At 58.9% G+C, this 57,671-nt stretch carries 40 protein-coding genes and 1 pseudogene (1 of these 41 running past the window's edge); 18 read left to right on the top strand and 23 right to left on the bottom strand.

The features are described from left to right. From ACSHT2_RS00205 to ACSHT2_RS00180, 6 genes are all read right to left on the bottom strand, one after another. Positions 1-4,457 carry the 5' portion of a sacsin N-terminal ATP-binding-like domain-containing protein gene (locus ACSHT2_RS00205; protein WP_440639814.1) on the bottom strand. The gene continues 1,090 nt to the left of window position 1, outside the view, so 4,457 of the gene's 5,547 nt are visible here — the first part of the coding sequence; its start codon is at positions 4,455-4,457; its stop codon lies off the left edge, out of view. Positions 4,458-4,747: 290 nt separating this feature from the next. After that, positions 4,748-6,562, bottom strand: coding sequence for a hypothetical protein (locus tag ACSHT2_RS00200; protein ID WP_440639812.1), 1,815 nt, complete (start codon positions 6,560-6,562; stop codon positions 4,748-4,750). 51 nt (positions 6,563-6,613) lie between these two features. Beyond that, positions 6,614-7,441 (bottom strand): hypothetical protein, encoded by an 828-nt coding sequence (locus tag ACSHT2_RS00195; protein ID WP_440639811.1) that lies wholly within the window; start codon positions 7,439-7,441, stop codon positions 6,614-6,616. A 5-nt stretch (positions 7,442-7,446) separates the two neighbouring features. Next, the gene (locus ACSHT2_RS00190) at positions 7,447-9,711 is read right to left on the bottom strand and encodes an AAA family ATPase (RefSeq protein WP_440639810.1); all 2,265 of its coding nucleotides are present in this window, start codon (positions 9,709-9,711) and stop codon (positions 7,447-7,449) included. Between the two features lie 235 nt (positions 9,712-9,946). Then, on the bottom strand, positions 9,947-11,176 hold the full coding sequence (locus ACSHT2_RS00185; RefSeq protein ID WP_440639808.1) for a hypothetical protein: 1,230 nt from the start codon (positions 11,174-11,176) through the stop codon (positions 9,947-9,949). Between the two features lies 1 nt (position 11,177). Continuing rightward, positions 11,178-11,651 (bottom strand): hypothetical protein, encoded by a 474-nt coding sequence (locus ACSHT2_RS00180; protein ID WP_440639807.1) that lies wholly within the window; start codon positions 11,649-11,651, stop codon positions 11,178-11,180. A gap of 685 nt (positions 11,652-12,336) precedes the next feature. On the opposite strand from ACSHT2_RS00180, the gene ACSHT2_RS00175 reads away from it, so the two are divergent. From ACSHT2_RS00175 to dinB, 7 genes are all read left to right on the top strand, one after another. Then, entirely contained in the window at positions 12,337-13,389 is a 1,053-nt protein-coding gene (locus tag ACSHT2_RS00175) for a patatin-like phospholipase family protein (RefSeq protein ID WP_440639805.1), read from the top strand. Positions 13,390-13,444: 55 nt separating this feature from the next. Next, entirely contained in the window at positions 13,445-15,370 is a 1,926-nt protein-coding gene (locus ACSHT2_RS00170) for a peptidase M4 (RefSeq protein WP_440639803.1), read from the top strand. A gap of 2 nt (positions 15,371-15,372) precedes the next feature. Next, complete coding sequence (locus ACSHT2_RS00165; RefSeq protein ID WP_440639801.1) at positions 15,373-16,800, top strand: MBL fold metallo-hydrolase; 1,428 nt, start codon at positions 15,373-15,375, stop codon at positions 16,798-16,800. 17 nt (positions 16,801-16,817) lie between these two features. Beyond that, entirely contained in the window at positions 16,818-18,122 is a 1,305-nt protein-coding gene (locus ACSHT2_RS00160; protein ID WP_440639800.1) for a hypothetical protein, read from the top strand. Positions 18,123-18,517: 395 nt separating this feature from the next. Continuing rightward, entirely contained in the window at positions 18,518-19,843 is a 1,326-nt protein-coding gene (locus ACSHT2_RS00155; protein WP_440639798.1) for a hypothetical protein, read from the top strand. 249 nt (positions 19,844-20,092) lie between these two features. Then, complete coding sequence (locus ACSHT2_RS00150) at positions 20,093-22,249, top strand: exonuclease domain-containing protein (RefSeq protein WP_440639796.1); 2,157 nt, start codon at positions 20,093-20,095, stop codon at positions 22,247-22,249. A gap of 67 nt (positions 22,250-22,316) precedes the next feature. After that, entirely contained in the window at positions 22,317-23,414 is a 1,098-nt protein-coding gene (gene dinB / locus ACSHT2_RS00145; RefSeq protein WP_440639794.1) for a DNA polymerase IV, read from the top strand. 242 nt (positions 23,415-23,656) lie between these two features. On the opposite strand, the gene ACSHT2_RS00140 is transcribed toward dinB, so the two are convergent. Beyond that, complete coding sequence (locus ACSHT2_RS00140) at positions 23,657-24,640, bottom strand: SphA family protein (RefSeq protein WP_440639792.1); 984 nt, start codon at positions 24,638-24,640, stop codon at positions 23,657-23,659. 278 nt (positions 24,641-24,918) lie between these two features. Between ACSHT2_RS00140 and ACSHT2_RS00135 the strand changes: the two genes are divergently transcribed. After that, positions 24,919-26,391, top strand: a complete 1,473-nt coding sequence (locus tag ACSHT2_RS00135; protein WP_440639791.1) for a carboxylesterase/lipase family protein — start codon at positions 24,919-24,921, stop codon at positions 26,389-26,391. 223 nt (positions 26,392-26,614) lie between these two features. On the opposite strand, the gene ACSHT2_RS00130 is transcribed toward ACSHT2_RS00135, so the two are convergent. Continuing rightward, entirely contained in the window at positions 26,615-27,163 is a 549-nt protein-coding gene (locus tag ACSHT2_RS00130) for a cupin domain-containing protein (RefSeq protein ID WP_440639790.1), read from the bottom strand. A 50-nt stretch (positions 27,164-27,213) separates the two neighbouring features. Beyond that, positions 27,214-28,053 (bottom strand): HpcH/HpaI aldolase family protein, encoded by an 840-nt coding sequence (locus ACSHT2_RS00125; RefSeq protein ID WP_440639788.1) that lies wholly within the window; start codon positions 28,051-28,053, stop codon positions 27,214-27,216. 249 nt (positions 28,054-28,302) lie between these two features. Here ACSHT2_RS00125 and ACSHT2_RS00120 point away from each other — a divergent pair, with 249 nt between their 5' ends. Further along, entirely contained in the window at positions 28,303-30,462 is a 2,160-nt protein-coding gene (locus ACSHT2_RS00120) for a methyl-accepting chemotaxis protein (RefSeq protein WP_440639786.1), read from the top strand. 74 nt (positions 30,463-30,536) lie between these two features. Further along, a complete protein-coding gene (locus ACSHT2_RS00115; protein WP_440639784.1) occupies positions 30,537-31,436 on the top strand; it encodes an MBL fold metallo-hydrolase in 900 nt (299 codons plus the stop codon). Positions 31,437-31,771: 335 nt separating this feature from the next. Here the strand turns inward: ACSHT2_RS00115 and ACSHT2_RS00110 are convergent, their stop codons facing one another. After that, positions 31,772-33,136 (bottom strand): MFS transporter, encoded by a 1,365-nt coding sequence (locus tag ACSHT2_RS00110; protein ID WP_440639782.1) that lies wholly within the window; start codon positions 33,134-33,136, stop codon positions 31,772-31,774. A 101-nt stretch (positions 33,137-33,237) separates the two neighbouring features. On the opposite strand from ACSHT2_RS00110, the gene ACSHT2_RS00105 reads away from it, so the two are divergent. After that, positions 33,238-34,158: a FadR/GntR family transcriptional regulator gene (locus tag ACSHT2_RS00105; RefSeq protein WP_440639780.1), complete on the top strand. Its 921-nt coding sequence runs from the start codon at positions 33,238-33,240 to the stop codon at positions 34,156-34,158. 65 nt (positions 34,159-34,223) lie between these two features. Here the strand turns inward: ACSHT2_RS00105 and ACSHT2_RS00100 are convergent, their stop codons facing one another. After that, positions 34,224-34,673 (bottom strand): DoxX family protein, encoded by a 450-nt coding sequence (locus tag ACSHT2_RS00100; RefSeq protein WP_440639778.1) that lies wholly within the window; start codon positions 34,671-34,673, stop codon positions 34,224-34,226. 380 nt (positions 34,674-35,053) lie between these two features. Between ACSHT2_RS00100 and ACSHT2_RS00095 the strand changes: the two genes are divergently transcribed. From ACSHT2_RS00095 to ACSHT2_RS00085, 3 genes are all read left to right on the top strand, one after another. Then, positions 35,054-35,776: a helix-turn-helix transcriptional regulator gene (locus ACSHT2_RS00095; protein WP_440639776.1), complete on the top strand. Its 723-nt coding sequence runs from the start codon at positions 35,054-35,056 to the stop codon at positions 35,774-35,776. Positions 35,777-35,870: 94 nt separating this feature from the next. Continuing rightward, positions 35,871-36,503, top strand: a complete 633-nt coding sequence (locus ACSHT2_RS00090) for an acyl-homoserine-lactone synthase (RefSeq protein ID WP_440643006.1) — start codon at positions 35,871-35,873, stop codon at positions 36,501-36,503. Further along, on the top strand, positions 36,404-37,621 hold the full coding sequence (locus ACSHT2_RS00085; RefSeq protein WP_440639774.1) for a LysR family transcriptional regulator: 1,218 nt from the start codon (positions 36,404-36,406) through the stop codon (positions 37,619-37,621). Before ACSHT2_RS00090 ends, ACSHT2_RS00085 begins: the two co-directional genes overlap by 100 nt. On the opposite strand, the gene ACSHT2_RS00080 is transcribed toward ACSHT2_RS00085, so the two are convergent. From ACSHT2_RS00080 to trbL, 5 genes are all read right to left on the bottom strand, one after another. Then, entirely contained in the window at positions 37,591-37,836 is a 246-nt protein-coding gene (locus ACSHT2_RS00080; protein WP_440639773.1) for a DUF2274 domain-containing protein, read from the bottom strand. The two genes, ACSHT2_RS00085 and ACSHT2_RS00080, sit on opposite strands and share 31 nt — an antisense overlap. Positions 37,837-37,844: 8 nt before the next feature. Beyond that, positions 37,845-39,056 carry a TrbI/VirB10 family protein gene (locus ACSHT2_RS00075; RefSeq protein ID WP_440639772.1) on the bottom strand — a complete coding sequence of 404 codons (1,212 nt, stop codon included), beginning with the start codon at positions 39,054-39,056 and terminating at the stop codon, positions 37,845-37,847. Continuing rightward, positions 39,053-40,072 carry a P-type conjugative transfer protein TrbG gene (gene trbG, locus ACSHT2_RS00070; protein ID WP_440639770.1) on the bottom strand — a complete coding sequence of 340 codons (1,020 nt, stop codon included), beginning with the start codon at positions 40,070-40,072 and terminating at the stop codon, positions 39,053-39,055. Before trbG ends, ACSHT2_RS00075 begins: the two co-directional genes overlap by 4 nt. Further along, positions 40,069-40,752, bottom strand: coding sequence for a conjugal transfer protein TrbF (gene trbF, locus ACSHT2_RS00065; RefSeq protein WP_440639768.1), 684 nt, complete (start codon positions 40,750-40,752; stop codon positions 40,069-40,071). Before trbF ends, trbG begins: the two co-directional genes overlap by 4 nt. 91 nt (positions 40,753-40,843) lie before the next feature. Further along, the gene (gene trbL / locus ACSHT2_RS00060) at positions 40,844-42,022 is read right to left on the bottom strand and encodes a P-type conjugative transfer protein TrbL (RefSeq protein ID WP_440643005.1); all 1,179 of its coding nucleotides are present in this window, start codon (positions 42,020-42,022) and stop codon (positions 40,844-40,846) included. On the opposite strand from trbL, the gene ACSHT2_RS00055 reads away from it, so the two are divergent. Continuing rightward, a complete protein-coding gene (locus ACSHT2_RS00055; protein WP_440643004.1) occupies positions 41,915-42,142 on the top strand; it encodes a hypothetical protein in 228 nt (75 codons plus the stop codon). The genes trbL and ACSHT2_RS00055 overlap by 108 nt on opposite strands. A gap of 218 nt (positions 42,143-42,360) precedes the next feature. Here the strand turns inward: ACSHT2_RS00055 and ACSHT2_RS00050 are convergent, their stop codons facing one another. Next, positions 42,361-42,978, bottom strand: coding sequence for a cell envelope biogenesis protein TolA (locus ACSHT2_RS00050; protein ID WP_440639766.1), 618 nt, complete (start codon positions 42,976-42,978; stop codon positions 42,361-42,363). A gap of 146 nt (positions 42,979-43,124) precedes the next feature. Then, a complete protein-coding gene (ku, locus tag ACSHT2_RS00045) occupies positions 43,125-44,057 on the bottom strand; it encodes a non-homologous end joining protein Ku (protein WP_440639764.1) in 933 nt (310 codons plus the stop codon). Between the two features lie 145 nt (positions 44,058-44,202). On the opposite strand from ku, the pseudogene ACSHT2_RS00040 reads away from it, so the two are divergent. The 3 genes and pseudogenes from ACSHT2_RS00040 to ACSHT2_RS00030 all read left to right on the top strand — a co-directional run bounded on the left by ACSHT2_RS00040 (position 44,203) and on the right by ACSHT2_RS00030 (position 45,822). Then, positions 44,203-44,598, top strand: a pseudogene (locus ACSHT2_RS00040) (hypothetical protein). A gap of 45 nt (positions 44,599-44,643) precedes the next feature. Continuing rightward, positions 44,644-45,093 (top strand): hypothetical protein, encoded by a 450-nt coding sequence (locus tag ACSHT2_RS00035; protein WP_440639763.1) that lies wholly within the window; start codon positions 44,644-44,646, stop codon positions 45,091-45,093. Between the two features lie 3 nt (positions 45,094-45,096). Next, positions 45,097-45,822, top strand: a complete 726-nt coding sequence (locus ACSHT2_RS00030; RefSeq protein WP_440639762.1) for an SOS response-associated peptidase — start codon at positions 45,097-45,099, stop codon at positions 45,820-45,822. 78 nt (positions 45,823-45,900) lie between these two features. Here the strand turns inward: ACSHT2_RS00030 and ACSHT2_RS00025 are convergent, their stop codons facing one another. The 5 genes from ACSHT2_RS00025 to ACSHT2_RS00005 form a co-directional block, all read right to left on the bottom strand. Then, positions 45,901-46,383: a hypothetical protein gene (locus ACSHT2_RS00025; RefSeq protein WP_440639761.1), complete on the bottom strand. Its 483-nt coding sequence runs from the start codon at positions 46,381-46,383 to the stop codon at positions 45,901-45,903. A 104-nt stretch (positions 46,384-46,487) separates the two neighbouring features. Next, complete coding sequence (locus ACSHT2_RS00020; RefSeq protein ID WP_440639760.1) at positions 46,488-50,165, bottom strand: DEAD/DEAH box helicase; 3,678 nt, start codon at positions 50,163-50,165, stop codon at positions 46,488-46,490. A gap of 351 nt (positions 50,166-50,516) precedes the next feature. Beyond that, positions 50,517-53,930 (bottom strand): TM0106 family RecB-like putative nuclease, encoded by a 3,414-nt coding sequence (locus ACSHT2_RS00015; protein WP_440639759.1) that lies wholly within the window; start codon positions 53,928-53,930, stop codon positions 50,517-50,519. 91 nt (positions 53,931-54,021) lie between these two features. Then, entirely contained in the window at positions 54,022-56,907 is a 2,886-nt protein-coding gene (locus ACSHT2_RS00010) for a Z1 domain-containing protein (RefSeq protein WP_440639757.1), read from the bottom strand. A 15-nt stretch (positions 56,908-56,922) separates the two neighbouring features. After that, complete coding sequence (locus tag ACSHT2_RS00005) at positions 56,923-57,666, bottom strand: PD-(D/E)XK motif protein (protein ID WP_440639755.1); 744 nt, start codon at positions 57,664-57,666, stop codon at positions 56,923-56,925. Between the last annotated feature and the right edge of the window lie 5 nt (positions 57,667-57,671).

Raw genomic sequence — 57,671 nt, 5'->3', positions numbered from 1 at the left:
AAGCGCTGCAGCCAAGCTGGATCCGGCCGTAGGTTGGACAATCCCTCGCGCGCGGCCTTGTAGCGCTCTTCGGGCTCGAACTTTAGGACCGTTGGCGCCACCATATTCCTGAGCGCATCGCCGATGGCGATGCCACGGTCCTGCACGAAATACGCGAGTTGCGACGTCTGCCCCGCCAGGTCAACGTCGGGTGCGCTTCCCGTCGCCATGAGGCTCGCGTTGAAGGCGGCGAAGTCGAGTGCCAGCCGATCCCGCAGCTCGCCAATGGAGAAGCTCAGCTTGATGGCCTCGACGACGCTCTCGGGCGAAACTGCGCCCACGGGAAGGCAGACGCGCAGGAGATCGATAAGGGCGGCACCGTCCTCGGTGGCAGCGAGTTCGCCGTCCAGCCACGTCCTCAGCGCCTCCTCGCGACCGACCACATGAACGACGGCCCGCAGCCATGGAAGCTGACGGTCGATCCGCTCGCCGAGTGCGTCGCGTGCGGCCTCGCTCGCCCTTTCGCCAAGGTCGAGGGACCTGCAGAGCCGGAGCAAATCCTCGTACCCAACGGGCCGATTATCGACCGGAATTCCGTCAAAGGAGAGCTGACGGATCAGCAGCTTCATGTGCGGCACGACGGCGGAATGCTGCATCGCGTCGCCAATCGCCGGGAGTGCCGCCTCCAGATACGACCAGCTAAACGCTCCCTCACCCACGATGACGACAAGGGGCTCGCCGTCGGTCCGCTGGAACGCATAGGCCGCACGGGGCGCCGGCGGCGTCACGTTGCGACCTTCGAGCATGAAGCTCACGCTGTCCTTCATCTGGAGCTCGATGCGATCCAGTGACTGGATGATGCTCGACCGGTCCGCAGGCAGGCGGTTGAGATCGATGCTGTCCAAAGCCTCGAGAGCCACGGCTAGCACAGGGCGGAGCCACGGGCACAGATCCACTAGCCGCGAGCCGCGCGGGAGCTCCCCCAGCGGCGCACCGCCGACATGGATGGCGTAGGCAAGCTCTGACGTTCGGCGGATCTGGTTCCCATAGAGCCGCTGCAGAAGCGTCCCGATCTTGGCCGGCTCGGTGGTTCGAACGTCGACGAGCGGATCGCCGATCACCTCGACGAGCCCTGTCGCGATCGAATCCGAGCTGTCGCGCACATACACGGTCTCCGCCCCGCTGCCTACGAGGTTCGCTAACCCGAGTTCGCCACGGCGGCGCGCGAGAAGCCTGGTCGGAGGCCTTCCGGGAGGAGCCGGCGCCTGCGGCGAACCGTACTGGTCCGCGAGGCGCACTAGGCTGCGGTTATAGATGTTGACCAGCTCGCGTTGGTGGAAGCGCCTGACGCCGCCTTCAGCGAACTGCTCCGCAAGGAAGCCCACCTGATCGAGCAGGGTCTCATTCGCGAGAAACGTCCTGAACCCGGCGTGCGTGCGCAATTGATCGACCACCGCCTCAGGCGCACGGTCGAGGGCGCGTGTCAGCTCGAATGACGGACGCCGAAGAAATGGCGGATAACGATCCGAGCCCGTCGGAAGCCATACGTCCGCCGCCTTGCAGCGTCGTCGCTTCCATCCATCTGCGACGGGTTCCTCACACGGCACCCAGACGGCCGATCGCAGAAACGCGGCGAGCGGCGTTGGCCATTTCCGGGTATCTGACCTGTAGCTATGTCTATGACGCACCTCCATCCAGAGATGCTGGTGCTCGACCCGGCCGATCCAGTCGACGATGAGCGTCGCGTAAGCATCGAGAGCGTCGTCGGTGAAGTCGCCGACATCGGACTGCCCGGGTAGCCACCAGAGCGGATCAGCCACCTCGTAGCTGGTCGACGACTGCAGGACGAGGCTACACCCGGGACGGCTCGTGATATCCTCCTTCAGCAATGAGCCAAAGGCATCCGGAAGGCCGAGATCCTTCAAAAAGGCGAAGCTCGTGACGCGCCAGGCTTCGACGTAGTGTTCGAGCTTGACCGATCGGGGCTGCATCCCGCGCTGGACGCCAATCCCGGTCAGGAAGTCGGTCCATTCCTCCAGGTGCTTGATTCCGAACGCCGGGTCCGACGGCGGCGCGATCCGACGCTCCCGGACTTCATTGATGTCGCGCGATCCGATCGGCGCCAGTTCGAGGAACTGTTGCAGTCTACGACCGAGAGTGCGGTCCGGCCACTGGGACGAAAAGACTGCCTCCGAGGCGCGGATGGAGTCGCCTCCGAGGGTTGGCACGTACAGACGGTAGCTCGGACTTAGCGTGATCGTGCGCTTGACCGCCACCGAGCGCCGCCAGATCGTGAAGGCCCAGCGCAGACCGGCGGTCCGGACCTTCTTCGCCTCGACCCGTTCCACAATCTGCGAGATGCGGGTCAAAAGGGCTTCGCTCTCAAACGGTTGCGCGAGCTTCTTCTCAAGGAACAGACGCGCGTCCGCGAGGTCGTCGTACCAGGGCAGCGCATCGTGCAGGAAGGCGAAGAAGCCGCGGACTGGAGAAGGCGGATAGAGCTCCTCGCCAATGCTTTCCTCGGCATCGCCGCGACGCGGCGGCACGAAGACGGAGGTTTCGAGCGGATTTCTGCGGCGACGCGTCTTGGGAGAGTCACCCGGCAACTGCTCGAGCGGCGTACTCGATCGGGCTGCCCGAAGGCTTCCGTCTTGGCAGATCAGAATCTTCCGCCCCGCGAGTGCGGTGCCGTCGCTCTCCATGAAGTCCGATAGATCGCCGTAGAAGGCGCGCCAGCGAGCCCAGCTGTGCCGCTTCGCCTTGGCCAGCGCCCTGGCCAACCCCTCTACGATCTCGGCCCGTTCGGCAGACGACAAACGATCCTTGAAGTGTCCCCCGGAGTGGACGCGCAGAAATTCCGCAAGGGAATCGGTGCGGCGCTGTCCAAGGCCCGGCCAGAGCGACTCGATCCCTGCGGGGCCGCCATAGCGCGCGATAACGTCCAGCGAGAATGAGCCTTTGGCCGACGGTCTCCGCGCGGCCGCAGGCGTGCACCAGCGGACGGGACCGAATTCCGGGCGCCTCAGGGGATCGCCGTTCCAATCCCCGAGACACGGTACGAACTCGGCCTCGGCGAACGACGCGGCCGACCAGCGTCGGGCGATAGCCGCCTGCATACTAGCCCCCAGATCGGCGGCCTTGTTCTCGCCGGCGTCCTCGCCGTCGCCTTGGATCAGGCTCGCCGGCGTCTTCCAGACCAGCAAGTCGATTGCAGCTCTCGCCGCCGTGACCGCCGAAACGGCCGCATCCTTTCCGCGCGACACCTTTTCCTCGAGCCAGCGTGCTGTGTTCGAGGCGAGCCTGACTGCGTGCTCAAGCACAAGAGCGTTCACCTTGACCGCCGGATCGAGACTCATCCGGTTCGAGCTCGGGAAAAAACTGCCGTGGAGATGCCCCCAGAACGGAGATGACGCCCCGCGTCCCATCGGCAGGAAAGTGTAGAGCCGGGGATGAAAGCCCGTGCGCTCCACGCCGATAGGCACTGCCACCGCGACCTCGCCCGCTCCCTTCCACCCATTCCAGCTCGCGGGAAGTGCACCCGATTCCAAGCCCTCCGCGACCGCCGTCCGCATCTCGGATTCGGGAATCTCGGCACGCGCGCTCCAAAACTGCCCGTTCTCGCCCAGATCGACCAGCGAAGGCCCGGACGTCCCGACCAGTGGCTTTTCCTCCCGGGTCAGCACGAGCGAAACGGCGGCGTCCGCTGACCTTTCGCCCTCGATTACGGCCTCGAGGCGGCTGATGCGGCGCAGGAAGAGCAGCATCGGCGCCTCGGCCTTTGCGAGCCCGAGCATCTCGTCGCGAACGACATTAAGAGCCGCCTCGTTACGGATCGGCAGCCGTATAAGTGTTGAGAAGCCGCGCCTCGCGAAATCCTCGACGGTGTCTGGCACCTCATCGAGCCAGCGCGGGATATAGAACGCAGGCAGGTCCGAGCGCGCCATCTTTCGCCTGGTTTCATCAGGCAGCAACGGATCGAGCTCTGCATCACGAGCGAACGTGAAGCAGTAGCCGTCGAACGCGTCGCCTGGCGCGCCCTCGACGAGCCGCGAGAATATCTGCGGCTTGTCCGTTACGTGTCGCACGCTTCGGAAGCCGAGGCCCTTGTTTCCAACCGCCTCCCCGGGCGGCTTGCTCGAAAGCCCCATCTCGCATAGCGCTTCGACGTTGTTGGCGCGGAACGGTTCCCCCCTGTTGGCGACGTAGAGCGTGCCGCTTGGGCCCTCGTCGCTCGCCAGGCAAACCGCGATTTCGCCATCCCGCCGCATACTGTCGTGCGCATCGTGACCGTTCTGAATCAGTTCGATCAGGAAGCGGCCGTGATAGTCGGCGATAATGTGTTGTGAGAGACTCTGGTTCTGCTTGTGGACCGCGTCGTAATATCTTCCGCTCTCGTCGATCGTCCCCAGGAAGCCCCTGATCTTTCGCGCAGCGATCGTCTCGACATGCCCCCGCGGCCCCACGGAGGTCACGTCCATGGACTGGCTTCGCCCCGGCGCGCCGGCAGCGTTTGAATCAGCAACAACGGCGATCCGCTCTTCCCCCATGCAACGACAATGTGCTCATGGCCTTGAAAACATCGCAAGTATCCGAACGTCGAAGCATAGCTGAGCTGCGGCACGGCACGCCTTAAAGGCAAGACTATTCGAGTGTCGGCCGATCGCTTCCCCACCATTCATTCAAAGCTGCTTCCCGCCTATCACTGATTCTCTTGTAATGATGTTGATATGGCAGCTAACGGAGCTTGCAAACTCGGCAAGCCGGGTGGTCAATCCTGACAAACAACATATCCGTTCGCATTCATTTCGGTGCACGCTGAAAAGAAAGACATCAGAAGCCAGTAGAGCTGAACAAAATAGGGATCTGGCGAGTGGCCCGCCTTGATGCGTGCGAGAGCCGCTTCGACTGCGCTTCTGCTGAGCGAGGACGTCACGATAAAGACCCTGCGAATAGCGTCTGGAGCGGTCCGGGCACGCGCAAACTCAACAGCAAGTTGATCGACATTTCCCCTAAGAGTACGCGGGATCCTGGTCTTCACGCCGTTATTGCTGTAGACCTTCTTCCATCCTCGGATCTTTGTCCCCATCGATTCTGCCGGCAGGCTCATCCGCTGCAGGTTTTTGATCGCCTGACTTACCGAAATATGGAACTGACCGGCGCCTAGCGAAAGGTCGCCGTGTTTGGCGTGGTAGAAAGTGATGCGAGGAGGACTGCTCGAATTACTCAATCCGATAAAGTCTGCCCATTCGTCACCCAAATCGTCGCAGACGAGAACTTCGTCTCCATCGGCGATGCTTTTTTCGATAACCCCAAATGTTGAGTCAGAGTCAAAACTTGCCTGAGCGGCCGTGAACGACCCCTTCTCGTCAGTAACACCACTGAGGAGGCTATTTGCGCGCAAATGACGCAACAGAGCGAGGCCGCCGTCAGCGAAGCCATCGTCTCTGAACAGCGTCCCGTCAATATAGGCAAGCGACGGCGAATCAAACAGCACGATGAACTCGTCTTCGCGATCAAGATACCGTCGCAATGAGAGACGATTGGGGTCCTCGCCGAGAGCACTCCTCGAATCTTCGACCTCGACGCTGGTGCTGAGAGGCAAGCGGAGATCGCGCAAGGCAATCCGCCCCTGATTGACTGCGATAGCGCCAATTTTGTCCTTGGTGGCGCGATCTACGAGATCCAGCATCTTGCCGATACCATCGACGCCTAGCACGCAGTCCAGCTCAGTCAAAACATTGTCCGTTTCGACATTCGAAAGGGCGACATAGCTGTCGGCCACCTTGCGCACCAGCCTGATATCGCCGCGATCATAGATGGCATCCACGAGACTCGCCACATCGACCGCGAATGTGACCGGACGATCCTTTCCCTGAATGCTGGCCAGGTCAATTGCTCGGGCAAACGTGCCGATTAACCTTGCTGGAGCTTCCTGAGCGTCCACGAGCTCGTCGATTACACTGGTTGCATAGCCAATCAGTGCTAGATAGCCGACCCGGTCGGATCGTTGTCCAATTCGACCAGTTGCGGGAGTCGTCGAATAATGTCCGGCTTGCGATCGAACTGTGTAGCCCTGCGGTACGTACCTGTTTGCCCCTGCGGGTCCGACGACGTTACTCAGATCGGTCGCCTCGAATGTCTTGCTACGCATGACGTCCTTTGAGATGGACATGTTGCGGAGCCGGATCTTTTCAAACACTGCATCCTTACGCGCCACAGTCATGTCGACTCTGTCGGCCGGCACTCGTCCAAGGTAACGAGTTGAAAATCCCGCGGGGAGTTCAAGCTTGGACTTGAACACGGCAACATGCCCACGATGCTCCACCAGAAGAAGGAACCCGCAAATCCGCTCCCGAATTCCCGCCTCCTCGGACAAGAACGTTGGCGTGCGCTCGTACGTAAAGCAGATCCCCGACCAGTGCGAAGCCCCAGCCCGGGCGCGGCGACGGTAGAATATGTTTTGTGAAGCTGACGGCTGGCCGGCGCGAATTCGGCGGAAGAGTTCATCCAGCGCGGCGTTGCTGAGCGAACGCTTCAACCTGTGAAAGTTGGCGGTTTTCGCTACACGAAGTGCATCAATCATCCGGCCCTCGCAGCAATAGAGCGGTGACAACGCAGCGGAGCAACACCGTCTTCATGGTCCGGGATTGACAGGTTGAAGCTTGGCGAGATTTGCCGCGAATTCAGCGTGTGCAGATTCGATAAAGTCGCGAACGGCAGCAGAAAATTCAGCCCCGGGATCTATATGTCTCTGCAAATCCGGATTGTGGGTGAGTGAGATTTGGCTCCCAATATACTGGATCAAAGCGAACTTAAGCGCTGTGTGAGCCAGTTCTTGCTTCTCGCGGCGTCGCTCAGTCAGTGACTCCCTGTCCAGTCCCAGCACTTCAATTGTTGCGCGGCCTATATCGTCAATTGGTGCTACTATCCCGAACTTTCCAAATCGGATGTGTTTTGAGGGATCATCACGGTAGGGATTCAATAGAAATGGATGCTCTAGGTTATCGAGCTGGTCGGAATCCAGCGCCGGGTCCAGCATGTGCTTCTTCGCGGGAAACTGGTCAACCTTCTTGTTGTTACAATCCTGGCAGGATGGAACGAGGTTACGCCAATCATACATCAGCCAGAAGTACCCGTCGTTGCGCGGCGTTTCCAACACCTTGAGCTTGCCATTTTCCCGAAATGAAATCCGCTTCTTGGGCCTGTAGTGTTCGCCCTCTCCGAAGAACCCGCCCTTGATCTTGATTTCGCAGTAGGCGCATTTGCCGGCAAAAACGTAATCCAGTAGCCATCGTTTCAACTCGGCCCAAACCTCACTTTTGGGCACGAGCGGCTGTCCCGGCGTATGCCCCTGAAGAGCAGTCTTCGCCGTTTTTGCCTTTTCGAACCAGGCGTTCCACGAGTCGACCTGCTCCTTAGTCCAGGACGCGCAGTTGTTTGGATCGAAGTCAATGTGACGCAATGTTTCTATCCACCCGATTTGACCTTCGCCGCGTACTTCTCAAGTTCGCCCAGCAACGCCTCCTTGTCGCCCTCAGCCTTCTCAACTGCCTTCTCAATTTGCATTCTTAGCTGCGCGTCCAGGAGGTTCGCCGCAGACCGACCCGCAGGAGTTTCACCCGCGCGGGGACCTGCCTCGAGCTCTTGCTCAATAGTCTTAAACTCGGCTTCCTCCTGGGATGACCGCTCTATGCGCCCGAGGAGCTCCGCATAGCGCTTCCGTCGCTCCTCCGTCTTCACACCTCGAGTCGTAGTTAAGCCGAACGCATTCGTCGTGAGAATTTGGTCTGCCCTGTAACCCTCAAGAGAAATCGTGATCGGTTCGACAGTAAGTTCCGCGCCGTCCCGCTGGATGCGCATCAGCTCCCCTGCCTCACTATTCGCGACCATCAGAGGGGAATGGGTTGTGGCAATGACCTGAAGCTTTGGAAATAGCTGTTTCACCTTCGGACACAGAAGTCGTTGCCACTCCGGATGCAAGTGACTGTCTATTTCATCGATCAAAAGCAGACCAGCTTCGGACTCTGGAGTTCCGGAATCCTTGTAGATGTCGAGAAGCCGTTGAAACAGCACTCCAACCCAACCGATTGTCGAGCTCATACCCTGACTAACGAAATCAAGTGACAAGGGGCCGTCTGCAGTATCCAGGATAACTTCCTGATTATCTACGTCACAGCTATTCAGACTGAGGTCAAATCCCGGCGTAAGCTCATCCAGAAACTTGAAGAACTGGTCCAGCATCGCCTGAAGGCGCGCCCGCTGGCTTTGAACGGTTACTGTCTGGGTCTTCACCCAGGTATTGATGATCCACGATTTGAGATTGGCCACTCGTTCATCCGCGCCGCCGGCCAGCAGGGGGATCACATCCTCTACCCTCGGATACGGATAGGATTCGTTATCCGTCGTTGTCACCCCCGGCCGCGTGACCCCTCGAACCGCCGGGAAACCCAGAGCGACAAGGGTACCCGCTTTCAAGGGAGGAATTTGGTCCGCCTTTACTTCGACGCGCCCCCGCACATTTCTGATAGTAGTTCGGTAAGTGATGGCTCCAACCTTGATCTCGATCGTACCGCTAGCGGCGCCAGACCGTAGCAGTTGACGGCTATAGGAGCGCGCCTTCTCGTCTTCGCCGGAGAGCGCAAGCGCGATCGCTTTCAGAACCGTCGATTTCCCGGATCCGTTGTTGCCAAGCAGAATCGTCCATGGATTTCTGAAATCGAATGCAGCTTCACGGAAAGGCCCGATATTATTAAGTCGAAGGCTCTCGAGCTTGGAGGGCACCAGAGTCGCCTCAAAAGACTGGCTGTGCGGCTGTTCTGTTCGTTGCCGCTCGACAGCTGCTTCCAACTGTCCGAGAAATCTCGGCACCTCGGGGAACCCCGACGTAGGCCGATATCGGAGCAGAGTAATGTCGTACTTCGACTGGAATCGTTCCTGCAGAACCGGCAGATCCGAGCGTTCTGGCACCAGCGCGTAGTGTGTCAGAGAGCCACTCTGCCTGATCCCGGTCGCCTCGAGGAAGTCGAGAATGCCATCCGGACTGATACCGACGAACAGCAGGTGCTTTGAGCTGAATAAGGACGCTATGAACGTCTTGAGCTCCGGCATATCGTCAAGCATCGACCCGTATTGCTTTGCAGTCACGATCAGCTTTTTCGGTGAGGACAGGTCTCCATAGAGCTTGCCCACGAAAAACTGCCTGTCGCGGATAAGCCTGCTGAAATCGGTAGAAGCGTCATACGCAAAGATGAGAGGATTTTTGCGCCTGGCGGCGCGCTCCACGAGATTGTCCGGAGTAATGGTCAGGACACCGGCCAAAGGAACAGCACCGAAAAAGTCGGAGAGCCAGGAAGGCACCTCAACTTTTTTTCCAAAGTCATCTACAATGCTCTCCTGCAGAGCTCCCAGCTTTCTGCGGCTCTCCAGCAGATCATAAGCGAGTGAATGATCGCCCTTGAGAACCTGGTTTCGCACAAGGGCCCAGTCCGCCTGCTGGTCTACGGCCTCAAGATGGGACAGAAAAGTTGCCAACAGCTCGGTCCACGTGGGCAAGCCCGCCTGTGCGGCCAAACCTCCTCCCGTAACGAGAACGCATTCACCTGCCGAACTAGCCCGCACCAGCACCTCTGGAACAATCAAAGGCGGCTGAGGCGCCGCAGGCGTCACGGTCACGCTATTGGGATCAATTGCTCTATCCAGCGAGAAACGAAGATTCTCGATCTCGCCGCGCAAGCTTGACTCGGTCCTTCGCGTCCGCATCCAGAAGAGCGCGACCACGAAAACGGCTACAATTAACGCAGCCACAACGAGGGGCGAGCTGAACTCTTTTAGCAAGATGGCTAGAAGATCACTTTGGGCTTGCACGACATGCCTTCCTTGAAGGACAGACTAACAAAACTCTAGATCTTCAAACCTTTCAGCTGGATACGTAATCCGGCGGTGATGCCTCAAACGAGGCGGCGCCCCATCACAGCGCAAAGCCGAGCTTGAGCAGAATCTGGTTGACCTTGACCAACGTATCCTTGTTCGTTCCGTTATCGTATTCAAGAGAAACAGAGGACGTTCCCGGAATGACGCACTGCGCGACGTCGCTCGTTTTCGGCGCGGAGGGATCAGGCGGCTTGCACGAGCCGAGCTTGTACTGAAGCGCGACGGAGTAATATGGAAGGTCGGCGTTCGTGCGGCTGTCGCGAAAATATTGCGCCGTGCCGATGATTGAGAAGCGTCCGACCAGCCAGTCGGGCCAGAGATGAGTTTCATCCCGGATGGGGAATAGTCCAAGGTGAGCCCGCAGAATCGCTCCGTAATGAACCGTATCGCCCTTGATGAGATTTGTCAGACCGGGCTCGGTCACGTTCATCCAGTCCGCCTCACCTCGGAACTGCCAGAAGAAGCTGTAGTACGGACTGCCGGCGCCGGTTGCGCCAAGACCAAATCTCAAGGCGACCGGCTCATAAGCCAAAGTCGCTCCTTGAATTCTGGCAAGCCCGCTAAAATCCGTTTGATAGAACGGGGACAAATACCAGAAATGATCCTGTATCAGCCATTCTGTCGTCGAGACTGCAATTCCGATATCGGTGCCGGCTCGCAACGAGCTATTCGTACCTTTCTTGGCCGGGTCTGCCCACGTCCCGTTCGCTGAAGCGAAAGGAGCGATCGCATATCCCAGTACGAACGGTTCTCGCGGATTATCCTGGCAGTGTGCCCCGAACAACAGATAGCTGGCCCGCCCGTTCACAGTTGCACTCTGTGTTTTGGATAACTGATCATTGGTATAGCTGGCCGTGGCACCTTTGGCGTCCGCGGAGCTTGAGCCGGCTTGCGGGTCGAGGTCGTAGTAGAAGTTGTCAAGTGGATCGGCACGAATGAAGAGCTTCTTGGAATAGTCCCAGCACCCCGGCTGGGTGAGCGGATTTGCCGAGGCCATTGCCCCGCTCCTCACTGGCGCGAACAAAACAGCGGGTTCGACCAAACGCTTCACAGGTGACTGCGGTGACTGCTCGCGCGAACTCGCCTTCTTAATCTTGCGGCAGGTTGCCGCGTCGGCGGCGTCCAGATCGGAGCGCGTGCAATAAGATTGCAGGTAGTTCGTCAGTTCACCGGATCGCGCTGGTGGCGCCAGAATACAAGAGAGGACGAAAGCGCTGATGCATGCAAATCTCATCGATCCAGCCCCGCCATCTGTCATTCGGATCAAGTCACGGTTTCTTCCGATAAAAATTCATGACGCATTTAACGAACCCTCCGAGCGTCTTTCCATTCGTCCGCACATCCTCTGGCCATAGAACAAGCTTGTCGGTATCGAAGCGTCCGAACGTCATGCAGTACTGCGCAAAATACCAGACCCCGTCCGGCACCGGCGCGCCAGACGAGTTAACAAGACCTCCATCAATCTTCGTGGAATCCGGGGTAGCAGGATTATAAGGCTTGCCGCCCGGCAGAGACGCCGCCGCGTGAAGAACTATGTCCTTCGCCATTCCCGACGTCATGGCGCCGGTAGAGGTCAAGTCGAACGCTCGATTGCGCAAGCGTTGCGCCCTGAGCATCATGTTGACGCCCGCAGCCTCCAGTTCCGCAGCATGCGCGTGAAGATCCCTGGCGAGGGTCCTGACGCTTCCTTTCTTGCCCGGTTTACCTTTGGCGCGAGCCGGCCTCTTCCTTGCCTTGGCCATGCCCCAAAATCCGCTCGATAGTAGTCATAAAGTATTGCAATCTAGAATATATGCATCCGTCTACGCGGTGAGTCAAAGGAAAGTTTTGCCGCGCGCAACCGAGGTCGCAATGAAGCACCTCTCCATTTGAGCGATGCACATGTACCGACGGTCGTGGCGCCTCAGACACGAAGTCCCACCCTGCCGGGAGGACCGCCCAGCTCATGCTGCAATTTTGGCAGGTAGCGATTGAAATAGCCCGGCAACCTGTGCGATGCTCTCGCTGTAGTTGAACCGTGCTGGGGGACGGCATGGACGATTTTTATACTGAAGTGATTGAGAACGACCTGCGCATTGTCAACGCTCCCCGAGCGTGGGGACAGGACCTTGGGGCTCGCAGTTCTGCTGAAGCCGCGTGCCGGAGGTTTCAGCTCCGGTCAGGCCTCGATGGATCAGGCTGCATTTCGCATAGCAATAGAGGAGATACGGCCGGACGCCGCGCGTCTTTCTAATCGCAGCAAGGTTTTATACCCCATTTCGCAACTGCATTCTGTCCGAGGGCTGAAGCCCTACGAGTGAGTGCGACAGTTTGGGAAAATTTATATGGAAGAAGAGCTCACTGATCCGCAGCAACAACGTGCCGCGGTTGAAGACGGAGTGGCCCTGTCGCTTTCGGGCGGCGGGTACCGTGCGATGGTATTTCACGTTGGAGCCCTTTACCGGCTTAACGAAGTCGGTCTTTTGGGGGAAGCTGACCCGGATTTCCAGCGTCTCGGGCGGATCCATCACTGCAGGTGCCCTGGGCCTTCTCTGGGACAAGCTTGAGTTCAAGGATGGCAAGGCTTCAAAGTTCGACCTTCTTGTCGAGCGTATTCGAGCGATGGCCGACACGACAGTCGACGCCGGTGCCATCATTGGAGGGATATTTTCCTCTCTTTCGATTAGCGAAAAGGTAGCTCAAGCCTATGATGACGTGCTGTTCAGAGGTGCCAAATTAAGCGATCTTCCTGACGACTCAAAAGGGAGCGCGCCACGCTTTGTCATCAATGCCACAAACATCCAGAGCTCCGCGCTATGGCGCTTCTCGCGGCCATACATGGGTGACTATCTGGTCGGCCTGGTGAAGAATCCCGATGTGTTGCTTTGCACCGCGGTAGCTGCTTCCTCGGCATTTCCGCCGGTCCTTTCACCTATGGTCTTGCCTATCCGGCAACGCGTGGACGGGCCGACCGGCAGTCAGCTGAACCGTCCTCCCTTCACAACACAAGCCGTACTGAGTGACGGCGGGGTCTATGATAACCTCGGTCTGGAGACAACCAAACGCTTCAAAACGCTGCTGGTCAGTGATGCCGGCCAGAAGATTGGGCCCGAAGAGAATCCGCATCATGACTGGGTGCGACACTCGATGCGTATTCTCGACACGATCGACAATCAGGTGCGCAGCCTGCGCAAACGACACCTCATCGAGTCATACAAACGTGGCGATCACACCGGAGCTTTCTGGGGCATTCGTACGTCGTTCCCGGACTACGAACTCACAAGTGATCCGCTCAAATGCGCGACCAGAGATCCGTCTGGTCTGGCCGCAGTCCCTACACGTCTGGAGCGGATGCCGCCCAAGCTGCAGAATCAGCTCATGAACTGGGGCTACGCAATTTGCGATGCCGCGTTGCGCAAACATGCAGCCGTACCATTGAAGACACAACTTGGCATCCAGATTCCTGATCCCACGGGATTTCCATTCCCCGACGAATACTGAAAAACGCGGAACCTGCAATGCACACTGGCCGTCTGCGAATTTTTGAGGCGATACCATGAGACGTCCGGCCATTATCTGTGAGGAAGTCGATCAGAGTGGAAATGTGCCACAAACAGAAGCTTCGGCTCCTCCCGATATCTTCACTTCATCGGAAATCCCGACTCCAAGCGAGCGACCACTCAGCGTCTACGCATTCGATCCCAGTGCAGGCCGGCTCGTAGGAAACTATATGACCGCCTCGGTGCGTTATGAAGCGGTTCAACCGGGACCAATCGGTGAGCGCTTTGCAGTCATCGACTATGACGGAGCGAACAAGACGTTCTACCAGCCGATCGACCTGAATGACCCGAGGCTTTTGATACGCGGCGGTCTCGCGCCCAGTGAGTCAGATCCACGCTTTCACCAGCAGATGGTCTATGCAGTGGCCAGTGAAACGCTGCAAAGATTTGAATTCGCGCTGGGACGACGTATTCACTGGCGAGGCACGAAACGTTCGGCAGACGCCGATCCGGTACCGCGCGGCGCTTCCCGGTGTCTCAATATCTTCCCCCACGCCATGTGCCAGGCAAATGCATTTTACAGTCCCGAGGCTCATGGTCTCCTGTTCGGATATTTCAAGGCAAGCCGCACCAATCCGGGAAACAATCTTCCCGGGCAGACCGTCTTTACGTGCTTGTCACACGACATTATCGCCCACGAGACGACGCACGCGATCATCGACGGTATAAGAGGATACTTCACCGAGCCTACCAACATCGACGTTCCGGCATTTCACGAAGCGTTTGCAGACCTAGCCGCATTGTTCTCGCACTTTTCGCACAAAGACTTCCTTCTTGACACCCTGGAGAAAACGGGCGGCAGATTGTTCGAGTTCCGCCTCAGGCCCGAGGTCGACTTCTCCCCCGAGTCGACAGGACCAGTGATCCAGGCGCAAATTGGAAAAGCCAATCCACTCGTTGCTCTTGCTACCCAGTTCGGAGAGGCTGCCGGCATGCGGGCAGCCCTCCGTAGCGCGCTGGGTACACCGCCAAATTCCAACGACATAAATCTCAAAACCGAACCTCACGATCGCGGATCTATCCTTGTCGCAGCGGTGTTCGACGCGTACTTCACGATCTACCTCCGCCGAACAGCCGACCTCTTTCGGATCTATCGCGCCGGGGGCGGTAGTCTAAGCCACGACGATCTCCCCGCTCCTCTTGCAGAACGCCTTGCAGCAGAGGCAAGCCGCACTGCAGAGCAGTTCTTTGTCATTTGTGCACGCGCGCTCGACTATTGCCCTCCGGTCGATATCACGTTCGGAGACTTCTTGCGGGCCGTGTTGACGGCTGACCTCGACCTGCATCCGATGGACCCGGACGGCGTTCGCGACGCGCTGATGCAGGCATTCCGGTTGCGTGGAATCATCGTCGACGGTGCCGCATCGTTTTCTGAAGAATCGCTCTTCTGGCCCAAAGTCCGACGGGATGCACTGCCAACCGTCGACGGACTTCAGTTCGGTGATCCCAACGGCTTGACGAAATCAGAGAAGGACAACAACGGAGACGTCCTGCGAGCCTACGCGCTAAAGAATGCCCGGCTGCTCGGGTTCGATCCGGACTTCGGCCGGATCCAGGCGCTTTCATTCCATCCCATGTTTCATATGGGCGAAGATGGGGGACTGTTCGTGAATATGGTCGTCGAATTGGTCCAAACCGCTCGAAGACCATTCGGCGACGCTGGCTCGGGAACCTTCCCGATGCGAAACGGTGTAACGCTCCTGATATCACAAGATCCGCCAAACGCGGACGATCGACCGCAACCGCGAATCCGGTTTGTAATCGGAAAGCTCCACAGTGCCGAGCGCGAGGATCGTGTCCGGACCTACTATGCTTCGACCGGGCGGGCAATCAGCCAGAAGATTGACAATGGCGCTGTCGACGAAACCGGAGACGACGCTCGTTTCCAGCTCGATTTTGGCTTGTTGCACGCCGGAGCTTGACCATGGCACTCGCAAAGAAATCCTCGTCCAAAAGCAAGGGCAATAATGCAAAGGCCCCCGGCAAGAAAAGCGACAACAATCTCGAGGTGCCGGAGCCCGGCAAGAAAGCGCATTCGTCCGACGGCGACGCTCCTTCCAGCGAACGCGTCAAAGGGTTGCGGGTGCGGATGTATCGTGTTGGCTTTGGCGACTTCTTTCTCCTGAGCGTGCCAGCCGATGGCGGAAGAAGCGAGCATATTCTCATTGATTGCGGCGTTCATTCGCAGGATCTGGGGAGCATCCGGGACGCTGTGGAGCAAATGGCAGAAGAATGTGGGTCCAGACTGGCCCTCATCATTATGACTTACCGGCATGCCGACCACATTTCGGGCTTTGCGAGCTGCAGCGACATATTTAGCAAATTCACGGTCGACCGTGTCTGGATGCCGTGGTTTGAAGATCCGAAGAACGGTGCGGCGATGGCCTTTCAGGCGAGCCTCACCGCAATGGCTGGTCAACTATCCATGAGACTGGCTGCGCGGGCGGACGACAGCTCGTTGATGCTAAAGGATATGGTCGACAACATCACAGGCGGATTTGCTGCCGCCGGCGGGGTCTCAAAGAACCAGAAAGCTCTCGACGTCCTGCACGGCGGGTTCAAGAACCAGGCAGACCATAATTATTACAAGGCCGGCGACCAGCCGGTCCTGCCCAAGGTTCTCTCCGATGCTGGACTGTCGGCCACAATCCTGGGGCCACCGATCGATCCCAAGTTGATTTCGCAAATGACCAAGAAAAGCCAGCAATACCTGATGGGGGAAACTGAGACAGACGACGAGCCTGTACGCCCGTTTGCCCGGGCCTTCTATACCGACAAGAGCGGCTATCCCCTTGACGCATTCAAAATCTACGACGATCAGGCGATTGTGCGCCTTGTGAATGACGCCCAACCCGATGTGCTGGCGGCCCGCGCGAAAGCCGCAGACAACACGTTGAACAATCAAAGCCTCGTGGTCCTGTTCAACTTCCAGGGAAGGCATCTGCTGTTCGCTGGTGATGCCCAATGGGGCAACTGGGAGAATTTCCTCTACGGCGGCGCGTACGGCACTCCCGGACATACGGAACTAACGGTGCAAGCGACGTCGATCCTGAACAAGATCGATTTCTACAAAGTTGGCCACCACGGCAGTGCCAACGCCACACCCAAGGATGCCGTCGCTGCCATGCGAATGGGGTGCGTTGGAATGTGCTCCACCCAGATCCACGCCTACAACGAGGTTCCGAGAGAGCCCTTGCTGGAGGCTCTCCGCGGACGCATGAATGGTCAGTTGGCCAGAAGCGACCAAGTCGACACTCAGGAATACAAGGCAGAGAAGACAGCGGGATCGCTCCCGAAAGCGTTCAAGCGTTCGACCTCCGGGGAATTGTTTATCGACTATGAATTTAAATAGCGAAGCTGCATCTGGTCATGAAGCTGAATAAATTCTTTGAGCCTCAGTGTAAGTCAGAGATCCCGAAACGGGTCTACGCACGACTGATCGACTGGCACAGGAAGCAGTACGCTTTGTTCGACACAGTGGACGCGGACTGGTTCGATAGCGAGAACTCTCCAGCGCGCGGGCAAATGAGCATTGACCGCTGGAGGTCACTTTTTACCCAAGCTCTGGTTTACGCAATCGAGGTCAATTCGCGGCTGGGCGAAGATGTCCTTGCTCTTGAGTGGCTCAGAGTCTGGTCGAAGAGGTTGCCACTCTGGCTTGAGCTTCAGGTCTTACCTGATGAACGTGGCCCGGCAAATCTCTATGGCAACATCAACGGACCTCCGTCGCGCGTGAGGTTCTTTCAAGACTCCATTAAGCAGGACGCTCTGGACACTCTGCGAAGAGTGACTGACCTGTCACCTTACGCAAAACCGGACGAAAGCATCCGGCAAGCACTCCCGACCGACGGCCTCGAAGACGTTTTTGTTCTGGATGTCGGACAAGGCGCGGCGAACGCACTGGTCACCAAGTCCAGGAAAGTACTGGCATATGTTGATCTTGGATCGGGCGTGCTGGCAGATGCCGGCACATGGCCACCTGCAATGACCGGGATCTGCCTCAAGGACGATCCGTTAGTGGTACTCACGCACTGGCACTATGACCATTTTCACGCCGCCAACAAATTTACGACGGCTCTAAGCCGGACCTGGATTGCTCCATTTCAAAAGATTGGACCCGGCCCCCAATCGGCCATGGCAAACAGCATCATCCAAAACGGCACCCTGATGATCTGGAATGGAAAAGGCATTGTGAGGAACGGGGCAATCGAGCTTGAGCGTTGCACTGGCTCGACCGGAAACTTCAATCGCTCGGGCATTGCGGTTTGGGTAAACGGACCGGACAAAAGCGACGCTCCTATGCTCCTGCCTGGAGATGCGGGTTACGCTGATATCCCATCCTTGAAAGGTTCGGCGCCACGCTCGATCACGTCACTAACTGTTTCTCATCATGGAGGACAGGCTGCAGGCCCGGCTCCCTCCAGGCAGAACCTGCCGGTTGCCCGCGCAGCGATGTCCTTTGGGAACAACAACAGCTATAAGCACCCGCTTTCGCGGTCGCTCAAGAAACTGAAGAAGGCGGGTTGGTCTATCGGCTTTCCGAACGCAAGCCAGGACGATCGTCGAACCGAAGATCGTCAAAATGGACTCGGCACGATTGATCTCCGCTGGAAGGGGTCTTCTCTCGGGACCTATTCCTGCAACTGCGGCTGTTCGATTGCCCCGACGCAGTAGACACTCTGGCCACCAGACGGCACGCAATTGCTCGCGAGCTCCTCTCAAGCAACAGATCGAGCGGCCGGCCTTACGTAAGGTTGGCCGCATCCTGTTTGTATCGACGAAATCGCAGTGTGGCTCGATACTCCGGTGAGGATTTGAGTGCGGGGCTGGCATGCCACCATGCCACAGAGATGAATGCTTCGTGGCGATGACCCAAGCCAGATGCTTCGTTCTATCGCGGAGTAGAACCGATTGAGCTAGCAATTCGCAGCACGTGGCTCGACTCCGAAGCAAGACTCGATCGCCCCGTGAAGGCCGTGCTAATCCGTTGCAGATTTCACTGAGCTGCGAGGCGTTGCGTGCATACTATTTCTCGCGATAAACTTTACCAACAGGTCTGGTCAAGGCCGATGACCAAAGTCGCAGCGGAGTATGGCGTGACCAGTACGGCTCTCAAGAAAACCTGCAATCGTCATAAGATCCCCACTCCCGAACGAGGATACTGGGCGAAGCTCGGGCATGATAAACCCGTTCGCCAAGTATCGCTCCCGATGCTGACCGACACCAGGCTTGATCAGGTGCACATCTCCGGCGTTACCGCGCAACACCTGCCGGAACAGGTGATCAAGGCGGGGACGGAAGCCCGGGAGAGGTTGATGACGGCGTCTGAGCCTCTTGCTGCAACGGGCCTGACCAGTTCACGGGTGGAGGAGCCCCCGATCCTGGGCGCAACGCAGAGGGCAATTTCCAAAGCCCGCCCCGACGCGGAGGGTTTCATAAACGCCCAAGGGCGCGGCATAGTCTCTACGAAGATCGCACCAACTACAGTCGACCGGACACACCAGCTTCTGGCCCGCCTTTTTGTCCTTGCAGAGACCGAGGGATATCGCCCCAAGGTCAGCGAGAACGGACTCGAGCTCGCCGCCGACGATGTGTCGATTGCCTTTGGAATTGAAGAGCGGCCGTGCAAGACACCGCACGAGCCGACCGCGGCTGAATTGAAGCGCAGGGACGATAATCTTCGTTACGGCCTATCGAGGGCCCCTTGGCCGAAATACGACTATTCGCCGTCCGGTCGGCTGTCCATCGTCATTCACGCCAATTCCTGGTCAGGGCTCCGCCGCACCTGGTCGGATGGCAAGACGCAAAAAGTTGAAGCCATGCTACCCGAGATCATCGCAGGCCTTGTTGAGCACGGGGCGTTGCTCAGGGAGCGCCGGCGCGCCACCGAGGAGAGTGAGCGCAAACGACTGGAAGCGGAAGCCCGCCGCAAACGTGAAGAAGCCTTCAATTCGCGCGAGAAGCGACGCCTCGGGTTTGTCGATGCAGTCCATGAGCAACTTCTTGAGCGATCAAAGCTCTCTGCCGTGCTTGCGCATCTGGACCAACCCGCGATTGATGGAAAGAACCCTGCAGAGAATATCCTGGCGTGGATCCGACGACGCATTCAGCAGATCGATGCTCTCACCAGCCCGGAGTTTCTCGATCTTTCGGCCAGATCAGCAAAGCTTGGCTTCGTCGAACCACCAAAAGACTCCGACAGCGAATACGCAGGCGGTTACTACGCTTACCCGTCTTCCCCTCGCCTTCAATTCTGGTCAATCGACGAGGAGAAAGAGCTTGCGACACCAACGGGCCCGCTGGAATGGGCGATCCATGCTGGACTTTTGCCATCAAGTGAAGGCTCTCCAGCCAAAGACGAGACGGCCGAGGCCGCACCACCGCCGCAGCGCTGAGATGCACGGCGGCTCCCCATTTGCCCCCCGATTTTCCGTCATCACCTCATGACGCTGGCCCGAACAAGGCGCACATGCCGTCCCTGGCCAGCGCTATTGACAAATCGCAATTAAGGAACAAAATAGGAACATGAGTCGGCTTGCTCGAACCGCGACGTCAGCGTCTCCGGGACATTCAGTCTTGCCCAGACCTCACGCGGCCTGGGTTAGCCTGCGGAGACACGGGTACGTCCGGCGGAGCGACCGCGGATGAAGCTGCCTGTTCTGCCGGCGTACTACTATCTCGACCACTTCGTCGAGATGCTGGAGTTCGTGCAAAAAACCTACGGTTCGATCCTCGGCAACGAGCACCGCGGCTTTATCGCGCGCTTTGGCGGCCTTTCGCGGGACGCACAGTGCCTGCTGATCCGAATGGTGAACAGGCGTGGCGCGATCTTCAACCGATCGCTGTTCAGCTATCCGGAGATCAAGGACGTCGAACTTGCGGCCGTCGAATTGACGGTTGCCGGCCACGCTCGCGCGCTCGTGGAATCCGACTACCCGGCGTTCGTCGCCTGCCTTCCAAGGGATGTCCTTGTGACGGGAGGGCAGGCGGCCGGACGCGGAGACGTTCGCAAATCGTGGTCGAAGCCCAGGTTCGTCGATTACTATCTCGCGCAAATTCCCTTTTCCGTCGCTGCGCAGCACTGCGGCGGACACAAATTCATCGCGCTCGACGGAACGCGCCCCATCGAGTTTCTTCTCTACCTCTACTTCGGCAAGACCGAGGTCGACCTCAAGAACTTCGCGCTGCGCGATCTCGGCATTCTCCGCACCAACCAGGAAACGTCTTTCAACGCGCGTTTCACTGACGGTGATGAGGCAGTGGCGTCTTTCTACTACAGTCAGGTCCTCGATCGTCTCGATGTGAAATCTGAAGCTGTTTATCGGCAAGCTGCCGTTGACGTCCTCGGGGGCCCCGTTTGCGGGACGGACTACGCCGCCGATCTGCGCAGCCGTGCGGCACATCAGGCGGGCCTGTTTTTCGAGAAAAGTGACGAGAGCGCCCTCGCCCGTCAGCTCTATTGCGCAGGCTCCTCGCCCGACTGCAACGAACGCCTGGCGCGCCTGCTCTACCGTGAGGGAGAACGCGTCGAAGCCGAAGAACTGCTGCAGCGTATGATCGACGATCCCGCGAGCGATGGCGAGCACCTCTTTGCCACGGACTTCTATGCTCGCAAGTTCGGGGGACGGCGGACGGGGCTTTACACTGAATTACTCCGGTCAGGCCGTGCCCTTACGGTCGACGACACACATCGTGGAAATCCCGAAGCGGGCGTGGCCGGCGTCCTGCGGCGCGAGGGTGCCCGTGTGTTCTACGCCGAGAACGTGCTTTGGCACACCCTCTTCGGTCTTCTGTTCTGGGAAGAGCTCTTCGAGACTACCCAACTGGCCAGCGGCTTCGACTGGGTGCCACATTGCCTGAATGATCGCAGCTTCCGCCGGCTGTTCGCCTCGTCGATCGATGCGAAGCTGGACGCCATTGAATCCGGCAAGGCGTTGGCGATCATCCTGCGGACCATCGCCGCAAGATGGGGACGGCCCAACGGGATCTTCGCCTGGGACCACGTTCAGGTGGAGGCGCTGCGCGCGTTGCTCGAAGGTACCGATCCGGCCGGCGTCAGCCGTATCGTCCGCTCGATGTGCGACGACTTCCGCGGCATGAGGGATGGCTTCCCCGATCTGATGGTAGTGCGCGACGGCAAAGCCTCATTCATGGAGATCAAGGCGGAAGGCGACGTCATCCGGCGCAATCAGCTGACCCGCCTGCGCCAGCTCGGCGCCGCAGGTATCGTCGCCGAGATCGGCCGGGTCGACTATCGCTTCGACCCCGAACAGGACTACGTCGTGGTCGACATCGAGACCACCGGCGCCTGGTCGAACGGCGATCGCATCACGGAGATCGGCGCCGTGAAGGTTCGCAATCACGAGGTCGTCGACGAATGGCACACGTTGCTTAATCCGCAGCGTCCGATCCCGGCCAAAATCGTCCAATTGACCGGTATCACCAATGAGATGGTGCGGGACGCGCCCGTGTTCGCGAATGTGGCGGAAAGCTTCATGGAATTCATGGGTGACGGCATCTTCGTCGCCCATAACGTCAACTTCGACTACGGCTTCATCGCGTATGAGTACGAACGGCTGGGGCGCCGGTTCAGGTTTCCCAAGCTCTGCACCTGCGCGGGAATGCGGCGGCGCTATCCCGGTCATAAATCCTACGGGCTCGGGAAACTCTGCGAAGTCTATGGAATAGAGCTGGACAATCATCACCGGGCTCTCTGCGACGCGCGCGCTTCCGTTCATCTGCTGAACCTGATCAACCGGAAACGCCACGAGGAAGTGGCGCAGGGTGCAGAGGCCGCCTAGGACGCTCCCGACACCCCCAGGGCCGTGACATGCAGACTTGCGACGCGGCCTTCTCTGGCTTTATCCGATGAACGCATCGGCGCAGGACCAAATCGTCGCCCGGGCAACCACGCGAAAGATCATCCATATAGACATGGATGCCTTCTACGCGTCGGTCGAGCAACGGGACAATCCGGACCTTCGCGGCAAGCCGGTCGCGGTTGGCGGTTCCGCAGAGCGCGGCGTCGTTGCGGCGGCGAGCTACGAAGCCCGGAAATTTGGCGTTCGCTCGGCAATGCCATCGGTCACCGCCAGGCGTCAATGTCCGCACCTGATTTTCGTGAAACCGCGCTTCGAAGTCTACAAGGCCATCAGCCGGCAGATCCGGGACATCTTCGCCGAGCACACGCCGATCATCGAGCCGCTTTCCCTGGACGAGGCCTATCTCGACGTCACCGAGAACCTGCAGGGCATTGCACTCGCCCGCGACGTCGCGCTCCGGATTCGCGAGAGGATTAAGATCGAGACCGGGCTGAACGCTTCGGCAGGCATCAGCTACAACAAGTTCCTGGCCAAACTCGCGTCTGATCACAGAAAACCCAACGGGCAATACGTCATCTCTCCGGAGATGGGGACTGCTTTTGTGGAGGCGCTGCCAGTCGGCAAATTCCATGGGATCGGCCCGGCGACGAGCGCGAAGTTCAACGCGCTGGGCATCTACAACGGTCTCGACATCCGGAATCAGTCTCTCGATTTCCTGCAACATCATTTTGGAAAGTCCGGCGCTTACTACTACTGGATCTCGCGTGGCGTTGACGACCGTCCAGTGCGGGCCAACCGGATCAGGAAGTCTGCAGGCGCCGAGAACACATTTTCCAGCGACCTCACCGAATTCGATGCGATGGTTGCGGAGCTTCAACCACTCGTCGACAAGGTCTGGCGTCATTGCGAGGCAACCGGCAACCGCGGCCGGACGGTCACGCTGAAAGTGAAGTTCTCAGACTTCGAGATCATCACACGGGCCCGTTCAGTCTCTGCGCCGGTCGATAACCGCGATGATCTGGAGCGGCTTGCGGTTGAGCTGCTGCAGGCAGAGATGCCGCTACCCAAATCCGTTCGACTGCTCGGGGTCTCGCTCTCTTCGCTGCAGACCGGGACCGAACCCCAGCTCGACCTGCCAATCTAGGATCCGCTCGTGAGGACAACCTTCATCCTGACCTCTCAACTGGATCCCGACAGTTTCGCCTGGCCCGACGGGTCCCCCCTGGATCGAGGCGAACGCGATGACGGCGAGAAGCTGTTTCCACACGTGCGACATCAATGGCAGCAGAGGCCCGCGAGTCGCGATCCTTCAAAAATCGAAATGTCCAAAAAAAGGGGCGCACATAGTGCGCCCCAGGGGAGGAAGCTGCTCGGGATGTTGTGGACCTACTTGCTGTAAAACTGCGGCCGTTTCGGTGTAACCGGCTCGTCGGGTGCCCAGATCCGATAGTTCAGGCTGGCGAAGAATTTGACACCCTGCGTGACCGAGCCCGACGGCCCCGACGCGTTTGCCGAAAATTCATCGACCATCCAGACGTTCAATTGAGCAGGTCCAAAATTATAGCCGACGAAGCCACCGGCGGCCCACACGTTGTATCTGTTGACGTTGATGGCGTTATGATAAAACGCGCTCGACCTATCGTTGGTCACTTGCCCAACGTAGTAACCGACCGGGCCCAGGGTCCATTTTCCGATCGCCTTGGTTGCGATAAATGCGACGTCCAGCACATCGCCACTCTTGTAATTTGTGATCGTATTTTTTGTGTTGGTTTCGTACTGGCTGATCAGGGTTAGATTCCAGCCGTCCTTGAGGTAAGAGAACGAAAGCTGTGGAACGAAGCTCCACCACGGATTTCCGATGCTGTTCAGACCCGTGGCGCCCTGGATCGTGCCGTCCGGGATACTCACGCCGAGACCGGCCTTGACGTAAAATCCACTGTCGCCGAGCTTCCAGCTCAATTCGGCCGGAATGATGTATGTGTTGTGAAGGCCTGCCTTCAGCTGGCCGATTGGCGCACCGGCGGCGCCGACACCGTATGGCTGAACCAGAACGGCATCGTAGTTTGCTCCCAGGAACGTCCATCCGGGAACAAAAAGAAGCACGCCGGTTATGATGTTCGCATCAACTGTGGTCGCGGAGTGGTTCACATAAGGCGCCCCTGGACCAACAAGCCTCGACTGATAGCTGATGAACTGATCGATCATGTAAATGCCCGGCGGCGGCGCGGCCGCTGAGTTGTTGCCCAGGTTGACACCCGGTTGTACCACCTGGGCCGGGCCCCCGAACTCATATGCCTGCACCGACGTGACAGACATGGCAGCGCCCGCAGCCAATGCAATCGCTTGGCCCGCAATCTTTCGTTTAGCCATTATTACCCCCTTGTCCCTGTAACGCGTCTCGTTGCCGGGCAATCACCGCGCACTCGGTTTCCGCCCGTCTCACGTTTTTATTATTTGTTATTACCTTGACACTAAGTCACCTAGTCATTTTGGTCAAGCCCGGTTTTAGCTAATGTTGAGAGAAAGCCCGGCCAGCTGCTCTGGGGGCGAGGTCCGGTCCCGGCGAAACGAACAGGACCGCCTCACCTGTTCGTGCGCGGGTCTGATGACCGAGAAGATGCAAGAACGAATTTCAGGAGGACTGCCGGATGTCATCGCGCGTGACGATTAGTCAGGGAGAAATTGAGGGTTTTCCCGAAAGCGGCATCCACAAATTTCTCGGGTTACCATATGCGCAAGCTCCAGTCGGACCGTTGCGCTGGCAAGCACCGCAACCGCCGATCGCCTGGACCGGCGTGCGGAATGCGAAGTCCTATGGCCCGGCGTGCCCCCAAACCACAGGAGCTGTGTTCAATCTTCAGGTTGATCGCCAGAGCGAGGATTGCCTGTACCTGAACGTATGGACCAAGACACTAGACCCGGAGGAGAAGCAGCCCGTTATGGTCTGGATCCATGGCGGCGGCTTTCTCGGCGGCGCCGGTTCGGAAGACGCGACGGATGGTTCGCATCTGGCAGAAAAGGGTGTCACGGTCGTCAGCTTCAACTACCGTTTGGGCGCATTCGGCTATCTGGCCCACGCCGACTTCGGCGCCAATTTCGGCGTATTGGACCAGATCGCGGCGCTCGGTTGGGTGAAAGAGAATATTGCCGCCTTTGGCGGAAACCCCGACTGCATTACCATCTTTGGGCAGTCGGCCGGCGCCCATTCGGTCCGCAAGTTGCTGGCCACCAGGCTGGCTCGCGGTCTGTTTCACCGCGCCATCCTTCAGAGCGGCGGGTTTGAACCGCCCGCTTTTGATGTTGCATGGACCTATGAACGAACGGCAGCGGCCTCAAGTGCGCTGATCCAGCGGCTCGGCGGCGGGCGCCAGGCCGAACTTCGCGCGGTGCCAACCGATGTCCTCAAGCAGGTCTCGCATGAGCTGTGCGGCGTATTTCCGCGACCCGGCCAGGTTCATACTCCGGCGAATCTTGTCTGGGTGCCCGTAGAAGATGGTGACGTGCTGACTGCAGAAGACCGGTTGGGTGCAATGACCGCCCTGCCCGTCTTGATGGGCTTCACGAAGAACGAAGCGCGCTATTTCATCAAGCCGGGACAGGCACACGACGAGAAAGTGCTTGAAGCCATGACGCGCGTGATGGGTCGCGAGCAGGCTGGTTCGCTTCTGGTTGCGCTCAATGCGCTGGACGGTGGAATTTACGATCGCCTCGACAAGATATTCACGAGTAGTATCTGGGCCGAGCCCGCACTCGCTACGGCGCGACTCGTTGCTCGTGACAATCCTCGACTCTTTGTCTATCGCTTCGACCGCGTGTCGCCCGGGATGCAGAGATCGAACGAATTGGCCAAGCACACCGCCGATATCAAATACGCGTTCGGGAATTTGCAACCGCCCGATGGATATGACGACATCGATGCGAACTTGACGACATTTATGCAGGACGCCTGGATCTCCTTCGCGCGTACGGGCGTTCCGCTCGGAATGAACGGCGAACGCTGGCCTCCTTTTACTGCCGGATCCGAGCTCGGCCTCATCATCGATGCCGCCCCCGACATAAGTCGCGTCAGTGACGACTCCATCGTGAAACTCCTGCATCTCGTGAGGTCGCCCGAGCGCTAGGACCATCTTGCAAAACAGGGAGAAACCTGGCGGCAAGAAGGATCCTTGTGTGCACGACCATTTGTTGACGAGCCGGCCTTCCGTACGAGCCGAGAAGGTCGCTGCAGACCTTTGCTCACACGCGCGAGGTATAGGGATCACCGGGACGTGGTTGCGAGATTGCTTGCAACCACGTCGATCGCTGTAAAGCGCTGGAAAGCCAATCGCAACCTGCGCTCGAACCTTATTCTCCCGCGACCCGTTGCGCATGGGCGCTAAGCATCACTCCCATGCACATGCAGGGTTCTGTTCCGCGCACGCTCCAGCCATGATTCGTACCGCGGATAATGATGCAGTCCCCGGGAGAGCACAGGATCTCCTCGACGTCGGTAATCAGATATATCTCGCCGCGGAACACGAAAATGATATCGAGTGTGTCGGTCCTGTGCATGGACGGGTGCCGCGCCAGGTCTTCGGATGTCGGCGGGTATTTCTGGGCGAACTTCTCGTTAGTCGCCTTCATCCTCGCAATGGCTTTCTCTCTATCCGGCTCGTCAGGCTGGAGCTCGAGAACCCGCACGAGAGATCCCCCAAAAGGCGGCTCGCGCTTGACGCCGATATTCGCTCTATCCCCCTCAATGGAATTATCGACGGGAATTTCGTCGGTGCTCCACAAGGTGGCGCGGTAATAGTGGCCTGCTTCATGCTGAACATTCGTTCCCGTGGCCGAGAGGACGGCTGATTTTCCCTCGCCATTCTTTCCAACAACGACTCGCTTGTACCGGTATTCCATCTGTTTTCCTTATCTGGATCAGGAAGCTGCTGTACCTTGCGTTGAATTGGTCAGTCTCTGAAACGGCTTTGCGGCGACGGCGCCCGCTTGAACCCGGTGCCCGCGACACCGGCATCGAGAGCCGCCACGGTCTGTTCGCAGAAGCGGCGAAAGCCGAGCATGTCGAGGCCGAGGGTGAAAATTCTGACCCCGTCTTCGAACGCCTTCCTGCAGGCTTCCGGAGTGGGGTTGTCGACGGGTCCACCGATCATTGTCACGTTGTGCAGCGCTGCGGCATCGAGCACCTTGCGGTAGGCCGCCTGAACTTTCGGGCTTCGCATTCCCTGCAACCCTTCTCCAAGTTGAACGGAAAGGTCACCGGGCGCGAATACCAGCATTTTGACATCGGGGTGCGCGCAGATCTCCTCGACGTGCTCGACGCTCCCGGCGTTTTCGATCATCGGCACAAGCGCGATTTCCGCGTTATTCCACTCGATGTACTGGTTGAACTGAGAGATGTTGTACCGCGCAGCCCGTGTCGCCGGGCATATCCCGCGACGGCCCTTCGGGGGAATAAAGACAAAGTCGGCAACCCGCTTGATGTCGTCGACGGATTGGACAAGCGGCAAGAAGAGGCCTTCGGCACCGGCCTCGACGGCACGTCTGGCGTCCACTTCGCTATGCAGGTCCGGTATGCGAACGTAGGGAATAAGACCGGCAAGTTCGGCCGTGCGGATCAGATCTTCCAGCGCTCGAGCGTTCGTCGTCGAATGCTCCGTGTCGATCATCACGAAGTCAAAGCCGGTTTGCCCGAGGACTTCGATGAGAGCCGGGCTTCCAGTGAATACCTGGATGCCCAGCGGCACGAGCTTCTGTTCGACAAGCGCGAGTAACCGGTTCTTCTTGTACATTTCTGCCTCCCTGCGGCAACGGCGTTACGTTGCTGTAGACGTTTCGTGAGGCCGATCGGGCATGAGGGCCTCGACGGCAACGGGCGCCTCAACGACGAAATCGTCGCGTGGCTTGACAACACTAGGTCACCTAGTGTCTCTGGTCCAGACAATTGTTGGACCCGTACAGGCGAGGATTGACGCCGATGACCAGGTCACGTCGTGTCTTCAACGCAAATCAAAATTGCAATGCGCCAGCGGTTGCTTCAAATGACCGTTGATGCCGGGCGCGTGGACGCCACTGCGGAGAACGTCGCCGGCTATGAACTTCGTCGGGGGTCTTCGGTCAAAATATTCTCCCGGCTGACGGCCCGCGCAATCCTCGATCTGACATTCCTGACGCTTTCCGTTGCTCTTTGCGGAACGCTCGGGGTCAATCTCCACAGTGCTTTGCAGTCGGTTGAGCTGGCCGGCCGTCTTGCGACTCTGGCGGAAGCGAACCGCACAATTGGTCATGCCATGCAGGACATGCGCGCCCGGAACAGCGGGGCCTTGGCTGCTCTTCAAAATGCCGATGATGCCACCGCTACGGTGGCGGATGCGCACACCCGGATATCCGCCATTCTCGGTGACGCAATCGCGGCCGCGCATCGCAGCCTCGCGCCCGGTGTTGATCCGTCGATTGCTTCAGTCGAGGCCAGCTGGCCTGCGCTTGACGGTGAATGGAAGGCGATGGAGGCGCTGGCTTCCAGGCCAACAACCGCACGCGACGCGGCGAGCGTCCTGCAATGGAGCCGTGACGCATCGAATTTTGCGGTCAGTCTCGGTCGGATGTCATTGGCCATCAACAACGAGGCCCGGATCAAGGATCCGGCCGTTGCAGAGCTGGTCTCCGTCGCCCAGCTTGGGTGGATAGCGCAGGACTCGTCGGGGCTGGAATGCGTGGCATCACGACCATCCATCGTGACCTCGGAGCCGCTCTCTATGGAGCAACGTGCTGCCATAGACCACCTCCGTGGAGCGGCCGATGCTGCGCTCAACGCACTCGGGGACACGATGGCGCGGCCCGGGATCGAGCCGGCGTTGCGTGATGCCTATGTCGAAGCCAGGGAGGCGCTCCGCAAGGCGCGCCCCGAGCGCGATGCAGCCTATCAACGTCTGCGCGGCGGAGGTGTCGAGCTGATGTCCGCGGCCGAGTGGTACAAGTTCTGCTCCCAGCCGGTGACCGCGGTGCATTCAATGATCGAACTGTCAACCGATATGATTTCTGAACGCGCAGAAATCATGGCTGGCGGGGGACGCCTGAGACTTCTCCTGAGCGGATTGTGCTTCGTGGTGTCTCTGGCCTCCTGTGTCGCAGCCTTGTGGCTTGTCCGGCGTCGCATAAGCCGGCCCGTCAGTCTGCTTACTGCTACCATTGAGTGTTTGGCGACGCGCGATTATTCCCGACCCGTTGTGCCGAATGGTCACGAGGATGAGTTTGCCAAAATGGCCAGGGCGCTCGAAGCTCTGCGCCTGAGCGGCATCGAAGCCCGGCAACTGATCGTCGATCAGATCGCAGCCAAGGACGCGGAACTCAAGCGAGCCGGTGTGCTCCACACCCACTGCCAGAGCTTCGACCAGTCTATCTGCGCAATACTCGACACCGTTAACGCGAGCAGCGTCGTCCTGAACATGTCGGCTAGCGAGATGGTGGCTACCGCAGTGCGAACAGCCAGGCAATCCGGCACGGTCGTCAGCGCAACCGCGGCCGCTTCACAGAGCGTGAACGCTCTGGCCTCTGCTGCAGAGGAACTCAACGTTTCAGTTACGGAAATTGAGGGCCGTACAGTTGAGGCTGCTCGCGTTGCCGCTGACGCCGCCGGTCGCGTCAGGCTAGCCAACACTTCAATCCAGGAGCTCGCGGCCATCGCCCGGAAGATCGGTGACGTCATTGGCTTGATCAGCGATATCGCTGGTCAAACCAATTTGCTCGCCCTTAACGCCACGATAGAAGCCGCGCGTGCCGGCGACGCCGGAAAAGGCTTCGCTGTGGTCGCCAGCGAAGTAAAGGCTCTTGCCGACCAGACTGCCAAAGCCACAGACGAGATCACGGTGCAGATCGGCGCAATCCAGACATCCACTCGTGAGGCGGTAAGTGCAATTGAGGAGATCGGTACCGTAATCGTCGCGGTTGATCAGTTCAGTTCCCTGATTGCAGCCGCTGTTGAACAGCAGAAGGCCGCAACGCAAGAGATCGCACGAAATGCGCAGGCGGCAGCGGCGAGCACAAATGAGGTTGCTGCCAACGTCGCAGGCGTCAGCGAAGCTGCCGACCAGGCCGGCGACGCCGCCAGCCGGGTACTCGAGGCCGTGAAGGCGGTGACCGCGCAATCCGATGATCTGCGCAAGCACGTCGACGCATTTCTGGCTGACATCCGCCCCGAGTAGTCTCGAAGGCAGGCAAATCGAGAAATTTACCAATCTTGCAGTTCCGTTCGGGACGGCATGGGTCAGGAAGTCAGATGTCCAGATTCTTCGAAGAATTGCAGCCAGCACTCTACCGCTTCAGACTTGGTAAATTCGAAGTCACGGCGATCATGGATAGCAAAATCGTTCGGGACGGGCTGAGCCCAGGTCACGGCGGCCAGGCGCTGGCAGTTGACGTCCAGGCGCTCGCACACGCGAACCGCATCGATCCAAACCGATATGAGCACCCGTTCATCCCGACCATGGTCCACACCGGAAAGGAGCTGGTCTTGTTCGACACGGGTACCGGCGCGTTGCCGAGCGAACACGAGCGGCTTCGCGGTGGGCTTCACGATGGACGTCTGGCCGAGCGCATGCGGCAAGCCGGCTATCAGCCGCAGGATGTCGACATCGTTGTCATCACGCACGGTCATCCGGACCACATTGGTGGCCTGATGGAGGGCGGCAAGCCGGTCTTCCCCAATGCGCGGTATATCTTCGGCGCCGCTGAATTCGATTTCTGGAAGCGAGGCGACGTCCGTGAGGCACGGAAGTTCAATCGTTCGCTGTTCATGCAACTCGCGGTGCCACTGGCCGACCGGGCCAGCTTCCTCAAACCCGGAGACGAAGTCGTATCCGGCATCGTGGCCGTTGATGCTGCCGGGCACTCTCCGGGAATGATGGCCTATCTGATCGAGAGCGAGGGCGCGCGTCTGCTCAACTGGGCCGATACCTGCAGTCACTATGTAGTGTCAGTGCAGCGGCCCGATATCTACCTGGATGTAGATGACGACAAGGAACTGGCGGCGGCCACGCGCAAGCGCATGCTCGATATGGCCGTAACCGATGAGTTGTTCGTGATCGGCTATCACATGCCATTTCCCGGCATCGGGTTTGTGGAACGGGCGAACGACTGTTATCGCTGGATCCCACACAGCTATCAGTTAAATCTTTAGGAGCGACCGGGTATACGCGCCCTGCGATTCAACCCGACGTCCCTGCCCGCGACGCCGCTGCAAGTGCCGGTGCCTTTTGTTTCCAGCCGGATGTGTCGTCATCGGCGGCGCCCCGCTGTTGGCCTCGATCACAGGGGCCATTCGTCAGCGGGCTGCGGCACGCGCGGGTTCAGAAGCCTTCTTCCGGCTTGAACGCAGTTTCGGCGGCCACGACGGCAGCATCCAGTCCGGCCGCACTAACCAACGCGCGGAAGTGCCTGATCCGGTCACTGGATCTCGTTGGTTTCTTCGATGCAGCCCAATCGACGCGAACTTCCTGTTCACGATCCCGGACTCTATCGATAAGCCTCGTCCAGCGAATCGATATCTATGACTGAAAACCGGCTGTCTGTGCGGTGAAGTCTTCCCATCAGCCAGACAGAGCTGCCGGCCAGGAAGGAGGCAACTGCAGCAAGGGCGAACAAACCCTGAGCATTGACCCCTGCACCTATGAGGATGCCGCCCGCCACCGGCCCTACCACAGCCCCAAGACGACCGATGGTCATAGTCCAGCCTACGCCGGTAGCCCGGATCTCCAGGGGATAATAGACCGCGGCCAGCGCGACGACACATAATTGGGCGCCGATAGTGAAGAAGCCTGCGATGAAGACGCTGATAAAAGCAGCAAATAGCGACGACCCGGCAAACCCGATTGTCGCGATTGCGATCGCACCGACAGTGTAGCCAAATGCGATAACACGATAAGGGCCGATCCTCTCAACGAACCAGCTGAGAGCAAAACTGCCAATGATGCCGCCGATGTTAAGCAGGGCTACAGCGCCTACCGATCCTTCAGTCACCAATCCTGCCTGTCTGGTGATGGAAGGAATCCAGTTGATCAGAAAATAGCTTAGCAACAAGCTGACGAAGAACGTCGCCCACAGCAACAGCGTTCCGATTGCACGTCCTCGGGCGAACAATTCTCCAAGCAAGAACTTGTGCGACCTCTGATCCGGCACATGGCGATCGAAAACTGGCTTCTCTCCGGCAATACCGAGCCGGCGCATGATGCGGGTAATAGCCTTATCTCTACCACGTCCGTGAAGAAACCGGAGCGATTCAGGGACCCAGAAGCCAACGATCGGCAGCAAGACCAGAGGCACCAGGCCTCCAATGACAAAGATCGTCTGCCAGCCATAGTGGGTCAGGATCCATGCGCTCGCGGCTGCTCCAATGGATGCACCAAGCGGATAGCCGCAAAACATTGCAGATGTGAGCGTGGCCCTAATGCGCTGCGGCGTATATTCCGACGTTAGGGCAACGATGCCCGGCATCGCCCCCCCAAGTCCCAGGCCAGCGATCAGCCGCAGCAAGATCAGTTCATTTACCGAGTTAGCCAAGGGAAGCACCAGCGAGGCGCCTCCAAAGATTAGCATCGAGACGAGGAGGCTGGGCTTTCTGCCGGTTCGGTCGGACATGCTTCCGGCAATCAGGGCGCCAATCATCGAACCCAGAAGGCCGGCCCCGAAAACAACACCAAACGACGCGATAGGAATATCCAGAGCCTTGGCGATCTCTGGAGCGGCCAACGCGATAACCTGCGTGTCGAACCCGTCGATCATGGCGACCAGCGAGCAAAGCGTGATAATCGCGATTTGATAACCGCCTAAGGGGATAGTGTCGATTATCGACTTGCCCTGAAGGCCCCTCGCCGTCTCCATCGTTCGCTCCCTGTTGGGCCCTGCCGTTAATCGGCCGTCGTCCCTATCGATTACCCAGACCACGCACAATGTCACCTAGTGACCTTGTGTCAAGTTGATTCTTGACGGGCCGCCATCGCATCATCACGCTCGACGGCTCGGGCCAGGATTGCCGCCCCGCCGGGCGCGTGCTAGTGACTTGGTCAATTAGCAAGGAAGTCCCCGACTTTGGAGCGAGCAAAATGGGTAACCTGCGAGCAGCCGTTCCAAAGGCGATCGATCGAAGCCGGGTGGCGGAGCAAATCTTCAGGGAGCTAAGAGACGGCATCTTGCAGGGAACGATTCCGAAGGGAACGAAGTTGCCCTCCGAGCGGGAATTGGCCCAACGCTATGAAGTCAGCGGCCCAACGGTCCGTGAGGCGATCCGGGGACTTACCTTGCTGGGCCTTGCTGATGTGCGACATGGCAGCGGCGCCTATGTCACAGCAGACATCGACTTCCTGATCGCGACTTCGCTCGGTGCAGCGATACAGATGGGCAAGCCCGGGGTGGCCGACGTCCTGGGGGTGTCAGGCGTGCTGAACGAATATGCCGCGACACTGGCAGCGTCCTCTGCCACTCGGGAAGATCACAATCGTCTTCGCGCCGCGCTTGTTACCCTCGATGAAGCAAGCTCGGGAGAGAGTGCGGCCGAAGCCGTCCGGAATTATCACAAGACAATTGCTGTCGCTGCACATAATCCCTTGCTGATCGCGCTCTGCGGTTTCCTGACGGACGTGCAGACCGAGCTTGGGCGCGAATTCATCGGAAACTCACCCGACCTGTGGCGAAAGCTATTCGCCAAGCTAAGACCTCTGCGCGCAGCGCTTGTTGAGGCCATCATCAACCGAGACGCCGAGACTGCGACCCGTTCAGCTCGCGAGTTTAATGCGAAAGCGCACAGTCTCATTATCTCGCTACCGAGAGCAAAAGAAGTTCGTTTGACAGACCCGAAATTCGGTCAGCTGCTCTGCTCAATGATGACCCGCATCGGACCGACGTAACTAGATGGCGTGGCAACTTTTCCGAACGCATCTACATAGTGGCACAGTCATCCGAGGCTGACGAGTCAATCAGGCCCGGTCGTCTTGCTCCGCTGCATGAATGAATCGACACCAAATGGACCGGATCCGACCAACGCAAAAAGCAGAAAGACGAAACAGAAAAGGATCGCAGCATCACCTCCATTGAGCACCGGAAAGAAATTGCGGGGAGCATGTGCCATAAAATACGCAATCGCCATTTCGCCGGAGAGGATGAATGCCACAAGGCGAGTTTGGATCCCCAGCACTAACAAAAAGCCACCAAAGACCTCCAGGCATCCTGCCAGACCCATTAGTGAAAGAACCGGCGAGATGCCATGCGCAGGCTCTGGAAAGCCTATGAGTTTTTGGGTGCCATGCTCCGCAAACAGCATGCCCGACATAATCCGGAGCGCAGCCAGTCCTAGCCCAGGCCAGCCCCCGATTGTAAAAGAGCCTTCGATCACGCCGATGAAAGACTTCGCGCGTTCGCTCATCTGATGAGCCCCAGTCGGCCGGGTTGACTCAAAGTCGGTGAATCACATACTAAGTCACCTTGTCACTTTGTCAACGGCCCGCGCGGTAGTTCCGGAGCTTCCTCCCCTGATTGCACCGGTTTCGACGTTATCCTCGCGGGCTCAAATGCGGGTCATTCGGAAAAATGGCTCAGTTCGTTCTGAAAATTGCCCAACGGCATTTCGTCGGCGGACGAGTGCATCAGCACGCGTTCATGGCGTCGCCGACAGACCCGGGCTTCAATAGCGTCACGGCCTCTTCAGGGGTGATGAGCCTCGTTACCAGCTTTGACCCATGATCGTATCCAACAGGTTCAAACTCCCGGTGAAGCCCGGATTCCACAAAGGTTGCAGGGCGCAAGATGCATCGCGTCTTCCAGAATTTTATCGATCAGCTATCGTACGCTGAGGATGCTGCAGCTTTTACAGAAGCCATGGCCGCGATTGCGACCGCCCTCGACTTGTCTTGCTTCGCCTATCTCGCCTTGCCATCCCGGCTGCGCAGGAAACCACTTGTCATCTCGACGTACCCTGCCAACTGGGTCACACATTACGTGCACAATCAGTATCAGCGCCTTGATCCAGTAATCTCGCAGGCCTTGCAGAATCCTGAGCCATTCCGGTGGGGGCTCGAATTTTCATCGACACCCCTTACTTCGGCACAGCAGGAATTGTTCGACGAAGCTTCCCACTTCGGGATCCGGTTCGGGTTCACCGTTCCCATACACGATGGTCACGGTCCTGTTGCCGCCTTGACTTTCGCTTGCGACCAGCGAAACGCTCCATTCGAGGACCGCGTCGCCTCAAATGTTCGAGTCCTGCAGTTGATGGCCATTTATTTTCATGCACATGTTCGTCATAAGCTCACGCATGAAAATCGAATTGGCGGTGTAACGTTGTCGCCTCGTGAATTCGAATGTCTCGAATGGTCCTCTCGCGGCAAGTCCGCCTGGGAGATCGGAAGCATTCTCGGAATCTCTCGACGAACTGCCGCTTTTCATCTGGATAATGCCCGGGCGAAGCTTGGCGTTCGCACCCTTCGTCAAGCAGTTGTCTGCCTGGCTGAATCAAAACCCCGAAGATAGTTGGCAATTTCCAATTGGCACGCTGTGCATTTGCACAGGGTGCATTGTGCCGATTTGTCTGCTTTCACTCTTGGCTCAAAGCAGGGAGGCAATGATGATCCAGCTCATCAAGCCGGACTATTACGGTGAGTTTGTCGACGATCTCGCCGAGATGCACCGGCTGCGGTATCGTGTCTTTAAGGAGCGTCTTGAATGGGAGGTCGAGGTTAGTGGCGAGCTGGAGATCGACAAGTTCGATGCCCTGCATCCCACCTACTTGATCCAGCGAGCAAGCGACGGCCGCGTCCGAGGCTGCGTTCGCCTGCTCCCGTCGACCGGACCAACCATGCTGCGCGACACATTTCCCGTTCTGCTGGACGGAGCTTCAGCTCCGTCCAGCCTCACCATCTGGGAGAGCAGCCGCTTTGCGCTCGACCCTGATCATGGCACACCGGAGGTCATTCACGGCCTGGCTACCGGCACCTACGAACTGTTCGCGGGCATGATCGAGTTCGGCCTGTCGCGGCAGCTCACCGAAATTGTGACTGTCACCGATGCCCGGATGGAGCGGATTTTGCGCCGCGCCGGATGGCCCTTGCGCCGGCTCGGCAAACCTCGCGCACTGGGCAGCACGCTCGCGGTGGCCGGATGTCTCGAAGTTTCAATCGAGAGCCTTGCGCGCGTGCGTGCCGCCGGTCGCCTTCAGGGTCCGGTGCTCTGGGCGCCGGTCGCGCTCTCAGCGGCGTAGAGAAAGCCAAGCATAGTCGCGGCCGTCGGCCGGAACCACCATCGAATGAAGCAGCGGCTTTGTCGTCGGCAGGTGCCGCCGGCGACGGCTGCACTGCTTTTGTCTCAATCCTGAACCGCAAGGAGCAGGCGGTGGAGAATCCGGGTCGCGACTCCCGGGTCCGGTCCTTGCGTACCCGCAGAAAAATGCCAATTGCCGGATCAACCAATATCGGACTGCATCACCTCCGGTCAGCGGTAGCCGCGGCTGACTGTGGAAGCTTTCGGCAGGCCGCAGCGATGCTCGGCATTCGTCATTCGTTACTGAGCCGCTCGGTTAGTCAACTTGAGCACCATGTCGGAGTTACACTCTTCAAGCGATCGCGCGGGGGAGCCGTTCCGACCCTTGCCGGGCGAAGCATTCTGCGAATATCGCGAATGATTCTCGAACAGGTCGACACATTGGTCGTAACGGGTCGGTCCAGCGGCCGTGGCGATTCCGGTCGCCTCTCGATCGGGTTTTGCACGTCAATTTCCGCCGGAAACCTGAGAGCAAGCCTGGTTGAGTTTAGACAACGCGCGCCGCAGGTCGATCTGGCAACCGTCGAGCGATCACGCACCCGCCTCGTGAGCGCACTTCGAAATGGCACGATCGACATAGCCATTGTTCCGGGACAACGCCCATTATTGGATAGCAAGCGTCTCCCGGTCTGGAGCGAGCGCATCCTGATCTTGCTCCCTAAAGACCATCCGCTGGCCGCGCACAAGGACATCTATTGGACTGATCTTCGTAACGAAACGGTCCTCTTGAGCCAGTACGATCCAGGAACAGATATCGAGGACCTGCTGATATCCAACCTGGTCGCTGACGACAAGCGCCCCAGGATCGAACGTCATGACGTGAGCCGCGGCATCATAAAGAGCCTCATCAGCATGGGGCTCGGAATCAGTCTTGTGATGGAATCGGATGTCGGTGCCACTTTCGCAGGTTTGACTTATCGCGAAATACAGGACGGTACCGGTCCAAGCCACATCAGCTTCCATGCTCATTGGCGGGAGGACAACGAAAATCCTGCTCTTCAACGGTTCCTGGCGCTCCTTGCCGAGCGCTATCCATCGCCGCCCGTTGGCGGTGAGTGAAGGCTGCGCCTCAGCCGGGCGAACCCCCTGTCGGTCGCCATGAACCGCGCGAGCATGGGCGCGATAAGCTTACCCGGATCGCTGACGGATTGACCGGATTCGCTTGCAACGGCTTTCGCGTAGGCAACCAGATCGCGATGCACCGAAGCTGGCAATTCAAGAGTGATCCTGACAGGTTTGTCGTCGGACAACGTTCCAATCTTGAGCCTGGCCATAACCACCGTCACCCCCTGTACGACTCGAGAACGAGATCGCGATTGACGATGACGCGGATCGGGAATCCCGGCCGGATCGTCAACGTCGGCTGGATATTGAGGCTTCGACGAACGACTTGCTGCCCGGTTTGGTTCAACGAGTCCCCCGCCCCGTGCCGCAGCGCCTGAATGATCGCGCTGTCATTGCTATTCGTGTCGGAGCCGGCACCAAGCTCTGTCCCGACAGCCAGCAGCGTCGACAACGCAGCGGCCTTCAACAGTTTGCCCCAATGATTATCGACTTCGTCCTCAAGGCCTGCGTACCCCGCTGCATCCGCTCCCGGTTGGCGCTCAAGAACGATCGAGCGTCCGTTCGGCATGATCAACCGGGTCCAGACCAGCAGCACGCGCGACTGACCAAACGCGACCTGACTGTCATAGATGCCTATCAAACGGGCTCCCTGGGGGATGAGCCGGAAGCGACCGGTCGGCGTGTCAAAGACATTCTCGGTTACCTGCGCCGTGATCTGGCCTGGCAGGTCCGATCGTATCCCGGTGATCAGGGCTCCCGGAATGACCGTCCCGGCCTGCACGATATAGGGTGAAGCCGGCGTCGTGATGCGGTCAGCGCTGACCGTACGACGGTCCACGGATGCATTCACGAAGGCAAGCTTGCGGTCCTGCCCGTTCTGCACAAATCCGTCTTCACCAGTGCTCGTCGCGTTCGGTGACGTGACGCGCTCGCTTCCAGCAGCCCCGGCGGCCGACGGATGCACTCCTCTTCCGTTGGTCGCAGCGAACAATTGGCTGATGCGGGCTGCCTCGGTCTCCTGGTCCCGGCGCTGCCGTTCCGGATCAGCGCCGATCGCAGGCAACTGCCCTTGAGCTGCAAGGATCGGTCGACCGAGGTCCCCGGGGAGCGGCGGACCAAGCTGCGGGACTGCCTGGTGTGGAACGCCAGCATAGTCCTTCGGCAGCGCAGTAATGCCGTCGGCAACACTGTGATGGTCGGTGCTGTAAAGCTCATCGGGCGCCTGGTTTCGGGGACGGCTGGACTGGAGCGACCACAACACGGCTCCGCCGATGGCGAGCAACACGACAGCGGTCCCTCCGGCCAGGGTTTTCCGCGACAACCGGGTGACCCGCGGATACTCTGCTCTCAAGCGCAAATTCCCGGACTGATCGTCCTGTATCTGCGGCGGGTCGCCTTGCTCGCGATCGTTTCCATGCCGGGTGTTCATGACGACGGCCTCCCGTCAGTCCTGACAATCCTGACCTTCTGCTGATGCTCACCTCCGAGCCGGAGTTCGGCGGCTGCAAACAGTCGATCCACGATCAACACGTTACCCCAAGCGCGATAGTTGACGAGTTCGGTCTTGCCATCCGGGCCGATGACAAAGAGCGGTGGCATCTCGCCTTGCACGATGCCTTGCGGGAATTCGACATAGACCTTGCGGCCATCGTCATATACGGCGAGCGGCCGCCAGGGAGGCCTGTCCCCTTCGATGGCATAGCGGGAGATGCGCTGCGCCGGTTCCGGAAGAACGGGCTTCAGAGCGACTGAACGGGATCGATCACGTGCTGTTTCCGGATAGTACCAGGCGACCGATGGCATGTACGGCCGCTCGCGGGAGCGGAGCTCGATCAGGTACGTGCGCCGATCGGTGTTGACCACAAGGTTGGTCTCGATCGATGCGCGGGTCGGCTTGACCAGGACATGGACGCGTCGCGTATCGCCGCTGCCGCTCTCGGTATCGCCCACGACCCAGCGTATGGTATCTCCGGCCGCGATGGGCCCTGACCCCGTCAACTGCTCTCCCTCCTCGAGCGCAATATCGGTGATCTGCCCCGGTGCGGCATAAACCTGATAGAGCGCCCCGGGACTGTAGGCGTAGATTTGCGCTGCGTTGAAATACCCCCTCTTGCGCGGCTCAACTCGCGCAGCGCTGTTTGCGGTCTCAACCCGGCTCACGGGTTCGGCGTCTTCCTTTCCTCCCGTCTTGCCGCCCAGAGCCGGCTTCCAGAGCGGTGGAACGTGAAGCGGCCGCTGTCTGTCGTCGAGCGCGACTGGAGGCGCCGGCAAAGGAGGAACATCAGCGTCATAGCTGATCTCCGGCGGAATGTAGGTCGCGCACCCGCCAAGCACTGACGAACAAAGCAGGAGAGCGTGCAGACATGCTCGCTTCGTGGTCATAGAATTGAGCCGGCCTTGCGCGAAGGGATGCTTCGAATGAACGTGAGATGGCGTGTTGGTCACTGGCTCAACTCCTTCGACCAGTTGATGGCGCGGACGTAGACGCCAAGGGGATTCTTGCGCAGCCGTTCGGCATCGCGCGGCGTTTCGATTACGATGGTGAGAATGGCAGTCCAGCGCTCGGTCGAACCGAGCGAGCCGTTGTCGTAGGTTCGCTGGGTCCACGCGACGCGGAAGCTCTCTGAAGACGCGCGTATGACGCTCGATACGTCGACGGAGATTTGCGCCTTGCCCAGCCTGGCAAAGGGGTCATTGTTGCGCGCATAGTCGTTGAGCGCGGCGGCGCCGCGATCGGTCGTAAAATCATAGGCCCGGAGCCAGTTCTGGCGCAGAACAATGCCGTCGGCCGGCAGGCCTCTGACATCCTCGATGAAGCGCGCCAGATGCCAGGCGATCTGCGGATCAGTGGGTTGATAGTCGAAGCTGGCTGGCGCGACCCTCTGGGCCTGGCCGAGATGGTCGACCTCGACAACCCAGGGCGTGATCGAGCCCTGGCTCGACTGCCAGACAAGGCCACCTGCGAGGCCGGCTGATAGCATCAAGCAGCCAAAGGCCATCAGGCGCCAGTTTTTGGCCTGCATGCGCGCTGATCCAATGCGTTCGTCCCAGACCTGCGCTGCTTTCTGATACGGTGTGACCGGTTCGGGCATGCGCCCGTAATGAACGGATGATCGTTTGAACATCGATGGTTGCCCCTGATATCCAGTGAACGGTTTCAAGTCGTGCTGTCGGCGATCGAGGCGCCGCGGGTTGCGAAAGCGCAGTGGCCTCGTGTCAGCGCTCTCCTTCAGACAAATCGACAGAGGAGCCGCTACCACCAGGATCCCCCGAGCGGACCGCGTGGCTCGCAGTCGAGGCACCATGCCGAACGGCCTCGGCACGCTTCATGCGCCGCGCCCAATCGGGCTGGCCTCCGGCCGAAGTGCTCGCGGCATGCGCGCCAGCTTCCCCGCCTCCGCCGGGCGCAGCCGCGGCACGACGTAACGGACTCATCGCAGCCGAAGCGCCCGCCTCCGCGACGCCAGAAAGGCCACCGCTCCGATACGCGGTGGACGCTCCACTCAAGACGGCACCCCCGCCGCGCACGGCGCCTGCAATTGCACCGCCAGCGAGACCGGCACCGCCGGCGGCGAGCCCCGCGCCCGCTGCGACAATGCCGCCGGCGGCAAGACCAGTTCCAATCGCGGCACCGGCGCCAAGCTGCGGTCCACCGGACACCAGGCCGTTTGCGATGCCCGGACCGAAGATGCCGAGACCCAGCAAGGAGAGCGCAGCAAGGACCAGCGTCATCGCGTCTTCGATGGTGGGCTCTGCGCCGCCGAAACCAGAAGTGAACTGCGAGAACAGGGTCGAGCCGATGCCGACGATGACGGCCAGGACCAGGACCTTGATTCCGGAGGATATGACGTTGCCCAGGACCCGCTCTGCTGCGAAGGCGGTCTTGCCAAACAAACCAAAGGGAATGAGCACGAAGCCGGCAAGCGTCGTGAGCTTGAACTCGACCAGGGTGACGAAGAGCTGGATCGCCAGAATGAAGAAGGCGAGCAGCACCACGACCCACGCGAACAGGAGAACGACGATCTGGATGAAATTCTCGAAGAAGCTGATGTAACCCATCAGGTTGGAGATTAAGTCGAGCAGCGGTCGACCGGCGTCGAGCCCAACCTGGGCGATTTTTCCCGGTCGCAGGAAATCCGATGCAGACAGGCTCGCGCCAGATGCTTTCAGCCCAAGACCGGCAAAGCTCTCGAAGACGACACGCGCCAGGCTGTTCCAGTTGCCGATAAGCCAGTCGATGGAACGAAGTGGGACGGCATCTACGTCGGCCGTCGCAAGGGCGACGATCTGGTCTACGCCGGCAAAGTCGACCACGGCTTCGACAAGGTCTCGGCCGCTGATCTGCAGAAACGGCTTAAACCCCTCATTCGGAAGACCCAGCCTTATACAAAGCACATCGGCCATAAAGGCATCTGGGTCGAACCCAAGCTTCTGGCCGAGATAGAGTACCGCGCGAAGTCGGCCGAGGGAAAGGTCCGCCACCCGTTTTTCCGGGGCCTGCGGGAGGACCTGTGACGGATGCGTTCGATCGCTTCTGGCAGTGGGCGAACAAGCCCCTGGAAAGTCCGCTGACGATTCCGGCCGAGTTGCATCAAGCGGTCATGGAGCTCGGTCCTGAAGACCTACGGTACCGCGCCGCGGTGAACCGAGCCGCAGCGCACGTACCAGATCCCGAACGATGAACGCTCCCACTGGCATTCACTCGGTACCGCGGAGCAAGAACCCGTCACGAACTAACCCCGCGCACGCTGCAGCGCAGCTTCCAGTTGCTCCCTCTCCTTATCCCAGCGCGCGTCTTCGGTTTCTGATCTCTTTTCGAGAGCCTCAACCTCGGCCTGGATGGCGACGGCCCGCTTCGCGTGCTCCTGCTCCGCCTTGTCCAACGCAGCCTGCGCCTTGTCGACCGTCTGCTGACGGCGCTCGCGTTCTTTCTGCCTGGCGGCCTCTTCCCTCGCCCGTTCCTGCGCGCGGCGCCTCTCCTCCCGTTCGTAGGCGAGCGCGGCCTTCCGCTCCGCCGCCTTGTCGACAGGACGCGATGCTGACTTTTTGGCCACAGGGCTCTTCGATTTGGGCGCGGCTTTCGTCGGTCTTCCGCCGCCGCCAAGATCGGTGGGCAGTTCGGCATGCTCGCTGAAAGATCCGTCGGATCCGACCGGGCGCTTGAGAACGACGCCAGGCTTCTTCATGGCCGCAGCGATGACGTCCGGATCGTCAGTTTCCTTCGCCGCGCCCTGGTGGAAGAGATTGCTGTCGGCGCCCCAGGCTTCGAGGGCCGCTTTCATGGAGGGGGCAGCAATCGCCAGATCGAAGAAGCCCAGCGAAGTCTGGTAGGTCTTGAGTTTTCTTGCCATGACACGCTTCCCGCCTGCCGGCGCAATCATTTGATCCGTCGTTCAGTCTACCTCGCGAGCAGGGATTCTTTGAAGCGAGCACATAGCGCGGCCGGTCCGGGAAATTAGTAGCCACCGCGCGGCGTCACCGGATGCTTCACGACAGGCTAGGCCGACTTGCGCTGCGGCTTTGCGGCGGGCTTTTTTGCTGCGCCCTCCTTCGCCGCCTTTTTGCCGGCGATCGGCATCAGCATTTCCTTCTGCCCGGCCGCCGCCTTGCGCGGCTTCCTGGCTGTGTTCTTCGGCACCTCTGTCGGGCCCGTCGCATCTCGTCCAATGCTCTTGCGCAGCGCGTCCATCAGGTCGACGATGTTCTCGCCGCGAGGGCGCGCCTTCGCGGTGATGGGTTTGCCGGCGCGCTTCTGGTTGATGAGATCGATAAGGGCGGTTTCGTACTGGTCTTCGAATTTGTCCGGCTCGAAATGGCCTGCCTTCTGATTGACGATGTGCTTGGCCAGGTCGAGCATATCCTTGGTGACTTTGACGTCCTGGATATCGTCGAAATACTCGTCGGCGGAACGGACTTCGTAGGGATAGCGCAGCAGGGTCCCCATCAATCCCTTGTCCATGGGCTCCAGCGCGATGATGTGTTCGCGATTGGTCAGCACCACGCGACCGATCGCGACCTTGTTCATGTCGCGGAGGGTTTCGCGGATAACGGCGAAAGCGTCGTGCCCGACTTTGCCATCCGGGGTCAGGTAGTAAGGGCGGATCAGGTAGCGCGGATCAATCTCGCTGCGGTCGACGAACTCGTCGATCTCGATCGTACGCGTCGATTCCAGCGCGACGTTCTCGAGCTCCTCCTTCGTCACCTCGATGAATGTGTCGGTGTCGACCTTGTAGCCCTTGACGATGTCCTCATTGTCGACCTCCTCGCCGGTATCGGCGTCCACCTTGGCGTACTTGATGCGGTGGCCGGTCTTTCGGTTGAGCTGGTTGAACGAGACTTTTTCGGATTCCGACGTGGCCGGATAGAGCGCTACCGGACAGGTGACGAGGGAAAGACGCAGGAAGCCTTTCCAGTTAGCGCGGGGGGCCATCGCGGGGAACTCCATTACTGACGCCGGATTCAAGACGAACGGCCGAGCTTGGTTCCGACACGGCGCCCCTCGCAACAGGATGATTTTTTTCACGATGAGGGTCCGAGGGGACTCGACATTTGTTCTTGTTATGTTCTAATTCGGAATGACCGATCGACCCGCGAGCTGGCGCATGCCGACCCCGAAGCAGATGGAAAAGCTGGCCGCTGAAGCTGCCCGTAGACCGGGCCCCTCCACGGCGGCTCCGGATGCGCTACTGCCGGCGGAATATTAGGAATCGGTCCTGAAAGACCCTCGCGCCGACGAGAGCGGAGCCCAGAAGCGGCAGCGGCGTCTTTCCGAGATTCAACGCCACGTGCTGCGCGTGTCTTGCCGCCGCTGCGAGCGGATCGTGGAAATTCAGAAGGCCGATGCTGTCCGATTGTATGGCGAGAACGCGCTTTGGAAGGACGTGGCGCAGCGGTTGCTCGACAACACCTGCCAGCAGCGCACCGGCAGGCATGAAGAAGACGGGTGCTGGCCGGCGTTCGAGACGCCGTAACTTTTCCCGATTGCCGATCCGATCTCTTAGCGCCTGGATATCCGGATGGCCCCGAAGTATCACCCCACGCCCCTGTCGGGCGGCGATCGCAAGGCTCTGGCAAAGGAGCTCGGCAAGGCACGTGCGATGGCCAATATGCTGGCCGCTCAATCGACGGAGATGCGGACCAAGGGCGAGGCCATGATCCAGCAAGCTGACAGGCTGCTTTGCGAAAGCTGGAACGAGCGAATGTGGAGCGACGGCAAGCCTATCGATCCCTCGCCCACCATCGACCAGGCAGTGAGTGGAGGCTTCCCATGGCTTGAGATCAGGTGCACGCGCTGCAAGACGCCGAGCGACGTCGACCTCGCGGCTATGAAGCACCCGCCAACCACCTTCGTGCACGATCTCGCCAGCCGCCTGCGCTGCCGCAAATGCGCCAGGGTGGGCCGGCGTCCATCCGCGACTCTGCTACAATTGACGTGGCAGCCGCGCCACCCTCGAACCGAATCCTGACCGATGTGCAATCTCTATTCGATCACGACAAACCAAGCCGCGATCAGCGCGCTGTTCCGCGTCGTGAACCGATACGTTGGAAATCTGGCGCCGATGCCCGGCGTGTTTCCCGATTACAAAGCACCCATCGTGCGCAACGGAGCCGAGGGCCGCGAGCTCGCTGCGGCACGATGGGGGATGCCATCGTCATCAAAGGCGCTGATGGACGCCACGAAGAAACGAGCCGAGAAGCTGCAGGCCAAGGGCAAGGCAGTGGATTTCAAGGAATTGCTGCGGATGGAGCCCGACGGCGGCACGACTAACATCCGCAACGTGAAGAGCAAGCACTGGACACGATGGCTCGGGACCGAAAATCGCTGCCTGGTGCCATTCAATTCCTTCAGCGAGTTCAATAAAGCCGAGGGCGGTGATATCTGGTTCGCGCTCGACGAGACCCGGCCCCTCGCCTGCTTCGCCGGCATCTGGACCAACTGGACGTCCGTCCGGAAGGTCAAGGAAGGCGAGACTACCAACGACCTCTTCGCGTTCCTCACGACGGAGCCAAACACCGAGGTCGGCGCCATACATCCGAAGGCGATGCCTGTGATCCTGACCAGGTCCGACGACATCGAGACCTGGATGACCGCCCCTGCGGACGAAGCACTGAAGCTCCAGCGCGCGCTTCCGGACGGATCGCTCAGAATCGTTGCCCGCGGCGTCAAAGAAGATCCGACCGAGCCGGTGGCGTGACAGACGAGACCGACCATGACGCTATCCCGACGTCGCCTCACATAGGGCCGGTCCTCTACTCGTCGCGGCAAGCAGAGGCTAATCAACTCGCCTTGGCAAACGCGAAACGTCGACACCAGCGTCTTCAAGGCGCTTGGTTGCTGCCGCCATGACGGCGGCATCGAACCGCTCTCCGTGCCGCAAGACGATCGCCTCGCCGGTGAGCTCCGGCATGTTTCGCTCGATCAGCATCTCGAAGCCGTCGGTGCTCTTGCTAGTCAAGGCCCAGTCACGGAGCGTCTCGATCACGCCGACCCGCGCGACCTTCTGCCGTGTGCGCCCCAGTCGGGTGGTTTTGCCGCGCTCATCGCTGAGCATGTGTTCGAAAGCGTGGATGGTGCGCCAGAAATCATGTTCTACGGTGCCTGCCACCTCCTTCGGGAGAATATCGATCAATCGGCGAAACGCCGCTTCCTCGATTCCTTTATCGTTTCCTTTTTGGGCATTCGCGATCCAGCTGCGCAACTTCCCGGCATCGTCGCAGACAGCAATCAAAGCTAGCATTTTCGCGTAATCCGTCATTCCGAGATCCTCAAGTGAAACTAACGTCACGGTAACAATTCCGAGCAGCCCCCAACAAGCGGCTGTAAACTCAAATGACAAGACTACCTCTGCCCGAAGCTGCGTTAGCGGAAACCGCCACGCCCGTCTCGCTTCACGATCGCAATATTGCCAAGGATCGCGTTGTCTTTAAACGAGTACAGCATCGCCGCATGTTGGGTTCTAAGCCCGAGTAAGGATTTAACCTCGACGGCCAGAGCGAGTTTTTGCCCATCAGGCGAGAGTTGCCCGGACTCGATTTGGCACCTCTTCGTGTTCACAGCTGACGACACCGAAGGAAGGATGGCATCCCAACGATCTCGCACATCCCCGGCGCGGCGCCTGCCGGCAAGAAGCTCCTCAACAGACTGCAGACGGCGTGACTCGTCTGACAGATACTGAAAATGAACGGAGAGCCCCAACAGAGCGCATGTCTTGAGATCATCCGGGTGGGTGGCGGCGCCGCTCCATTGACAGCGCTTCGCCTCAATCGGTGCGCAGAACTTCCCGTAAGCCGATCGTATGCCCTCCTCTTCCAGGAAAACGGCATTGGACAGGCTGCTTGCCACCAACTTCTCAGCCAAGACATGTTTGCCGCTGACTGACGATGTCAAAAGCTCGCTGGGAAGCACACGCTTGCCTGTCACCGCGCAGGGCTGAAGAACATCTGGTGCGACGATTTTTCCAGTTATGGCGCATCGCTCCGCCTCACTCGGTAACAAGGTGCGTTTGGTTTCCTTGCAGCGGACGAATTCCCGGGCGTGTCCACGCTTGCCGGAGACGACTGAGGACGCCTCTTGATCAAGCCGATATGGTTTGTCTGAAACCTCGCTTTTGCCAAGTTGCTCCGAGAGCACATCAGTCTTTGTAAAAGCACATTGCCCAAAATGGGCCGGCTCACCCTTCTTGCCAGTGATGACGCAGGTTTTTAACAACGTCCGGTCGACGACTGCATTCGTGATATCGGACATGCCTCCTTCGTCGACAAGGATAGATTTCCCAGAAAGCGAACAGCGAAGGAGGTGCTCAGGCAAGCCATAACGTCCACTCACCTCCGAGCGAGCCAACCGGTGCTTTAGCGCGCGCACGCCCGACAGTTCACAGGCAGCGAGACAGTCGGCAGGCACCTTCAAACGCGTCAGCGCGCACGGCTCCAGCGCGGGCGCAGTCTCGATCCGACCGTCGGAAGGCGTGATGGCAAGGTCACTCTCATATGAAGCCCCATCAAGCTGGTACCTTACCTTAAGATTTACCCACCGGCTCACCCGGCCATCCAGGGCGACAAGTGCAGTATCAACCTGAGGCGTGAATTCATCTTCCAGCTTCTTTCGCTTGCGAGCATCTTTGCCAGCCGACCTCAGTTCGCCGTCGCGCCGCTCGAGATAGAAGCGATTAAATTCAACGATGTTCGGATCGCGGCAAGCTTCATCCAAGATAAGCCTTGAGTTGAGACCGGTGGCCGCGGGTTGCTGAAGTAGATCTGGCATCGTTTCCAGCGCAGCGGCCGGTTGAGTGTGTTCAACTGGATTGCAAGTGATCGTCACGATGCGCTCGTAACTGTCATGAGCCGTCGTCGCCCGTACTCGGGCAACGGCGTTACCTTCGAACCGACGCTGCGCGCTTTGTATTATCACCTCAAGCTTTGTTCCCTTAAAGTCGGATATCCATTCGTCGACAAGCTCGTCTATCCGCTGCCTCGGTTCATGATCGATATCCTCAACAGCGTGAAGACCGGAAGCCGTGACACGATCGATGAGGCGAAGGAAGGCGGGACTGCCTGGCCTATAGAGCGGCACTCTTGCGTAATCTGAACCAGCATCCTCTTTGAGGCGCACAAGTTCGGGACCACCTTTGCTCGCGATGCGCAGGACACCGGGGGCGACATCACTGATGGTTCCGCCGAGGCTCTTGAAGGCCGCCCGGACGAACGGCTCGATCTCCATGGACGGTTTGATCTTTTCGAGCGTTGGAGTTTGGGGGCCGACATAACCGTAGCCATCCGGAGAGCCCAACGTGTGCTCGATGTTTTCTTTTTCTTCTTCGAGGGTCTTCTTGGCAGCTTCGATGCTGCGGGCAATCCTTTCGGCAGCAGCCTTCATATCGCGCCCGGCGAGCGCCGCAACTACAAGCTCGCGTATTTTTTCGTCGAACCCAGCGCCCTCTTCACCGTCGCCGACGCCAGAGGCCTCAAGCAGGGATTCGATATCACCAATGGCATCTGTTGCCATCTGCAGCTTCGTCATCAGTCGGCCGACGATATATTCCTCAAACGTGCCCGCGAGCATGACGTTATAGATGATCACATTCCTATGCTGAGAGCCGAGGCGTTGGACACGACCGATGCGCTGCTCGACGATCATTGGATTCCAGGGCAGATCAAAATTGATCAGCACATTGGCAATCTGAAGATTGACGCCTTCTGAGCCAGCCTCGGTTGAGACGATGGCACGAATTTCGGGAGGATCGGCCCGGAAACGAGCGATGGTCTCCTGATTTCGTTGACCGGACGATCCGTTAATGATGCCGACCTTCAGGCCGAGCTCCTCTAGAAAGGCTTGAATCGTGGTCTGAGTTTCGCGCCGTCCGGTAAACACGACCATACGCCAACCGGTAGGATTTTCCTGCTTGAGCATCGAAACGAGTTGGCGAAGCCCTTCGAGCTTCGCGCTCGTCTTCATGGGTGTGACGATGGCCTTGACAGTCGCCGCAAGTTGCTGCGGCACCGTCTCGTTGCGGGCCATGGTCTGGAGCTGCGCCATAAGTGCATGCGGACTGCTCGTCAGCGCCTGGAGAATGCTTATTTGTGCGAGCCGGTTTAGCTTCTGGATCGGCTCGGCAATAGCATCGATAAGGGCAAGCTCATCAGCGGACGGTGCGACCTTGTGCAGCTGAATCTTCCGCTCGGGAAAATCCAGATTGGCATCGCCCCGCCGTACGCGCGACATATAGCCATAGACAATCCTTCGAAACTCCTCCCGCGCTTCGGGTTTCAGGACGCGCGCACTATCGCGCTTGTCGTCGATGAAACGGCGGGCGAACATGCCTTCGTTACCGAAGGGGTTTTCGTGACCGCGCGCAACGGTGAGCAAATCGACCAGGGAATAGAGGTCCCAGAGCCGGTTCTGGATCGGCGTAGCCGTCAGCATCAACACATAGCGAAAGCGGCGCTGCTGAAGAGCTCGATGAAAGACTTTTGCGACCTGCGGCGTGGGATCGACACCATAGAGATTGCGAAGCTTATGGGCTTCGTCCAGCACCAGCATGTCGAAGCGGTCGTCCGGAATCTTTTCCAGATGCGACCGCGCCGAATGATAGGTCGTGATGACGGCCCCTACGTCGTCAGGTTCAGCGGAAACAAGCTTGCTTCCGGTGACAACCTCAGCGGGGATATCGAACTTCGTCCCAAGCTCGTCCTTCCACTGAGGGCCGAGCAATTTGGGAGCGACAATCAGGATCCTGGCAACGCGGTTTCGGGCGATAAGCTCGCTCGCAACGAGTCCCGCCGATATGGTTTTGCCGAGACCGACGTCATCCGCGAGCAGGGTAACTGGAAGGCGCCGGCAAAAGGTAATGAGGTTTTGGACCTGGTGATGGAAAGGATCGAGGCGCTCCTTCCAGCGGAATTCCGATTTGAAATCGTCTCGGCTTTCAATGACGATCGGGTCGGTCAGGCCCCATTCGAGTGCAGCCCGATAGACGGAATAGTCTTCTGGCGACTTCGCACGCCGCAAAATCCTAGTCTGTAGCCCCTGCGCCGACGCCATGGCACCCGCCCCCTTTTGCAACCAGAGTGACGCCAGGCTTGGACCACCGCAAGCCCTTCTTTCGCCAAATCTCCCAAAGACTTAGGTGTGCACGCCGCACGGACGCGTCCATCGGTGATAGGCGCGGCCCGAGCCGCCCGCTTGGTAGCGCGCGGACCACTCAGTTTCTGAACCTCGGCCTCGCCTCGACCACGATGAGCGTCGCGCACCCCGTACAGAGGCCCACGGACTGCACAGGTCGCACAAGGGCGAATGCGTAATATTTCAAAACCGGCGCTTAATGCCTTTCCGTATGTCGGCAGTTATTTCGATTGTATGGAAATACCGGAGCCGCACATCCGGTTATCCCGACTACAGCGTGATCGTCTGCGCCAGTTCAAGGTAGCGACAGAACGCATTCGCCAGTTGCATCTGGCGCGGTGTTTTGCATTCGGCCTCAAAGATAGCCGGAGACGCGACCATGATCGCGAGACATTTGGCGCGGGAAATCGCAACATTCAGACGATTGGCGCTGTAGAGAAATTCCATTCCTCGGGGCGCGTCGGCGTACGATGATGTAGCTAGAGAATAAATCGCAATAGCGGCCTCTTGCCCCTGGAATTTGTCGACGGTGCCGACGTGCGCACCGGGAATGCGCTGCTGCACTTCAAAGACCTGCGCGTTGTACGGCGCGATGATGATAATGTCGGAAAGCTCCAGCTCTTTCGTTTTGCCGTCCCTGTCTGTCCACTGCGTTCGTGAAGACAGCAAAGAGGTCACGATCCGCGCAACCGCTTCTGCCTCCTCAATCGAACTGGACTGGTTGCCGGTGTGGGAAACCGGCACGTACCGCAGCCCAGTTCCGAGGAATACCCCAGTGGAGGTTAAGTTCTGCTGCGCGCATTTGAGCACCGCGTGCAGCTTGCTGTCGTAGAACAGCTCTGAATTGAAGGCAGTAATCGCCGGATGCATCCGCCAGGTCGCTTCAAGAAAGAGACCTTGATCGGGAACAATCGTCTGGCGACCGGCGAGGATATGATGAAGCGCCGATACGCCGGTGCCGTCGGGATGCGATCCCTGCATAGGCTGGTCCAGCTGCTGGGGGTCGCCCAGCAGAATGACCTGGGGAGCGGCCTGCGAAACGGCCAGGACGTTGGCTAGCGACATTTGCGCCGCTTCATCGACGAACAGAACGTCCACACTGTTCACCACATCCTCTCGCGCCCAGAAGAATGACGTACCGCCCAGGATAGCGACTTCGCTGGAGCTGATCGCTTCAATGGCCTTAGGATTATCAAGATAAGCACGTACGAGATCGGTCTCAGAGCCTTTGTCAGGGCATCGATGCCCGGCCATGACGGCCTGCCCCGCTGCCAGTGCCACTTCGATCGTCTTATCGACCAGATTGCGGATGACCTTGTGGCTGTTAGCGGTGACACCGACGCGCTTGCCGTCTTTGAGCAGACGACAAATCATGTGCGCCGCGGTGAAGGACTTCCCGGTGCCGGGTGGCCCCTGGATTGGCAGCAGACCGCCTGAAAGCGCAGGAGTGATCCGAAGCGCGCCCTCAAGAGTGCTTTCGTGTTCGATATGCAGCTGCGCAGAACCAAGCCGTGGCGGCAATCGAAGCAGCAGGTCACGTGCAGCCTGGTATTCACCCACACCCTCGATGCCGTGATCAGCCACGTAGGTGCCGAGGCGCAGAAGCGATCCTTGTTGCTCTTTCGTGGGGATGTGCGTGTGCTCGAAAACGGCATCCGGATGGATATCCGTCGTCTTTTTGGACTTCTTGATATCGATCGTGCGATCATCCTGTGAAATGGCGATAACTGACCCGAACTTCTCACCTCCCAGGACATGCAGGTCGGCTTCCTCGCGAATATCTGTGTCTTGCGTGGCAAATCTGTAACGATCTGTGGGAATGCCCTGTTTGCTTCGTTCGACCGTCCTCACGAATTCCAGACTGCCAAGGCCCGCCTTTTCGTCAAGCAGATCTTCGGTCGTCAGCGCCGCCAAGCGGAAATACTCCCACCAGTTTGCTTTCTCTTCCCTCCGGTGCCAGTCGAGCGAATGCGCCAAAATGAATCGACCATGCTGCTCCGGCGTTCGTTCGACAGGGTCGATCGGAACATCGTGCGTTAGCCGCTCAATCAGCCCGTTAATACGCGCTTCATACTCGGCAATATCGTCGCTGGGACCATCGCTGCCAGGTGCAGGCCGCTCAATCGCGGCACCATCTGCAATCGCCTGCGCGCGCAAACGCTCCAACCAGTTCTGCAAGGCCGACGTAGAATCGCAGTCGTCCCGATTATACGCTGCCACAGCTTGGCGTGCCGTCTCATCGATCGATTTGCCGTCGTCCAGTTCCAGACCCGCCTGAATAGCCGCCAGCGCCGCGTTTGCATCCTGGAGCGGCATCACGCGCGTAAACGCGTAAAAGGGTTCCAGCTTCTTGATCGAGTAGCTCTCGACACTTGCCCTGATTGCATTGCGGACGACAGCATAGAGATCCACCATAACTTTGCCGCGCAGGAGATTATCCACCTCGGTCTGCCGCGTGGCATAGCGCCCCATAAGGCGCTTCAACGCGCCAGGTTCGTAGGGCGCGTAGTGATAGACGTGCATCTGCGGAAACTCGGCTCGCCTTGCAATGACGAAGTCAATAAACGTTTGAAAGATTGCCTTCTCGGACGCGCGGTCGAATGCCCACTGCGCTTCGTAATGGTCGCGGCCCACCGCGTCGCGATAGCAATAGCCGAACAAGTATTCGAAACCGCCTTCGCCGATGAACGGGTCTCCCTCGATATCAAAGAAGACGTCGCCCGGAGACGGTGGAGGCAAAAGGTAGAGGCCCGTTCCAGGGATCATATCGAGCAGTTCGTAGCACAAAGTGCCCGTTTCACGCGCTTCGACCTGAACACGCGCCTGCTCCCGTGCCTTGATGTAGCTGGTAACTGACCCCCGCTTCGGCGTCCATGGCAGAGGAACGGGCATTGTAGAGAGCGTCTTTGCTGTCGCGATACCATTGGTGCGCAGCTCGTTCATCTGCAACGTGGACACATTGGCCACCAGACAGAGATGGTCATCTGCGCGCCTGCGCGCGTCGCATTGCGGCTCCCACCGACATACGTCACAATGGGTCTTCGGATCGGGATAGACGGTGTCGGCAATGTCGGTGGCGCCATTCACCGCCGTCTGGGCGGCGCGCTGCGCCTTGCGAAAAAACGCCATATAATCGGCAACACGGAATTGCTGCGGATGAAAGTCAGACCACGGCGCAACGACGTAGACGAACTCCGGCTCTACGCCCTGCATCGCAGCGAGAAGCTGCGCGTAGAGGCATAGCTGCAAGACGGTCCCGCCCTTGGTTTCGCGGGCGAGCTTGGTATCGATAATCTCGTAGGACCACTCCCCAAGATCACTCCGTGCTTCCACTCGCCGCAGAATGTCGGCGCGTCCCACCCAGCCTGCGTCACGCAAAGCTGCCTGGACGATGATTGCATGCCCGGCCTGCATCGCTTCGCGCGTTTGGGTCACGGCATCATCCGTAACGTCGATGCCCTCAATCACGAACGGCTCAAACCCGTTCGCCCTCAGGTGACAGAGGAAGGCCTGTTCGTGTTTCCTGCCGCGCTCGCGCAATATATCCAGGAGCGGATCCCAGCGCGCAGGTTTAGGCAGCAAACCCTGTGCGACCTTAAGATCGACGCTTGTCAAATGCGCGCAATAGAGGTTGCCCACGAGATCGTGGGCACTGAGCACTAAAGCGGTGCCGGCTTTTTGCATGATCCAGGCCCCCTAAATACGCGAAGGCAATCGAACACCTGCCCGCGCTTGGCCACGCCGGTGCCGCTGCAGGTCAACTCCGGCCTGCCTCTCATGAGACGCCCTCTTCAACGACAATCTCATCGCTGTGGCGCCGCACCGTAAATCCCGTGTCGTACGGCAATGAATTTGGAGAGAAGAAAAGCTCATAGCCCATCGACACCAAGTCAGTCTCATTTTCCCGGACCGGATAAAGGAGCAAAACCCCGGTGTGCGCCGACTGGAGAGCCTTGGTTGCTGAGTTCGGCGTCATGGCATTCTTGCTCTTGATTCCGGCAAGAAAGTCCGCGATGTCGCGGTGTCGAGGTTCGCCGAAAACCTGAAAATGGTCACTCTTTCCTCGGCCACGATGCTTTACTGCAAGCTGCGCCACACCATCAATCGAGACAGCTTTTCCGAATGACTTGCTCCGTTGCGGAGCAACAATCAGCCAGTTCGATATCTCATGCTTCTGCTTCGTCAGAAACTCTATTTGAAGATTGACATCCGCAGGTCTGTCTCCGTCCTCTTTGTATTCGGTCTCCACCCATCGGTAAGAATTCAAAAGCTGGATCAGCGACTCGTTCGACGATCTGAAAACGAAGACATCTGTTTCAAACTGCTTACCATCGGAAAGTGATCCACCGAGGGCCATCTGTCCGAGCGCCTCTGCACTCCCAAGCAGAGCGGTAACCACATCGATATTCGCCTTCCGTCTTGTCGGCGTTTCCGGGGTCATCGTCAGCATCGACCGACGGCCGCCGAAATTCTTGTTCTTGATCCTTGCGTTGAACATCTTGTTGCGCGCCGTCGGCGGAAGACTCCCGGAAATCGCAATCAGCGGCGGAATGTCTTTCGGGGTGATGCGTGCAGCTCCCTCAACCCTGATGTATCGTTTGATCTCCTCGCGAAAACGCTCCTCCATCTGGCAAACGTCCTTGAAGAGAGCAACGAGATCTTTGTCACCCTTCTTGCCTTCCTTGACACCGAGGAAAACCCGGACAAGGTCCTGATGACCTGGCCGGAAGCCGAACCAGCGCCCCATCTGCATCAACGTATCGGCTGTGTTGGAAACGCGGCGATAATAGCTGACCGTGAGCCCCTCCACCGTATAGCCCCGCGAGAGCTTGTTTCCACCGATCAGTATTTTCCAGACAGGTCCCGCGCCAAAGTCCGGAGCGTCCTCGGTATCGCTGTTAACGACACGGAATATGCGATTACCCTCTTCAATCTGTCCGATTGCCTGCGCGAGATGTGGCCGAAGCTCGTCGAAGGAAGCAGGAAGCGCCTCTCCATTTCCGATCGCCTGGCTTACCTTCCGGTGGTCCGTCTCCCACAACTTCTCAAGCTCGCGGAGTCCCTTGGGGCTGTTAAAGGCACATTTCAGCCAAAGCTCGTTGACGCGATCTGCCGTCGTCACGTGCGCTCCCTTGCTCGTGGACGTATGCACGAGCATGGTGTGATGGCGGAAGTACTCGCTCTTGTATTGCTGCGGCTTTACTGCGCGCCGAAACAGCTTGACTCCTCCAGCCAGTACATAGCTGCGCAACGCCTTCTGGAGATCATCATCGTCCTGATCAGGAGCAGACTCGATCCGTCGGACGTATGCGATTTCAGGCTGCCCATAATCACCCGGATCCAGATCTTCATACGCAGTTAAAGGATCAAAGAAATCCGAAACACCCATATATCCCGGCGGACGATCCAGCGAGACAATGAAATCCTTCGGATAAAGATCCTCGGGATCGTCAGGATCGACAAGCGCGTTGGCGTACGGCGTCGCCGTATAGCCCACGTACTGTCCGCGCGGGAAAAGCTTGAGAAGCTCAACGATACCCTGATTGGTAGGTGCCCGCTTCTTTCCAGTTGCGCGCGGATCAACCGTATTCAGACCGGCCTGGTCCGACTCGTCATCTATGATGAGGACCGGCAGCTCCGCGAGCGATGTGCTCAGCAGCGCAAGGTCCTTGATCAGGCCGGAAAGGATACCCGCATGCTTTTTGATCACGAGGAGCTTGACAGGCAGAGTATGGAGATTTGACGGATCGTACAGCGGCGCGGCCTTGTTTATCCTTTCGAATTCAAGATTGTCGATCGCTTGTTTCAGTCTTTTCAGATCAATGTCAGGACGCGTCAGTCGCTGCCAGGCATAGTGGCCGCGCTCCACAGGATCGCCATCATGTTCAAGAAATTCATCCCAGTCAGAGGGCGGCTGCTTTATGTAGGTCTCATCATTCTTGAGTAGCTCCTTGCCAAGGAGCTCCTTGTCCAGGCGCCGCTGCGTCTGATTCCGCAGGATGTTCCATGTACCGGCGAGAACGATGATCAGTCGGTATCCGGCGTCCGCCGCGCGCGCCACAACACCGGCAAAATTTGCGGTCTTTCCGCTCTGGACATAACCCATCACCAGCCCGCGCGACGCGTATGCTTTCGACGATTCCGGGTTGCCAAGACATTCGACGATCGCGCGCGTGCTGTTGTCGATGGTCAGGATCGAGACGTCATTCCAGTGACGCTTTTCTCTCAGATACTGAACATATTTGCTCCAGTAATAGTCCCTGATGCCTGGCTTCGGCTCATACCAGTCCTGGTGCTTTTCAGAGACGATCAGAGGCTCTTCGAGGCTGTAGAACGGCAGCAACGCGTCGATGCGGCTTTCGTCCTCGGCGGTAGACCTGAGAAGTTCGTGAATCGCCTTCCGCCGCGCCGCGCTGTTTCGGGGCGTCTGTGTCCAGTCAGCGCTCTTCGCGTTATCCCATGAGCGCAGAAGATTCGAGAACCGAACGCGCGCCGGCTCGTTCGGGTTGCTGGAAAGGAGCAGGTCCAGCATTTTTTCAAGATCCGCCGCGGCGGCACTCTCAAAATCCGGACCAGGCTTTTCGAGGTACGCCCGCAGGGCACGAGGCCTGAGACTCATGGCTCCCAACGCGGTCTCGATCCGTGTAATGAAATCATTCATCGAATATCTACCCTGTCACGATGGAAGCGCCGACTCGAACACGGGGGTGCCGTCCTCGTGCTCGAGACCTTCGACATTTACGTCGTAGCGCAACCCCTCAATTCGGGAAGCAGGTGGTCCCAGCACGGCCTGAATTCCTGGGCGAGTGATCGCAGGAAACGCCGCATCGACATGAATAATCGCAGATGGACGTCTGATCGCAAACAAACGAGAATAGTGGACGCTGTCTTCGGAGCGAAATTCGCACCCCTTCAAGGCTGCGTTGAACTGCTCCAGGCGGGCCACATCACCGGCCAGGAGACCCGTCAACTGTTCTACCTTCCGGGCTAATGAAAATCCGCCCCCCGCGCCAGGTGGCCCGAGGACTGTCGAGACTAGACAGAGCGTGCAGTCCTTCGACGGAACCAGTTGCTCAATGCCATTGATGGTGTGGATCCGCTGCGCTGAAATGGTGGTCTTGACTTCGAACTCGAGCTTGGCGAGGCGAAAGTCATGAGGCTCCGACATCCAGCCAATCCAGCCATCGACGGCGCGCGTTCCGATCTTCTGGATCAGGCGCTCAAGAAACAGGAGCTCCCCGATCAAACCAATCTGTCTCTCAAGCGCGAGCAGAGGCCTTGTCTCCAGCAGATCAGTAAAGCACCTCAGCTCCAGCGTAACAGCCTCCAGGGGAGGACGTTTCTCAACAATGATCCGCTCGGCCACAGCGACTGAAAAGTGATAGAACTGCCGGTATAGAGAGGTGGTAGACGTCGCCACCTCAA

Source organism: Bradyrhizobium sp. PUT101 (assembly GCF_052043945.1).
Lineage (GTDB): Bacteria > Pseudomonadota > Alphaproteobacteria > Rhizobiales > Xanthobacteraceae > Bradyrhizobium.
The sequence above is the reverse complement of the archived record's forward strand: the minus strand, read 5'-3'. Positions and strand labels throughout refer to the sequence as shown.

What these genes read in the sequence shown, in the direction of transcription:
- ACSHT2_RS00200 (WP_440639812.1), bottom strand. Translation starts at nt 6,562, where the DNA reads ATGATTGATGCACTTCGTGTAGCGAAAACCGCCAACTTTCACAGGTTG.
- ACSHT2_RS00180 (WP_440639807.1), bottom strand. Translation starts at nt 11,651, where the DNA reads ATGGCCAAGGCAAGGAAGAGGCCGGCTCGCGCCAAAGGTAAACCGGGC.
- ACSHT2_RS00170 (WP_440639803.1), top strand. Translation starts at nt 13,445, where the DNA reads ATGAGACGTCCGGCCATTATCTGTGAGGAAGTCGATCAGAGTGGAAAT.
- ACSHT2_RS00165 (WP_440639801.1), top strand. Translation starts at nt 15,373, where the DNA reads ATGGCACTCGCAAAGAAATCCTCGTCCAAAAGCAAGGGCAATAATGCA.
- ACSHT2_RS00160 (WP_440639800.1), top strand. Translation starts at nt 16,818, where the DNA reads ATGAAGCTGAATAAATTCTTTGAGCCTCAGTGTAAGTCAGAGATCCCG.
- ACSHT2_RS00155 (WP_440639798.1), top strand. Translation starts at nt 18,518, where the DNA reads ATGACCAAAGTCGCAGCGGAGTATGGCGTGACCAGTACGGCTCTCAAG.
- ACSHT2_RS00150 (WP_440639796.1), top strand. Translation starts at nt 20,093, where the DNA reads ATGAAGCTGCCTGTTCTGCCGGCGTACTACTATCTCGACCACTTCGTC.
- dinB (WP_440639794.1), top strand. Translation starts at nt 22,317, where the DNA reads ATGAACGCATCGGCGCAGGACCAAATCGTCGCCCGGGCAACCACGCGA.
- ACSHT2_RS00140 (WP_440639792.1), bottom strand. Translation starts at nt 24,640, where the DNA reads ATGGCTAAACGAAAGATTGCGGGCCAAGCGATTGCATTGGCTGCGGGC.
- ACSHT2_RS00135 (WP_440639791.1), top strand. Translation starts at nt 24,919, where the DNA reads ATGTCATCGCGCGTGACGATTAGTCAGGGAGAAATTGAGGGTTTTCCC.
- ACSHT2_RS00130 (WP_440639790.1), bottom strand. Translation starts at nt 27,163, where the DNA reads ATGGAATACCGGTACAAGCGAGTCGTTGTTGGAAAGAATGGCGAGGGA.
- ACSHT2_RS00125 (WP_440639788.1), bottom strand. Translation starts at nt 28,053, where the DNA reads ATGTACAAGAAGAACCGGTTACTCGCGCTTGTCGAACAGAAGCTCGTG.
- ACSHT2_RS00120 (WP_440639786.1), top strand. Translation starts at nt 28,303, where the DNA reads ATGACCGTTGATGCCGGGCGCGTGGACGCCACTGCGGAGAACGTCGCC.
- ACSHT2_RS00115 (WP_440639784.1), top strand. Translation starts at nt 30,537, where the DNA reads ATGTCCAGATTCTTCGAAGAATTGCAGCCAGCACTCTACCGCTTCAGA.
- ACSHT2_RS00110 (WP_440639782.1), bottom strand. Translation starts at nt 33,136, where the DNA reads ATGGAGACGGCGAGGGGCCTTCAGGGCAAGTCGATAATCGACACTATC.
- ACSHT2_RS00100 (WP_440639778.1), bottom strand. Translation starts at nt 34,673, where the DNA reads ATGAGCGAACGCGCGAAGTCTTTCATCGGCGTGATCGAAGGCTCTTTT.
- ACSHT2_RS00095 (WP_440639776.1), top strand. Translation starts at nt 35,054, where the DNA reads ATGCATCGCGTCTTCCAGAATTTTATCGATCAGCTATCGTACGCTGAG.
- ACSHT2_RS00090 (WP_440643006.1), top strand. Translation starts at nt 35,871, where the DNA reads ATGATCCAGCTCATCAAGCCGGACTATTACGGTGAGTTTGTCGACGAT.
- ACSHT2_RS00085 (WP_440639774.1), top strand. Translation starts at nt 36,404, where the DNA reads ATGTCTCGAAGTTTCAATCGAGAGCCTTGCGCGCGTGCGTGCCGCCGG.
- ACSHT2_RS00080 (WP_440639773.1), bottom strand. Translation starts at nt 37,836, where the DNA reads ATGGCCAGGCTCAAGATTGGAACGTTGTCCGACGACAAACCTGTCAGG.
- ACSHT2_RS00075 (WP_440639772.1), bottom strand. Translation starts at nt 39,056, where the DNA reads ATGAACACCCGGCATGGAAACGATCGCGAGCAAGGCGACCCGCCGCAG.
- trbF (WP_440639768.1), bottom strand. Translation starts at nt 40,752, where the DNA reads ATGTTCAAACGATCATCCGTTCATTACGGGCGCATGCCCGAACCGGTC.
- ACSHT2_RS00050 (WP_440639766.1), bottom strand. Translation starts at nt 42,978, where the DNA reads ATGGCAAGAAAACTCAAGACCTACCAGACTTCGCTGGGCTTCTTCGAT.
- ku (WP_440639764.1), bottom strand. Translation starts at nt 44,057, where the DNA reads ATGGCCCCCCGCGCTAACTGGAAAGGCTTCCTGCGTCTTTCCCTCGTC.
- ACSHT2_RS00035 (WP_440639763.1), top strand. Translation starts at nt 44,644, where the DNA reads ATGGCCCCGAAGTATCACCCCACGCCCCTGTCGGGCGGCGATCGCAAG.
- ACSHT2_RS00030 (WP_440639762.1), top strand. Translation starts at nt 45,097, where the DNA reads ATGTGCAATCTCTATTCGATCACGACAAACCAAGCCGCGATCAGCGCG.
- ACSHT2_RS00025 (WP_440639761.1), bottom strand. Translation starts at nt 46,383, where the DNA reads ATGACGGATTACGCGAAAATGCTAGCTTTGATTGCTGTCTGCGACGAT.
- ACSHT2_RS00020 (WP_440639760.1), bottom strand. Translation starts at nt 50,165, where the DNA reads ATGGCGTCGGCGCAGGGGCTACAGACTAGGATTTTGCGGCGTGCGAAG.
- ACSHT2_RS00015 (WP_440639759.1), bottom strand. Translation starts at nt 53,930, where the DNA reads ATGCAAAAAGCCGGCACCGCTTTAGTGCTCAGTGCCCACGATCTCGTG.
- ACSHT2_RS00010 (WP_440639757.1), bottom strand. Translation starts at nt 56,907, where the DNA reads ATGAATGATTTCATTACACGGATCGAGACCGCGTTGGGAGCCATGAGT.